A 57,671-nucleotide genomic window follows, 5' to 3' on the forward strand; every position below is an offset into this window, starting at 1 on the left:
TGGCTCCGGGGGGTGGTAGTGCGCGGCCGGAGCCGGAGCGTGGTGTGGAGTCGGTGGTGTTCGTGCTGGCCGGCCGGTTGCGGCTGGTGTTGGACGGGGTTGGGTATGAGCTTTCTGCGGGTGGGTATGCGTATGTGCCGGCGGGGGCGGAGTGGTCGGTGGTCAACGATGCCGATGAGCGTGTGAGTTTTCAGTGGGTGCGTAAGGCTTATGAGCCGTTGGAGGGCTACGAGCCGGTCGGGTTCGCGGTGCAGGAGCAGGACATCGCTGCCACGCCGATGCCCGATACGGATGGTGCGTGGGCCACGACCCGGTTCGTGGATCCGGACGATCTTGCCCATGACATGCACGTCAATATCGTGACGTTCGCTCCGGGGGCGGTCATCCCGTTCGCCGAGACGCACGTGATGGAACACGGTATCTATGTCCTGGAGGGCAAGGCCGTCTATCGGCTCAACGGTGACTGGGTCGAGGTCCAGGCAGGCGACTTCATGTGGCTCCGCGCGTTCTGCCCCCAAGCCTGCTACGCCGGCGGACCCGAACCCTTCCGCTACCTCCTCTACAAAGACGTCAACCGCCACATCACCCTCACCTAAACCCCACCACCCCGCACCGCCAACAACTGGACCCGCCGACGAAATCGACCACCGAGCCCGCCCGCCGACCTCGCCCGGACAGCTAATGCATAACTATGGCAATTGCATGCTTGCTGCTGTAGCGTTCTCCGGCGGTGTGGGCGGGTCTTGCGTGGTCGCAGCAGTGCCGCCCTTGCCGCGCACAGCACGTCGAGTCGAGGAGTGAGTTCGTGGAGGCGGTCCCGGAGGGCGTGGTGTCCTATTGGAACGGACGTGCCCGGAATGGATATGACCTGCAGCCGGGGCAAGATGCGGCGCGCGAGGGGTGGGCGCTGCGTGTCGGCCCGCTGATCGCCGAAGCGGTCGGTCGTGGTGCTCGCGTCCTCGACAGTGGATGCGGCACGGGTTTCCTGGCTCGGCTGCTGGCGGTGGAGGGGTGTCACGTCACCGGTCAGGACCTTTCGCCCGGAATGCTGCAGGTGGCGACCGAACGCGCTGTGGACGAAGACCTGGCGGTCGAGTGGTTGGTTGGTTCGGCGGAGGAACCGCCGAGTGGACCGTTCGACGCGGTGGTGCTGCGCAACGTGCTGTGGACGTTGCCGGATCCCGGCGCGGCCCTGCGCGCGTTGCGAGAGGTGTTGCGTCCAGGTGGGCTGGTGCTGATCAGCGATGCCCAGTGGGGTGCGGCCGACGTCGGCGACGAGGTCGTGGAGGAACGGTTCAACAGTTGCTATGCCGGTGCGGTCGACGCACTTCCGTTCGCGGCCGGAGTCGATTTCGCCGAGTGCGCCGCACTGGTGCGGCAAGCGGGTTTCGGTGAGGTCATCGAACACACCTCACTGTTCGCCGAGGCGCCGTATCCGAGTGCACCGGGTTTCTTCCTGATGACGGCCCGTGTCTCCGGGGAGCGCGAGGATGTGCTCGTCGCGGCCGACCAGGGGGCCGGGCACCAGAAGATCTAATGAAAATGATACTCATGAGCTTGTGGACCTAGTGCAGGCAATCGCGGGATCTGAGAGTCGTTGCGGCCCGGTGTTGGAAGTCGACGGGCTGACCGTCGAGCTCGGCGATCGCCGGGTCGTCGACGCCGTGGATTTCCGCCTCGCGCGCGGTGAACGACGAGGGCTGATCGGCGCTTCGGGGTCCGGCAAGTCGCTGACCGGCTTGTCCCTGTTGGGGCTGCTACCGGCCGGGGCTGCCGTGTCCGGCAGCGTCCGGTTCGAGGGAACGGAACTGCTCGGGTTGCCTGAGTCACGGTTGGCGCGGCTGCGGGGGAGCTCAATGGCCATGGTGTTCCAGGATTCGCTCTCCGCGCTGAATCCGTTGGTACGGGTCGAGCGGCAGGTCGCCGAACCTCTGCGTCGACACGGTGGACTGTCCCGGTCCGAAGCCCGGGCAGCGGTGATTGGATTGCTGGAACGGGTGCGGTTCGCCGATCCGGAACGCGTGGCTCGGTGCCGCCCACCAGAGCTCTCCGGTGGGCAGCGGCAGCGCGTCGCGCTCGCGATGGCACTGGCTTGCCGTCCTGCGGTGCTCATCGCCGACGAACCGACCACGGCACTCGACGTCACGGTGCAGGCCGAAGTGCTCGGTCTGCTTACGGACATCGTCGCCGAGGAAGACGGGCCTGCGTTGCTGTTCGTCTCGCACGACCTTCCCGTGGTGGCCCGGACCTGTGAGAACGCCATGGTGATGGACGGTGGCTCGATCGTCGAGAACGCGGCGGTGACCGAACTGATCCACGCACCGCAGCACCCGCGGACGGCCGAGCTGGTCTCCAGCGCTCTCGAATGGGAGGCGACCGGAGGGGGACCGGTGCGGGCGTCCGACAGCGAGGTGCTGTCATGAGCCTGCTTCGGGCGACTGCGCTGCACCGCACCTACCGGGGCAGCTCGCGGGGCCTGTTACGCCCGGCACGCCACATTCCCGCGGTCAACGGGGTGGACCTCGAACTGGCTGCGGGGGAACGGGTCGGAATCGTCGGCGAGTCCGGGTGCGGCAAATCTACGTTGCTGCGATTGCTGCTGGCACTCGAAGCTCCGGACGCGGGCAAGGTGCACTACCAGGACCGGCGAGTGCTGCCCGACCGGGCCGGTCGGTTGCGGTGGTTCCGGTCCGAGGTGCAGATGATTCCCCAGGACCCGTGGTCGTCGCTCAATCCCCGGATGCGTGTCGGTGACGTCGTGGCGGAACCGTTGCGGTGTCTACGCATTCCCGGTGAGCACGATGAGCGGGTCGCGGAAGTGCTGCGCGCCGTCGGCTTGGAGCCGGAGACCGCCGGCCACCGCCCCGGTGAGTTTTCCGGTGGTCAGCGACAGCGCATTGCGATCGCCCGTGCATTGGCGCCGTCGCCGCGGTTCCTACTGGCAGACGAACCGGTCACCGCGCTGGACGCGTCGGTGCGTTCGCGCGTCCTGCACTTCCTGCGGGAGCTGGTCGAACGAGAAGGGCTCGGCTTGCTGCTGGTCACCCACGATCTCGCGGTCGTGCGGCGGGTCTGTGACCGAGTGCTGGTCATGCGCGCCGGCGAGATCGTCGAACGCGGCAGCGTCGGCGAGATCTTCGATGCTCCACGGCACGACTACACCCGAGCTCTGCTCAGCTCGGTGCCCAGTCTGGCCGACGTGTGAAGTCGCCATCTTTCTCCCGTTCTCGGATCGTTCGAAGGAGTGCTCAGTGACCGCCGTCGGCACGCGGCGAAATCCCGTCACCAGACGCTGGTCGTTGTTGGGCCAGTTCGGCAGGCTGCCCGGCATCGCCCGCTTGTTACTGCTGACCCAGCTCGCGTTCAACGTGGGTTTCTACCTGGTGGTGCCCTTCCTGGCGGTGCACCTGGCGGCGGATCTCGCCCTGGCGGGCTGGGCGATCGGCATCGTTCTCGGCATCCGAACATTCAGCCAGCAGGGGATGTTCGTGGTCGGAGGTGCGTTGGCCGATCGCTACGGGGCCAAACCCACGATCTTGGCGGGCTGCGTGATCCGCATCGTCGGCTTCGTGGTGCTGGCAGCGGCGGATTCGTTCGCCACCGTCGTCGCCGGCACGGTCCTCATCGGATTCGCCGCCGCGCTGTTCTCCCCGGCAGTGGAAGCAGCCCTGGCCAAGCAAGGTGTGGAGCTGGAGGAACGCGGCATCATCACGCGGACCGAGCTCTTCGGGTTGTTCGCGGTGTGCGGCGAGGTCGGCGCGGTCACCGGCCCGCTCCTCGGTACCGCGCTGCTCGGCGTCGATTTCGGATTGGGGTGCTCGGTGGCCGCCGGTGTCTTCGTGCTCATCCTCATCGCCCACGCGCGCTGGCTACCTCCGAGCGAGGGCGACGGTCGGCGCCGCCTGTTCGCGAGCTGGGCGAAGATCATCCGCAACCGGACGTTCCTGATCTTCGCGGCCGCCTACAGCGCCTACTTGCTCAGTTACAACCAGCTCTACTTGGCGTTGCCGGTCGAGCTCGGGCGCGCCGGTTCCGAGGGTGCACTGGGATGGATGTTCGCGCTCGCCTCGGTCATGGTCGTGTTCGGCCAGCTCCCCCTGGCGTCATGGGCGCGTACTCGGCTCGGCGCGGGCAGGGCGCTGCCGCTGAGTTTCGGGTTGTTGAGCCTGGCGTTCGCCGTGGTGGCCGGTTGCGCGCCGTGGACACCGGTGCCGGGGCCATTCGCCGTCGCACCGGCCGTGCTGTTCGTGGCGCTGTTGACCCTGGGCCAGATGTTGGCCGTTCCGGTGGCACAGGACTTGGTCCCGCGACTGGCGAGGGAGGCCGATCTCGGTTCGTACTACGGATTCCTCTCGTCCGCGGGTGGCCTGGCTGTGTTGGTCGGTAGTGGCGTCGCTGGGGGAATGCTCGATTTGGCCGCCGAGCCCGCTCCGGAGGCGGCGTTGCCCTGGTTGTTCCTGGCCGCGCTGCCCGCTGTGGGCGGTCTCACGCTGCTGGTGCTCTCCCGACGCCTATACAAATGAAAACCATTGTCTATAGGCTGCGCGATGTCATTCGCCCGTACCGAAGGAGGTCGGCTCCCATGCCGATGCGCACAACGAAAGCTCGTTGCGCGGGGAGCATTCTGGCCAGCGCACTCGTGCTTTCGGGCTGCTTCGCCGGCACCGGAGGCGACAGCGGGGGTGATCGGATCAGCGTGGGACTGGCTTTTCAGCCCGCCGCCGCGATGTCGCCGTACAGCGATGACGCCGTGCTGCTCAGCAAGCTCGGGGCCGCCGAGACGCTGGCCGTGTTGGATCGCGAAGGCGACCCCCAGCCGGTACTGGCGGAGAGCTGGAATCGGACCGCTCCGGATACCCTGCGGGTGACGCTGCGCCCGGGTGTGACGTTCCACGACGGCACTGCGCTGACCGCAGGACACGCGGCCGACGCGCTCACGCACGCCACCCATGCCACCACCACGCCCCGCGCCCTCAGCGACATCGAGCTCGCAGCCGAACCGACGGGCGAACGCACGCTCGAGGTGTCGACCTCCGAACCCGACCCCATCCTCGAACAACGCCTCACCTCGCCGGAACTGGCGATCCTGGCCCCATCCGCCTACGCCGACGACCCGGCGGCGCCGGACCCCGTACGAGCTGGAACGGGCCCATACGTGCTGGACGGCGTGCAGGAGACGAACGCGACTCTCAGCGCGAATCCCGACTACTGGGGTGGCGCGCCGCAGTCGTCGGGAATCGACGTGCGGTTCATCCCGGACGGCGCGAGCCGGGTGGGCGCGTTGCGCGCAGGAGAGGTCGACATCATCGACGCGGTCCCCGTCTCCCAACTATCCACGATCAAGGACCAGGAGGTACTCGAATTCCCGTTGCCGCGTCTGGTCGGCGCCCACCTCAACACGCGGAAAGGCCCGTTCACCGACCCCGCGTTGCGGGCCGCCGCGCGCGAAGCGGTTGATTCCTCCGAGATCGCCGAAAGCATCTACGCCGGGCACGCCGACCCGGCCCGAGGCCTTTTCGGGCCGGCGAGCCCGTGGGCGGCGGACACGGACACCCCGGAGCGGAGCGAAACCAACCCCGGCAAGCCGCACGGCCGCCAGATCCGGGTGGCAACCTACGACGAACGTCCGGAACTCCCGGAAATCGCCTCGGTGGTCGCCGAGAAGCTGCGCTCCGCGGGCTTCCGCGTCGAGGACGTCGTGGTCCAGGATTACTCCACAATGGAGTCCGAACTGCTTGACGGTGCCTACGACGTGGTCATCGGTACCCGCTCGTACTCGCTCGACACCGGCGACCCGATCAGCTACCTGGGCACGGACTGGACCTGCGATGGCAGCTACAACCTGTCCCTGCTGTGTGACCGGAGCATCGACGCCGCCATCGCCGACGCGGCCGCGACCGGGGGGCACGAGCGCAAGGCCGCTGCGTCGCGGATCGCCGGGCAAGTGCTCAGCAGCGACGCGATCATCCCGCTGGCGCATGAGCGCACCCGGATCGGCATCGCGGACGGTCTTCGGGGCGTTGCCGAGGACAGCTTCGAACGACGGTTGATCACGGCAGAGACGGTTCCCGGCGCATGAATCGGATCCCGCCTCTCGTAACAGTTTCCACGCTGCGGGGACTGTTCGTCGTCGTGGGCGCGCTCATCGGCCTCGTGGCTGTCGTTGGTTCGCTCCCGTGGCTCAGCGGCGATGATCCGGCACAGACGGTGTTGCGTGCGCGTTCGGCCGAGCGCGCGCTCGATCCGGCCGTGCTGGATTCGATCCGAGCCGATCTCGGCATCCCGGACGACCCGGTCACCGGCACGCTTGCCTGGCTTGCGGGAGCGTTACGCGGCGACTTCGGGGAATCCTGGGTGACCGGCACTCCGGTGTCCACATCGGTCACCTCCGCGCTGGGGATCTCGATGACTCTCGCGGGCGCGGCAAGCGTGATCTGCCTCGGATGCGCCCTGCTCGTTCTGGCGCCGAGCCTGTGGCGGGCGACCCGAACCGGCCACGCCTCCGGTCGCGGTGCCGCCGCGGTGGGAGCGCTGCTGGCCGCACTGCCGGAGTTTCTGCTCGCGACAGTGCTGCTCGTGGTCGTCGCAGTGCATTGGGGACTGGCTCCCACCTCCGGCTGGGCAGGGCCGGCGAACGTGCCGCTTCCGGCACTGGCGTTGGGTGTTCCCGCTGCGGGCGTACTCAGCCGCGTGCTGTCGAGTGCGATCGACAGCACGCTCGCCGAGACGTGGGTGCGTACCTGGCGGGCCACCGGTTTCCGTCGCACCTCGGTGGTGGTCGCTGTGCTGTATCGAGCCGTGGCGGTGGCGTTTCCGCAGATCGTGCTGCTGTTCATCGGTCTGCTCGGTTCATCGGTGGTTGTCGAAACGATCTTCGCCATTCCCGGCTTGGGGGAAATGGCTCTGCACGGGGTGCTCGCACAGGACCTGCCCGTGGTGCAGGCATGCGTTGCCGTCCTGGTCCTGCTCGGGCTGGGATTCGGAGCGGCGGGCATCCTCGTGCATCGGCGCATGATGGGCCCGGCCCTGCACAGCTCTGGCCTGACGCCCGGTTTACCGCCGCGACCCGCTCGCAGCTCGGGGTGGGGAGCCGGTGTGGCCGCAGTGCTCGGCACGGCCGTGGTGGTCGGGTTGCTGCGAGATCCGCACGCCGTCGCCCTCACCGAGCGCTTGCAGTCGCCCTCGGTGGTCTCTCCGCTGGGTACTGACGCACTGGGCCGCGACCTGCTCGCTCGGCTCGGGCACGGCGCCTTGCTGAGCATGGGAGTCTCGGTCGCGATCAGCGCGGTTTCGCTCGCGATCGGCCTGCTCGCCGGAATGGTGGGCACTCGCGGCCGTGCCGGTGTGGCGGACGTCCTCAACGCGGTACCACCGGTGCTGGCCGGAATCGTGGTGGCCGCCGCGGCCGGACCAGGGATGCTCAGCGCTTCTGTCGCGGTGTGCCTGGTCGCGTGGATCCCGTTGGCGGTGCACAGCCGGACGCTCGCCGCCGAGGTTCGGGCGTCCGGCTTCGTGCAGGCGGCAGTGACCAGCGGTGCCGGACGTGGAGAGATTCTGCTGCGGCATCTGCTGCCGTCGATCCTGCCACTGGTGGCGCGCCACGCCCTCGTCCGAATCCCGCACAACGCGCTCGCCCTTGCAGGACTGGGATTCCTCGGACTCGCCGCCCCGCACGACTCCCCGGAATGGGGAGCGATGCTGTCCCAATCCCTCGACTACGTGGAGGTCGCTCCCTGGACGGTGTTGGTGCCCGCGACCGGGTTGGCGATGCTCGGGATAGTCGCCGGGCTACTCCCCACCGACCGCGATTGATGCGCGTTCAAACCGCGCAGTCCAATGTTGCGAACCCACCGACGAGAGCGTCGCCGATCGGGCCGGCGCGTCCGCGGAATACGACGCCACTGTTCGTGCGACCGTGACGCCGTGGCACCTTCTCAGCACGACGACAGGCAGTCCGGCGTTGGGCTCGCACTGACCACCGCCGCGTTCTTGTTTGTCCTCGTACGGCTGTTCGCGGTCTCCGGTGGCGATTGGCACACAGCATTCGCCGTCCTGCACACGCTCGACCTCAATGACGGAATCGGAATCGTGCTGGGCACGCTGATGGGCAACTCGCTGATCGCCGCGAGCTTCCTCGCTCTGCTGGTCCCGGTCGCTGCCTTCCGCGCCGCAACCGCTCTGCGCGGCATCTGGGAAGGCAGAAGACATGTCCTGGAGGGACAGCCCACCGAACCACTCCACGTCAATGGCTTGCTCCTGCTGCTGATCACTCTGATGGCCATGTTCGTCTACACGTGGAGCTTCCATGCCTGGTGGGTGCCGTTGCTCGCGGCCGTCGTCGGCGCAGTGGTCCTCGGAATCGCCCGCGCGGTGCGGACCCGCCCACAGCGGGCGGTCCGGTGGGTGAGCCACCACCTCGGAGTACTGATCGTTGCGGCCATGCTGACGGCTGCGGCGACCACCGACATCCCGTGGGTTCCTCTGGAGCGAATCGGCCTGCATGACGGAAACGAACTACGCGGATACGTGATGCAGGCCGAGCCCGGTTTTCTCAAGGTACTGACCGAACGTGATCGGGAGTTTCTCATCGTGCCGGACACGGCGGTAACGTCGCGGCAGGAGATTCCCGTGCACTGAGGTGGACGGTGTCGCATCACCGATCGGTTGCGGTAATTCCGCCCGGTGGCGTCCCTGCGACGTCGACTTGACGAGCTGCGGTGTTCACCCCAGCCTTCGTGCTCGGACGCCGCATGAACATTCTGGTGGTGTCCGGCAGCGGTGACCGCCAAACGCCGCCAACAGCAGCCGGCACGATCGCCGACATGCCTGACAACGTAGTGAAGCTCCCGAAGGTGCCAGTGAGCGTGGTTTGCGGTGCTCTGGCCGGGGGCCTCACTCGTTGATCAGGGCATGTTCAGCGCCACGCCTTGGTGGGAAGCGAATCAGTGGTCCGAGGTGTCAAGGCAGCTGGAAAATGCGGCCCGTCTCGGCCCTTTCGATCGAGCGAACATAGGCGTTGGCGACATTTCGAACCGGAATGGGTTCTTCACCGGGGAAGAGGTGGCCGACGGTTTTCATGGACTCGGCGAAGACCGTGGGGCTGACAGCATTGACCCGTTGCGGGGCGATTTCAAGTGCGGCCGCACGGACGAAGGCTTCGACTGCTCCGTTGGCAGCCGACGCAGCTGAACTCGTCACGACCGGTTCCTTGGCGAGGACACCGGTGATGAGCGTGAACGATCCTCGTTCGGGAACGACGCTGATGCCGCGCCGCACGAGTTCGATCTGTCCCAGCGCCTTGTTCAACAGGCTTTCGCGGTAGCTCTCGTAGCTGAGTGCGTGGACGCGGTCGTAGACGACGTGACCGGCGGCGCATGCTACGGCGTCCACGGCGCCGACGGTGTCGTAGAGCCGTGCGATCGACTCCGGGGTGCCGATGTCCACCGGGTGTTCCGGATGCGACCGGCTCGCCTCGACGACCTCGTGTCCGCGTTCTTCCAGTACCGTTTGCACTTTGCTGCCGAGTCGGCCGGTGTTGCCGATGAGAAGGATCCGCATTGTCATATCACCTGGATTGTTGGAGGCATGAGTTCTCGCCCGTAGATTGTCGAACAAGCTACTCGGAGATATGGGTGTGAAGCGACGCGGCTCATTCCGAGCGCGGTGTCATGCAACCTCCTTCCGGATGTCTGTCCGCGGGGAACGGCTCGGACGCCGCGGCGAAATCAGCGACGTGTCGAGCCGTTGCGGCTTCGGCGTGCGTTGGACGTCGGACTCGGCCCAGGCAGCGCCGGCGCGTCAGCGTGTGGTGAAGACCAGGTGGTGCCAGCTCTTGTGGCTCTCTCCGGTGATGTCCGACATCACGTGTTTGACGTTGGTGTACTCCTCGAACGAGTAGGCGGACATGTCCTTGCCGAAGCCCGAGGAACGGTATCCGCCGTGGGGCATTTCGCTGATGATCGGAATGTGGTCGTTGATCCACACGCATCCGGCCCGGATCTCACGGCTGGCCCGCTGGGTGCGGAACACATTCCGGGACCACGCGGACGCGGCGAGCCCGTAGGGTGTGTCGTTGGCCAAAGTGAGCCCTTCGTCATCGCTGTCGAAGGGAAGGCAGGCCAGCACCGGTCCGAAGACCTCTCGTTGGACGATCTCCGAGTTCTGCGCGGCATCGGTGATCAACGTGGGTTCGTAGTAGGCCCCGGCTTCCGGCGTGTGGTTCGGGATGGTTCCGCCGCGCACGACCTTGGCGCCGTCGTGGCGTGCACGGTCGACCATGTGGGCAACCCGGTCGCGGTGCTCCAGCGAGATGAGGGAGCCCATGTCGGTGGCGGGATCGTCGGCGGGACCGAGCTGGACCTCGTCCATCAGCTCGGCGACTCGTTGGACGAACGCGTCGTACAACGGGCGTTGCACATACGCTCGGGTAGCGGCGGTGCAGTCCTGCCCGGTATTGATGAGCGCTCCGGCCACGGCCCCTCGTGCAGCGGCTTCGAGATCGGCATCGTCGAAGACGACGAACGGTGCCTTTCCACCGAGTTCGAGGTGGACGCGTTTCACCCCGCCCGCGGTGGTGGCGGCGACCTTTCGGCCTGCTGCTGTCGAACCCGTGAACGAGACCATGGACACGTCATCGTGTTCCACCAGCGCCTGCCCTGCGGCCTCACCGTGGCCGGTGACGATGTTGATGACACCGTTGGGAATGCCGGCTTCACGGGCGGATTCAGCGAACATGATCGAGGTCAACGGTGTCATCTCGGACGGCTTGAGCACGATCGTGTTGCCGGCGGCGACGGCGGGCAGTACCTTCCATGCCGCCATCTGCAACGGGTAGTTCCACGGTGCGATCGCACCGACGATGCCAATTGGTTCCCGCCGGATGGTCGAGGTGTGTTCTCCCGAGTACTCGGCGGCCGCCTTGCCCTCGAGATTGCGGGCGGCCCCGGCGAAGAACGTGACGTTGTCGATCACACCAGGGACGTCGAACCCCTCGGCGAGCTTGATCGGTTTTCCACCGTTGCGACTCTCGGTGACTGCGAGCTCGCTGCTGCGCTTCTGCAGGATGTCCGACCAGCGCAGCATCGCGGCCGACCGTTCGCCGGGTGGCGTGGCTGCCCACTCGGCGAACGCCTGGTGAGCGGCGGCGACCGCGTCGTCGACGTCGGCAGCGGTAGCAGCGGCTCCGGTGAGAACGAGGTCCCCGGTAGACGGATCGAGAATCGACAACGTGTCGCCGCGACCCTCGCGGCGTTGTCCTGCGATGAACTGAAGCCCTTGCTGACTCATCTGTTCTCCAAGCTTCACGGTTCGGAGAGGTTGGCGACCGTGGAAGCGGCGGTGTCGGGACCCCACAGGTCACCCAACGTGTAACCCTGGGGGAAGGGGTCGTCGTCATCGAGGACGTGCTGGCTGAACCCGGTGATCCATCCCCGCCCGGTGATGGTCGGCGACACCGCCGGATACTGCCCGACTTCTGTGGTGTCGAGCAGATTTCCGGTGAATGTCGTGCCGAGCAGGCTCTCGTGGACGAAAGGACTGCCCGGCGTGAGTTCCCCCCGTGCGTGCAGGGCCGCCATGCGGCCGCATGTTCCCGTTCCGCACGGTGAGCGGTCCAGCGACCCGGTCCAGGTCCGCGGATCGGTCAGCTCTACCTCCCCGTTGGGCAGAACCACGGTGTTGCGTCCCGAGACGCCGGGTGTCGGTGAGATACCGTGGATCATGGCCAGCGCGATGTGATCGATGTCGGGATTGTGCGGGTGGCTGACCGGGAACTGTTGCTGTGCTGCGGTCCGAAGCACCGCGCCCGCTCGAGCGAGGTCCTTGGCCGCCGTGGGAACCAGGTCCACGCCGAGGTCGGAAGCCTTGGCCTGCACGAAGAACTGACCGCCGAAGACGATATCCACCGGAACTTTCCCGTATTCCGGAAGGTCCAGCACGTGATCGAGCGCAACGGCGAAAGCGGCAACGTTGTGCAGGGTGACCCGGGTGACCTTGCCGCGGGTGACCTCGGCGCGGACCTCGATCGGGCCTACCGCGGTATCCGCGACGACCTCGGTGACCGGTTCCTCGACAGGCAACGCACCTGTTTCCAGCAGCGCCGTCACGGCACAGATGAGGTTGCTTCCGGACATCGGCCGGAAGCCCCCTTGCTCGAGCACCACGAGACCGAAATCCGCGGCGGGGTTGACGGGTGGCAGGATGAGGTTGGCACACAAGCCCGGGTAGCCACGGGGTTCACGCAGCAGGAGCAAGCGCAGGGCGTCGAGGTGGTTTCGGCAGTACTGCAGTCGTTCGGCCATGGTCTCGCCTTTGACGTGCAGGTTGCTGCCGATCAGCACGCGCCCCGGTTCGCCTTCCGCGTGGACGTCGACGGTGTGGATGATCTGCTTCGAGATCACGATGTGTCTCCCTCTAGCTCTCGGTGACGCCCACGCCGGCCTGCCTCAGAAGCTGCCGGAGCTCCTCGCGGTACTGCGTGGCCAGCGGGAGCACGGGACGTCGCATCGGTCCCGCGTCCTGCCCGATTAGCTCAACGCCCGTCTTGATCGCGCAGGCGTAGTTGTGCGATTCGAGGAACTGGCAGATCGGGAAGATCTTGGACCACAGCGCACGAGCGGCGGTGAGATCGCCGCGCACCGCCAGCGCGTCGTAGAACTCCGCGCACAGTCGAGGAATCACGCTCGCGGTGCCCCAGACGCTCGCCGTCGCGCCGACGGAGAGCCCGTAGAACGACAACGTGTCGAAACCGTTGAGGGCAGTGATGTCGTCCGCGTGGTTTTGCAGGATGTCGGTGAACTTCGGCGCGTCTCCGCCGGTGTCCTTGAACGAGGTGACTCCGGTTTTGCGGGCGAGCTCGGCGAATTGTTCCACTGTGAGGTCGACGCCGGTGGCCGCGGGGATGTTGTAGTACATGATCGGCACATCGACCGCGTCCGATACCGCACCGTAGTGCACGAGGAGCTCGGCCCAGGACGGCGGGTCGTAGAACGGGGGAACGACCATGACCGCGCTCGCGCCGGCTCGACTGGCGTGTCGGCTCAACTCCACGGTCTCGGCCGTACTCAGCGCGCCGGTACCGGCGACGACGGGAACACGGTCTGCGGCGGCATCAACGTAGAGCTCGGTGACCTGTTTGCGTTCGCTCGTGGTCAGCGTTGTGAATTCCCCAGTGCTACCGCCCGGAACGAGACCGTTGACGCCTCCGGAGAGAATGTGCTCGGTCTGCCGCTTGACCCCCTCAGTGTCCACGTCGGACCCGTCTGCGGTCAGCGGAGTCACGACGGCGGCGAGGATTCCCGTGAAATCGTTGCTCATCAATTTACTCCTCCGTGTCGGAATCATCAGTGTTGCGCATCAGGTCGACGAGTTCTTCGGCGCTGGAGCGGATGTGGAACTCCACCTCGGCGCGGACACGCTCGATTTCGCCGGATTCGATGGCCTGTACCAGGCGCTCGTGCATTTCGAGGTCGCGTTGCGGGTCGTTTCGGGTGGCTTGGTCGACGGTCATCGCCATCCGGATCTGCGCGGCTACCAGCGGCCAGATCCGGACCAACATCTCGTTGCCCGAGTGCATCCACAACGTGCGATGGAATTCCAGGTGGGTCATGTCGGAGGCGACCACGTCACCGGCCTCTATCGCGCGCTCGTGCGCCGCCTGGGCGTCGCGCAGCGCCGCCAGGCCGATCTTCGCCGGCTCCTCGGCCAGGCGGATAGCTGCCACGCTCTCCAGGGAGACCCGGACCTCGGCGAGGCTCAGCAGGGCCTCCGGGCTGGTTTGCGCGACCCGGATGCCCTTGTACGGTTCCTGGACCAGTGCACCTTCGTGGATGAGCTCGTGTAGCGCTTCGCGCAAGGTCGGCCGGCTCACGTTCAACACCGCGGCGAGCTCGACTTCCTTGAGCCGCTGCCCGGGCTCGAGTTCTCCGCTCAACAGCGCGCGGCGAACCGCCTCGGCGACTTCTTCACGGCGTGTCCCTCCGCTGACCGGTTGCAATCCGCGGACGGTCGGTGCTGCGGGGGCCTGCTCCGCCGCGACATGCTGTTCGGGGGTGGGCATGGTCAGGTGCTCCCTACTTCACGGGCCGTGGAATGGTCGGCCTTCATCGGCCGCGTCGAGTGGTTGGGCGGCGCCGGGCGAATCGGTCCGGGGAAACTTCCTCGGCGACACGAGACGTGTGGCGGCGAGTGATGGTTTCCGTGATGATCTCGGCTGTTCCCGGTGCCAACGTCAGGCCCAACATGCCGTGTCCGGATGCGATGTAGGCGTTGGTGAGGTCGCCGAGCCGGCCGATGATCGGTAGACCGTCCGGGGTCATCGGGCGCAGCCCTGCCCAGGGTGCCCCGGCACCGGCCGGGTTGTTCCAGCCGACGAATGCTTCAGCTGCGGCACGTTCGATGGCCTTCACCCGGGGAGTGCTGATTTTGTCGTCCCACCCACCGAATTCCATGGTTCCGGCGATCCGAAGCATTCCGTTCAGCGGCGTCACGGCTACACGGGCGTCTTCCAGAGTGAGGGCGCTACGCAACCGGATCGGGTTGGGTGAGTAGTCGATGCTGTATCCCTTACCGGGCCGGATCGGCAGGGGTACGCCGAGGCGTTTGGAAAGGGGGCCGCTCCAGGCGCCGGCAGCGAGCAGTAGTGCATCCCCGGTGATGTTCCCGGAATCGGTCGCCACCCCGCTGACGGTATTGCCCTGTTGCAGGAAACGGTGCACCTCGGTGTTCTCACGGATGTCGACGCCGAGCTCACGACAGCGTTTGACCAAACCGGTCGTCAGTGAGTCCGGCTCGACCTGCCGGTCGTCGGGAAAGTACAGCCCATGGCGGATACGGGATGACAGGGCCGGTTCGTGGGCCTGGACCTCGTCGCCGTCCAGTCGATCCGGATGCATGCCGAAGCCCTCGAAGATGTCCAGGGAGTCGACCTGTTCCGCATAGCGTTGCCTGGTTTCGAAGGCCAACAGCACCCCGGCCTTGTGCATTTCGAAACTGATTCCGTCAGCCGCGTAGTCCTCGAGCAGGTCTACCGCGTCGGAAGCCAGACGCAGATGCGTTTGCAGCCCGGACCTGAAGTCGCGTTCGTTGCAATGGCGCGCCATGGCCATCATGAACTTGACGAAGTCCGGCGCCAACGAGGGCTTGATCCACAATGGACTGTCGGGTTTGAGGAGCCAGCGCAATGATTGCAGGATCACTCCGGGAGCCGGAACGGGCCCGCTTTCGGCCAATGCGATCTTCGCGGCGTTGCCGTGCGACGCCGCGGAGCCTACGGTTCGTGTTTCGAGGACGACGACCTCACAACCGGCTTTGGCGAGCCGGTAGGCGCTGGCCAGGCCAACTACGCCGCCACCGACGACAACGATCCGCATAACGGTTCGACCTCCTGACCTGGGCGGGAACGATTCGATGTAGCAGCGGGGGACTAAACCGCGATGACCAAATGCAAATTGTCAAACAATCTGCGTCCTGTGAGCGGCAACACTAGGCTGGCCGGGTGGCCGTGTCAATGAGGGGCTGGAGCTTCGCCCGCTGTATCGATGAGACCGGGAACTCGATGGGAATGCGGATGCTTTCCCGACGTGCATAGCGGGCGCTGAGCCAGCGGCCGAGGCCTCGAGTGGCCGAGTGCCTGTCGTCCGGTCGAACCTTGATTCGTCGAGGCGCCCTCGGGGAGGAAGCCGAGATCGAGCTATCCCGGGGTGTCGTCCTGCTTGCCCCGGAGTTCACGCAGCAGCGCGGCGACGTGCAGTGACACGCGCGATTCGGCATCCGAGAGGTCCACACCGAGCACGGACTCGATCGTGGCGAGTCGGTTGTACAGCGCTGGCCGGCTGAGATGCGAACGTCTGGCCAGTTCTGTCTTGTTGCCACCGTGGCGTAGGAAATCGCCGAGCATGTCGACGAGGTCGGTGCGGTGGTCCGCGTCATGAGTGAGTAGCGGGCCGAGTTCGGCCTCGGCGAACGCGACCAGTCGGGGATCGTCGCGGAGCAGTGAAAGCACGCCGCGAAGGCGCACATCCGCGCTGCGGTAGAACAAGCGGTTCCCCCCGCTGCGCGGCTGCTGCACGGCCGCGACCTCCGCGGCGTGCGCGGATTCGTCGATCAGCGGACCAATGCCGGCGAGTGTGGTTCCGGAGCGTCCGACTCCGATCACCCAGACGGATTCGGCGCTCTCTGCGGCGATCCGCTCGTGCACAGCCGGAGCGAACCGGTCCAGCACCTGGCCCTCGTCCCCGGAGGTCAGTCCCAGCACGGCGGTGACGGCGCCCGGCCGAGTGGCGGCGACCAGGCCCGGTTGGCCCGTGTCGCGCAGATGAGCGGCAACGATATCGCGAATACGGGCAGCCGGGTCGCCATCCGGATCACTGCCGACCTCGACGCGCGTCCGGCCAGTCCGGGGGCGGGTGGGCATGAGCGTGAGCGGGAGGTAGTGGGCGCTGGGCGTGAGTCCGGCGGCGGACGCGCGGGCGCGGAGATCAGGTCCGTCGATCGCCCGTCCGGCCAACAGTTCCGCGAGGAGTCCTGTATGGGTGCGGTGCTCCTCGCCGCGACGTTCGCGTTCGATCAGGCGCGCGACCGTGAGGGCCTGAGCCGTCCGTTCGAGCAAGGTGAGTGCCGCGTCATCGGCCAGAGTTCCGCCGAGAAGAACCAGCCTTCCCCACGGGCTGCGACGGGGGCCCACCAACGAAGCGATCCAGCGTTCATTGCCGAAAGGCATGCTGATCCCGTCCCCTGCGGCGCGGGACCGCCGTTCCCACTGATCGAGGACTTGGGCGGCTGACGCATCGCCGAGCTCGTAGGTGATCACGTGATGCCCGAGGTCCTCCAATACGAGTGGTGCGCCCGCCAAGAGCCCTCCCTGGTGGAGGATCTCGTCTGATCCGGCGGCTTCGACGGCGAGTTCGGAGAAGGCCCGGTGTACTCGCTCGGAGAAGCTCAGCCGCTCGACCTGCTCATCGACGATGCGTGCGTGCACTGCCTCCGTGAGAGCGACGAACCGCAGCGGGCGATGCAGCACCACAAGCGGGAATTCCAATCTGCGCGCGGTCCGTACGAGCCCTCGTGGGGGCTCCTGGAACCGGCGTCCGAGTTCGAGGACCAGCCCCGCGGCCCCTGCGCGATCGAGGTTGTGCAGGTAATCGTGCTGCTCAGCATCAGTTCGGCCGATTCCGATGCCGGTTGTCAGGATCAGCTCACCGCCCTTCAGCAACGTCGACAAGTCCTCGAGCTCGCTGACGTGCACCCAGCGCACCGGGCGATCGACGGTGGCTGGTGAGAGGACTTCCGGAACCGCGTGCTGGACGAGCGGCTCAGTCACGATGTCGCCCACGGTCAACTGTCGCACCACGCACCTCATTCTACTGACGAGTTGTCAGGCGAAAGCGACAACAAGTGACGGTCTGTCAGTTGTAGGCGGGTGATGCCGAGCCTGACGATTAATCGAGCATCGCCAACAACGAGGAGTCCTATGACACCCGACGTCTCTTCCCTGCCCACACTGCCGCACTGGGTGGACAACAAGCCGTGGGAGGGGGCCGGTGCCCGCAGCGGCGAGGTCTTCGACCCGGCGACAGGGAAAGCGCAACGGCACGTGCGCCTGGCCGACTCCACGGACGTGGACGCGGTCGTGGGTGCGTCCCGGGATGCCTTCCCCGGCTGGCGCGACACCTCGCTCGCCCGGCGTACGCAGATCCTCTTTCGGTTCCGCGAACTGCTCGCCGAACGCAAGGGCGAACTGGCCGAGATCATCACTGCCGAGCACGGCAAGGTGCTCGATGACGCGCTCGGGGAGATCTCCCGAGGGGTGGAGGTCGTGGAATTCGCCTGCGGGATGGGGCACCTGCTCAAGGGCGAGATGACCGACAATGCCTCCACCGGCGTGGACGTGCACTCATTGCGTCAGCCGTTGGGGCCGGTGGCCGTCATCAGTCCGTTCAACTTCCCGGCCATGGTGCCCATGTGGTTCTTCCCGCTCGCGATCGCGGCCGGCAACACCGTTGTCCTCAAGCCGAGCGAGAAGGACCCGTCCGCTGCGAACTGGCTCGCGGAGCTGTGGGCCGAGGCCGGTCTCCCACCAGGCGTGTTCAACGTGCTGCACGGCGATAAGAACGCCGTCGAGGGGTTGCTGCATCACGCCGACATCAAGGCCGTGTCGTTCGTCGGTTCCACGCCGATCGCGCGGTACGTCTACGAAGCGGCAACTGCACGCGGCAAACGCGTCCAAGCGCTCGGCGGAGCCAAGAACCACATGCTCGTGCTTCCCGACGCCGACCTCGACCAAGCTGCGGATGCGGCGGTCAACGCCGGATTCGGCTCCGCCGGGGAACGATGCATGGCCGTCAGCGCCCTCGTGGCGGTCGACTCGATCGCCGATGAGCTCGTCGCAAAGATCGGCGAGAAGATCGGCGAGGTCCGGGTCGGCGACGGTAGGCGCGGCACCGACATGGGGCCGCTGGTCACCGGCGCTCACCGTGACAAGGTCGCCGAGTACGTGCAGGCGGGCGTCGACGAAGGGGCGGCACTCGTCGCCGACGGGCGCGAGGTAAACCAGGAGGGCGCGAACGACGGATTCTGGCTCGGGCCCACCTTGTTCGACCACGTCACGCCGACGATGTCGATCTACACCGACGAGATCTTCGGACCGGTGCTATCGGTGTTGCGAGCGGCCTCCTACGACGACGCGCTGAATCTGATCAACGACAATCCGTACGGCAACGGCGTCGCCCTGTTCACCAACAACGGCCGCACCGCCCGGCACTTCCAGCGCGAAGTGGAAGTCGGAATGGTCGGAATCAACGTGCCGATCCCCGTGCCCGTCGCCTACTTCTCCTTCGGCGGATGGAAAGCCTCGCTGTTCGGCGATACCCACGCCTACGGCATGGACGGGGTGCACTTCTACACCCGCACCAAAGCCGTCACCACGCGGTGGCCCGAATCCGAACAGCAGCGGCTCGACCTCGGTTTCCCGCAGAACACCTGACCGCACCCCGCAGCAGACAGGGATTGTCATGACACTCATGTCGCTACCAGCCACACGGACCTATGAACTCGACCGGGCCCACGTGATGCACTCGTGGTCAGCCCAGGCGGGGCTGGACCCGATGGTCGTCGAGCGGGCGGAAGGCGTGCACGTCTGGGACGCGGACGGACACCGCTACCTCGACTTCACCAGCCAGCTGGTCAACACCAACATCGGGCACCAGCACCCGGCCGTCGTCGAGGCCGTTCAGAGCCAGGCCGCTCGGTTGTGCACAATTTCCCCGGCCTGTGCCACCGAACCCCGAAGTCAGGCCGCTCGCCTGATCGCCGAACGCACACCCGACGGCTTGGACAAGATTTTCTTCACCAACGGGGGAGCGGAAGCCGTCGAGAACGCCGTCCGAATGGCGCGCTTGCACACCGGACGCCACAAAGTGCTCTCGCGCTACCGCTCGTACCACGGTGCGACCGCGACAGCGGTCAACCTCACCGGGGACCCCAGACGATGGCCCAACGAGCAGTCCGGTTCGGGCACGGTCCACTTCTTCGGCCCCTACCCCTATCGGTCCCCGTTCCACGCGAACGACGAGACCGAGGAATGCCGGCGGGCACTCGAACACCTCGAACAGGTCATCGAGTTGGAAGGACCCTCGACCATCGCCGCGATCGCGCTGGAGACGGTTCCCGGTACGGCGGGCATCATGCCGCCGCCTCCCGGATACCTCCAGGGTGTGCGAGACCTGTGTGACCGCCACGGCATCGTCTACATCGCAGACGAGGTCATGGCCGGCTTCGGCCGTACCGGTGCCTGGTTCGCCGTCGACCACTACGACGTGGTTCCCGACCTGATCACCTTCGCGAAAGGAGTCAACTCCGGCTACGTCCCCCTCGGCGGTGTCGCCGTCAACGAGGCGATAGCTTCGACCTTCGACCACCGCGTGTATCCCGGCGGCCTCACCTACTCCGGTCACCCGCTCGCCTGCGCCGCCGCCGTCGCCGCCATTACCGCGATGGATGATGAGGGCATCGTGGACAATGCCGCTGCCATCGGCGAGAAGGTGCTCGGACCTGGACTTCGCGAACTCGCCGAACGCCACCCGAGCGTCGGCGATGTCCGCGGCATCGGTGTGTTCTGGGCGCTGGAGCTCGTCACCGATCGAGCCACGAAGGAACCCGCGGCACCGTACGGCGGCTCGAGCCCGGTCATGAAGCAGCTCGTCGCCGAGTGCGCCGAGGCCGGCCTGCTGATCCCCACGACCTACCATCGCGTACACGTTGTACCGCCTTGCACGATTACCGAACAACAAGCACGAGAGGGAATCGCCGTCCTCGACAAGGCGCTCGACACGGTCGACCGAGCCCTCAACACTTAGACACCACGGAAGGCGAGTAAACGGATCCGACTTGTTCCCGGTCGACCGGTCGTTCCGGCTGCCGAAAGTGGTTCAGGAGAGGCTGCCGCCAGAACCTGCCGCTTTCGCCTGTCAGTGCGCCGGGTCGGGCAACCGGGAAACGCCTTCGTCGGGGTACCCGTGGCGTCACCGCTCGCACTGTGGCGCATACTCCTGCGCGGTTCACACCGCCAGGCAAAGCGTTGGCACACCCGCAGGATCTTACCGGCAGACGTCAACGTCGGCGCGATTCTACGGCCGGCTCCCGCGATCCGGACCGGTGAAGGGGAACCGGAGCCGGTGACCAGGCTCCGGTGGGTCCGCATGCCCATCCGCGGCCAGGTAAATGTCCTATGTGGGTATTTTCCTGGCGCGGCGAGGGCTGGGGCGACGAGAGCTGGCGGCGACGAGGGTGGCACTGTCCAACGCTTTCGATCAGAACACGACGAATGTGGTGCGCTGTTGGTGCGCGCTGCACCGCTGTACATCCGTTCGTGCGGTGCTGCGCGAAATGCACGGCCTAACGTGGACGGTCGAGCACAACGGCTTTGTCGTTTGGGCTGTGCCGTCAAGCATGTCTCAACAGGATGTTCCTGCGGGGATCAACGGAAATTCAGTTCCTTACTCCAAGGTCTGGACGTGGTGGGAGCCACATGCTTAACTCCCTGCAACATTGACTGACAATTTGACACCTGGGCAGAAGCCTGGGTGTTCCAGTCGTCTGCATTCACTTAGGCGGGGAAGCCAGGGCTCTGGCTCGGCCCACCGCCCAGGGCTGGGCTCATGGACTCGCGGCGATCCGCGGGATGGGACGCCTCTCAGGAGACAAGGCCGTCTTCTCATGCAGAGGGAGAATCACATGGACGCACTCCTCACCAACATCTACGACCTCGTCTGGAACCCGTTGGTGTATGTCACGCTCATCAGCGGGTTCATCTTCAGCATCGCCACTCGGGCGGTACAGGTGAGGCACCTGCCAGGAATGGTCAAGTGTCTTTTCAGACGTGCCGAATCGGGAACGGGAACCTCCCCTTTTCAAGCCTTCGCCATGGCCCTGGGAGGGCGTGTCGGCGTGGGCAACATCGCCGGCGTCGCCATCGCGATCTCCTCTGGTGGTCCCGGCGCCTTGTTCTGGATGATCGCCACGTCCGTGCTCACTGCTTCCAGTGCGTTCATCGAGGCCACGCTCGGTCAGATCTACAAGGTCAAGTCCGAAGGTGAGTACCGCGGGGGCATTCCCTGGTATCTCGAAAAGGGTCTCGGTCAGAAATGGCTCGCTGTCGCGGCGGCAAGCGTCGCCGTACTGTGTTACGCGCTACTGATCCCCGGCGTGCAATCCTCGACGATCGTCACCTCACTGGACGCCGCCTTCGGTGTTCCGACATGGATCTCCGGGCTGGCCCTGGTAACTCTGCTCGGACTGGTCGTTTTCGGTGGCACGCGGCGCATCGCCGCGTTCGCCGAGAAGGTCGTGCCCGTCATGGCCGTCTGCTACGTCCTTATCGCGATCATCATTCTGATCATGAATTTTCGGGTGGTCCCCGAAGTTGTGCGCCTGGTCTTGGCCTCGGCGTTCGGAATTGACGCGGTCTTCGGCGGCATGATCGGCGCGGCGGTGTCCTGGGGGGTTCGACGGTCCCTCTACTCAAACGTCGCCGGTGTCGGCGAAGGTGGCTTCGCCGGTGCGGCGGCCTCGGTTTCCCATCCGGTCAAGCAGGGGTTGGTCCAGTCGTTCTCCGTGTACGTCGACACCCTCCTGGTCTGCACGGCGACCGGTGTGATGATCCTGTCGACCGGCGCGTACAACGTTCTTCCCGAAGGGCGCGCCGTACTCGTCGAGCACCTTCCGGGCGTCGAGCCGGGGGCGAGGTTCACGCAGGCGGCCATCGATACGGTCATTCCAGGAGTGGGCTTCGGCGCTGGTTTCGTAGCCATCGCGATATTCTTCTTCGCCTTCACCTCGCTTCTGACGTACTTCTACTACGGCGTGACGAACATCGTGTACCTCACCGGCAGTTCCCGCGGTGTCCCGGCGCGCATCCTTCAGGCGACGGTGCTGGTGTCGGCTTACCTCGGCACGGTGCGGACCACTGACCTGGTGTGGACGCTCGGTGACATCGGGTACGGGCTCATCGCCTGGTTCAACATGATCGCCATCGCCCTGCTCGTTCCGACAGCCCTCCGGGCTCTTCGTGACTACGAACGTCAGAAGCAGGAGGGGCTCGACCCGGTATTCGACCCCGCCGTGGCCGGCATCAAGGGAGCCACTGTCTGGGAGTCGCGGGACAACACACCCACCGGGGTATAGCCAACGAGCGCATCAATCGACGACACGCCCCCGACATGCGTTCGTGGGGAGGGTGCGGTGTCGGTCCCCTCCAGGATGGCCTCGGAGTGGTTCTCGACTAAGGTCCGCTCAGAGTGTCAAACAATCAGCTAATCCGACCGTCGATTGATAGGATTGCGATACCTTTGCCTTCGTCTGCTTCGATTCCTGAGGTTTCCAGCCAGCAGCTCTCTCCAGCGCCGATCTTGTCCAGGAGGGACAGCGTCGTCCGGGAACTGCGCAGAGCCGTTGTCCGAGGGAACCTACGCCCCGGAGACAAACTCACCGAGGCCAATCTGTCGACGACGCTGACCGTCAGTCGGCCTACGATCCGTGAAGCACTGAGCCAGTTGACCCAGGAAGGGCTGATTGTCCAAGAACCCTACCGCGGTTTGCGCGTAGCGAGTCTGGAACCTGCCCAGATTCTTGATATCGCCCACGCTCGCCATGCTCTGGACATGCTTGCTGTGGACTCCATCCTCGAGGACGACAGCGGTCGGCGTATGGCCGCTGTACAGGAATACTGGGAAGAATACGCACGATGGGAGAACGAACCGGACGCGCTTATTCGTCATGAAGCTCACGTGGCGTTTCATCGCGGTATCTGGGTGGCGTCAGAGAATTCGATGCTGTTGCGGATGTGGCCGGTAACAGAAGCCCATCTAACCATTGCTCTTGCTCATGACCAAGCCAGCCGCTCCGACCCCGCGCGAGCCAATCTCGTGCACCATCGTCTGATCGACGCCCTGTTGTCGAAGGACCGCGCGCAGACCGAAGCCGCGTTCAGGAAGCACACGGTCCACAGTGCACACGAACTCATTTCCATCATCGAGGAACAGAACCAAGGGTGAACTCAGCCTGCGCGATGCATCTTGTCCGAGTGGTTCCGGTGGCAACTCAACGTTCTCCGGAACTAGTCGTCCGGCTGGTTCCGACCAGCACCGCGGTGCCGGTCTTCTCTGCTCCGGTACCTTCGGGCCAAGCGGAGGCTCAAGCGGCGCCGAGCAACCGAACCACGGCCGAGGCGAGAGCGTCCGGTGTTTCGGACGGAACAATGGCGGCCAGGTGGCCGTCGGGGCGGACCAGCCAGATCTCACCCGGCTGGACTCCGAGAGCAGTGGCGATGGTGCCGTGCTCGTCGATGTCGGCCAGGCGAATCACTCGCTGGGGTGCTTTGCAGGCCTCCTGCAGGATGACGGCGACCTCGGCGGCGTCCACCCCGTCGGTGGTGAGCGCCAGCAGGCCGTCGCGGACCAGGTGACGTAGCCGGGTGACGTCGGGCCGGTCCTGAGTGGTGACCGGCGCGTCGGGGATCAGGACGCCGGGTACGGCGGTAGGCATTTCCCCGCGAGGGGGCCGGCCGCCGAACGGGCGACTCGGGTCAACGGTGGTCAACGGCGAGTCGAGGTACCAGAACGGCTCGGCGAATCGCCCGGAGTCCACCCACTTCTTGGCATCCTCGCTGTCCAGCGCCTCCTCCAGGAGCTGGTGACGCGACTGCCGTTCGTTCTCGTTCTGCGGAACCAGGAACCGCATGGTCCCGCTGGTGACGGCGAGGTTCTCGTGCGCCGCGGCCAGCCGCTCATCATGGTAGGTCTCCAGCAGCGACTCCGGTGCCCAGCCGTGCAGCACGAAGGCGACCTTCCAAGCCGCGTTCTCGCCGTCAGCGACACCGGAGTTGAGTCCGCGGGCGCCGAAGGGGGCGACCAGGTGCGCGCAATCGCCGGCAAGGAGCACCCGACCGACCCGCATCCGATCAACACACCGGGAGTGGAACCGGTAAACCGACTTCCACACCAAATCGTAGTCGCGGTCGCCGATGACCGCCCGGACGCGCGCGTCGAGCCGGCCGTCGGCGACCTCGGCGGCAAGGTCGAAGTCCGCAGGCACCTGCCAGTCGACCCGGAACGTCGAATCAGGACAGGGGTGGATGAGTACTTGTCGTCCGGGGTTCCACTCCGGATCGAAGTAGAAGCGACGCTCGTCCTCCCAACCAGGTAGATCGGCGCGGATGTCGCAGATGAGGAAGCGGTCGTCGAAGGTCTGCCCCTCGAACCTCACGCCGAGCAGATCGCGGGCCCGGTCACCGCGTGCACCAGCCGCGACGATGGCGTACTCAGCTCGGAGTAGGCTCTCGCCATCGGCGGTCGCACAGGTGAGCACGACCTCCTTGTCGTCCTGGTCGATCGCGGTGACGTCGTGGTCCCAGCGGACGTCGATGAGCGGCTGGTTCGTGATCTGCTCGTCGAGGACCTGCTCGGAGTGGCATTGGCTGACATTGACGAACGGCGGCAACGGCGAGTGGCCGCGGTCGACGAACGACCAGGAGAAGAGCTCGTGCTCGCGGTAGAAAGTACGCGCGGTGCCCCAGGTAAGACCGTCTTCTGCGATCTCGTCGGCGCCGACGGCCGACCAGATGTCCAGGACGTCGCGCTGCTGGCAGATCGCCTTGGAACCGACCGCGTCGCGCTCCGGACGGGCATCGAGGAGCACCACCGGGATGCCCCAGCGGGCGAGCAGCAGGGCGGTCGTCTGCCCGACAGGACCGTTGCCGACCACCGTCACCAGTGGCCCGGCGTGCTTCGGAAGGGTAGTCATCTCACTCATCCCTGCAGTTCGGCCCAGACCTCGCGGTCGCGCTGTGCGGTCCAGACTCGCGGCCACGCGATGCCGTCGAGCTCGTCCCAGAGCCGCTGGACGTCGAAGGGCAGGCAGTGCTCGAAGATCGGCCAGGCACCGAACTTCGGAGCGAGCGCCTCGCGGGTCGCTTCGAAGGCCTCCTTGAGCGTGCCGCCGCGGGCGTGGACCTCGCCGACTTTTTCGCGCATCACGACCAGGAACGAACGGGTCTGCTCGATCGCAGCGTCGACGGCCTGCTTGCCGCGAGGCACCGCGCCACGTCCGCCGACGAGTGCCTCGGCACCGAATTCCTTGACCCGGTCCAGGGTTGTGTTCGACCACTCCTCGTGGAACGCGTCACCGGTGTAGAGCGCGGCCTCCGCCTCGACCAGGTCACCGGCGAAGAGGATCTTCTGTCGGGGCAGCCAGGCGACGATGTCGCCGGCGGTGTGGCCGCGTCCGCAGTACTGCAGAACCAGTTCGCCCCGGTCACCACCGAGATCGATGGTCATGCGGTCGGTGAAGGTGAGGTCGGGCCAGGTGAGCCCGGGGACGGAGTCGGGATCGCGGAAGAGGCGCGGCATCCGGCCGAACTCGCTGTCCCAGTCCTCCTTGCCGCGCTCCTCGACGAGGCTGCGGGTGTTCTCGTGAGCGATGATCGCCTCGGCTTCGAAAGCGGAGGCGCCGAGCACGCGGACGGCGTGGTAGTGCGAGAGCACGAGGTACTTGATCGGCTTGTCGGTGTGCGCGCGCAGCTTCTTCAACCAGTCCTTTGCTGCGGACGGGGTGGCGCGAGCCTCGAAGGCGACCAGGAAGTCCTCCCCCTCGATGGCGCCCACGTTGGGGTCGCCCTCGGCGGTCAGCGCGTAAACGCCGTCAGCCAGGATATCGAGGTTCTCGGTCTTCTCACCGAGGTCGGCGGAGGAGGCGAAAGGCTTGGCGGCCATGATTGTTCTTCCTTTCTTCGGGTGGATTCGGCTCAGTTCTCGGCCGAACGAAGGTCGCGAGCGACCTGGACCAGGCAACCGAGGCTGAGCAATGAGACCGCGACGAGGTACACCGTCACCGGACCGGAACCGTCGGCCGTCGCGTAGAGCGCGGTCGCGAGGGTCGGGGCGATGCCGCCACCGAGAATCGAGCCGAGCTGATAACCCAGCGAGGCACCGCTGTAGCGGACCCGGGCTTTGAACAGGTCGGAGAACAGCGAGGCGATCGGGCCGTAGGTGACGCCTAGGAAGAAGGCAGTGCCCAGGATCGCGGTAGTGATCAGGGTCGGATTACCGGTGTCGACCAGCGGGAAGAGCACCCCCATCCACGCGGTCAGGCCCGCGGCACCGATCAGGAGTACGCGCTCCCGCCCGTGCCGATCGGCGACCTGGGAGGACCACGGGATGACGACCAGCCACGCGGCGGCACCTACCAGGGTGATGGTGAGCATGGTGCTGCGGTCGAGCCCGAGCACGCTCGTGCCGTAGGACAACAGGTAGGCCATGAAGATGTAGCCGATGGTGTTGTTGCCGAGGAAGCCGCCAGCGGCGAGCAACACCTGCCGTGGGTGCTCGCGGAGCACCGCCACGATGGGCAACTTGGCTTCCTCACCGCTTTCCTTGACCTCCTCGAACTCGGGGCTCTCGGTGATCCTGAAGCGGATGACGAGGCCGACCGCGACCAGCAGGGCGCTCAACAGGAACGGGACCCGCCAGCCCCACTCGGTGAAGACGTCGTCGCTGAGAGTCGAGGAGGTGGCGAGGAAGACCACGTTGGCGAGAAGGAGACCGCCGGGGACTCCCATCTGCGGGAAGCTGCCGTAGAAGCATCGCTTCTCCCGCGGGGCGTGCTCGACCGCCATGAGCACGGCGCCGCCCCACTCGCCACCGACGCCGATACCCTGCACGAATCGCAGGACCACGAGCAGGATCGGTGCCCAGACCCCGATGGTGTCGTACGTCGGGAGCAGGCCCACGCCGGCCGTGGCCGCACCCATCAGGAACAGCGAGATGACGAGCATCGACTTGCGGCCGACCTTGTCACCGAAGTGACCCATGATGACGCCGCCCAAGGGGCGTGCGAGGAAGCCTACCGAGAAGGTGCCGAATGCGGCCAGCGTGCCGGCGAGCGGCGAGAATTCCGGAAAGAACAGCGGACCGAAGACGATGCCTGCGGCCATGCCGTAGATGAAGAAGTCGTACCACTCGATCGCGGTGCCGATGAAACTTGCCGAGGCGACCTTGAACGGGCTGACCGGCCGGGCTTGCGCACCGAGGGGCGCGTGCGTCGTTGCTGCCACGGGGTGCTCCTGAGGTGAGATGGCTGTGCGGCCGGTGTGACGGGTGACACCCTTCGCGCCGCGTGCGGTTCACTGTGCCAGCAGCCACATAAGCAGGAAAAGAACCAAAAAACTGGGTTCTATATAAGCTGAACTGATGAATAACGTGCGCTACTCGCTTCGTCAGCTGGAGTACTTCGTCGCCATCGCCGAAGCCGGCACGCTGAGCGGTGCTGCCGAGGCGTTGCGGGTGTCCCAACCCGGGCTGTCCCAGGCCCTCGCCGACCTGGAGCGCGCGCTCGGAGTTCAGCTGGCCGTACGCCGCAAGGCTCACGGCGTCACCCTCACCCCGTCGGGCCTCCAGGTGCTGCAGCACGCGCGCGATCTGCTCCGACGCGCCGAGGACATGGAGAGCATCGCGGGGGGTGGCGACACACTCGCCGGCACGCTCTTGATCGGTTGCTACGTCACGCTCGCGCCCACCGCGCTTCCGCCGCTGATGCAGGAGTTCTGCGATCTCCACCCCGGTGTGACCATCGACTTCAGCGAGGGCACCCAGGACGTGCTCCAACGGCGGCTACGCCAAGGCGAGCTGGATCTCGCGATCCTCTACGACATGGCTGTGGAGCCCGAGATGGCGCGTACCGTGATCAATACGATCCGGCCCCACGTACTGCTTCCAGCGGACCACCGGCTCGCCGACGCCGCAGAAGTCTCGCTCGCCGACCTGGCCCACGAGCCGTGCGTCCAATTCGACGCTCCGCCGAGCTGGACGAACACCTATCGGATCTTCGAGGATGCGGGCGTCACGCCGGAGGTGCGTTACCGGCCGACGACGTTCGAACTCACTCGTGCTCTCGTCGGCCGCGGCATGGGATACGCGGTACTCGTCCAGCGTCCCGAGAACGATCGCACTTACGAAGGACGCCCCCTCGTGATCAAGGAGATTGCCGAGGACGTACGGGACGAGCGCATCCTGGTCGCCTGGCCGAAGTCGATGAGGCTGCACCGTCGAGCACAGGCCTTCGTGGACTTCTGCCGTGAGCGTCATGCCGCGTTGACCGGCCGACTCTCCGCCTCCCACGCGCCCACGACGCGTGGTCCCGAGTCACGTTGACGCACTCCGAGGAAGCGCCCACCCGACTGATGCAAAACATGATCGTCATGCAGTGCCCGACGCTTCCGCCTCGGGAGATCAAGGCGCGATGCGGTCGGGGCGCGTTTTGTGAGTGCTGATCCGAGAGCCGGAAAGGGGTAACCAGCAACAGGACACCAAAAAGCCCGTTGAACTGCGCTCTCGCACCAGTTCAACGGGCTTCATCGGATCTCGGTGGCCGGAAGAGGCACACCGACCCTCGAACTTTGGCTCAAGTCCTGGTCAATGACGTGCCCGGGCATGTTCGGAAGCATCGAAGTGGAACTCGTGCGGTAAGTCCACCGGGGACGGAAACGGGCTGGTAGGCCGTGCCTCGGTCATCCGAACCGCTCATCCTGTGAAGCCACGGGTGCGAAGGAAGTGCTTGGCGGCCTCGTCGGGAGTTGCACCCTGCAGGTCGACCATCCCGTTCAGTCTGATCATCGTGTCCTCGGTGAGCTCGTTGCCGATCCGGCGGGCGAACTCGGCCAGCTCCGGATGTTTGCGACTGGTTTCGCTCCGGACGGTGAGTGCGGCCCGCTCACTGCTGAACTGGGTCTTCTCGTCGCTCAGCACCTGAAGGTCGAGTGATTTCAGGCGTGCGTCGGTGGTGAACACCTCGGCGAAGTTGCAGGGGCTCCCTTTCGCGACGTTGACGTAGTTCAGCGCGAAGGCGTTCTGGTAGACCTGCGTGGACGGGAAGCGAATTCCGTACTCCTGTTGGAGCGGTTCGAGTTCGCGATCGAGGAATTCCGACGCCCCGCACAGGGTCGCCTGGTCGGGATGTTCAGCGGTGAAGCGCGCGAGCTCGCTGAGGCTGTTCACCTGACCGACCGGCCCGGGCGCGTTCGCGGCGCGTGCGATGGCGTACTGGTTGCCGAAGCGGGCGGGCCCCAGCCACTCGATACCGTTGCGCGCGTCTTCCCGGGCGGTGGCTCGGTACTGTTCCATGTCACCGGGTACGGGAGTGTCGTGCTGCAGGAATTGGGACCAGCCGGTTCCGGCATATTCCCAGTACATGTCGATCTGGCTGCTCTGCAGGGCGTTTCGAGCGATCGTGGATCCCGCGAGGCCGGTCTGGTCGCTGGTTTGCGCGCCAGCCGCCTTCAGCGCATGGATCACGATCTTGCTGAGGATGACCTGCTCAGTGAATTCCTTGGACCCCACCGTGAAATGCGCACCGGTGAAGTCGAAGTCACGGCCGATCGAGCTGGTTTGGAGTTTTCCCGGGTTCGCCGAGACCTGTTCGGTGGGCTCAGCCCCAGCGGAGCAGCCCGTAGCCACTGCCGCGGTGAGAACCAGCAGCGACACGAGGCGACCGGACTGCTTTCCGGCACATCGAAACACGGTGTTACCTCCGGAAGGTCTGTGAGGTCAGAGACCTCGTGGTTGCAGGAGGTCTTCTGCCATCCCGGCGAGCCAATCGATCAGCAAGGCCAGTACGGCGACCAGGACGCTGCCGGTGACGAGCACGAGGTTGCGACTGGAGTTGATGCCGTTGGAGATGATGTCGCCGAGTCCTCCGGCGCCGATGAAGGTTGCCAGCGCCACCGTCCCAACCGTGATGACCAGCGCGGTGCGGATACCTGCGAGCATCACGGGCACGGCCAGTGGAAGCTCGATCCGCCACAGCACCGCGAGGCGGGTCATGCCCATTCCCCGCGCGGATTGGATCACCGCGCGGTCCACCTGTTGCAGGCCTGCGATGGTGTTGCGCAGGACGGGGAGGATGCCGTAAAGCGCGAACGCGATGATCGCGATCTGGTTGACGCCCAGGCGGACGAAGGTGACCGCGAGCAGCACGATCAGACCGAGCGACGGTACTGCCTGCCCGACGTTGGCCATGGCCAGGATCGGGGCGGCGAGCCGCCGAGCCCAGGACCGGGTCAGCACGATGCCGGCCGGGATCGCGGTGGCCAGGATGAGCACTGCGACGATGACCGTGAGCAGCAGGTGTTTCCACGTTCGGTTCAGGATGTAGTCGGTGTTGAGGCTGCGCTGTTCGATCAGATCGAGGGGTTGGCCTGAGACGTAGGCGTAGAGCGCGATCAGTACGAGTCCGAGTGCGAGGGGTGTGACCGCGTTCCGCACCGTGCGGGATCGGTAAGGGGACAGGCCTGAGATGCTCAGCGGGCGCCTGCGGGAAAGGACTGTCATCTCGCGCTACACCCCCTGAAGTTCGTCCGGGCGAACGTGATTCCGCCTGGCATCGGTGTTGATCAAGGTGCGGATCGTGTCCAGCTCGAGAACACCGAGATAGCGTCCGTTGTCATCGACCACGACCGCAGCCGAGGAATTGATCGAGAGCATCTGGTCGAGGGCGTCGAACAGGCTGTCGTGCGACCGCAGTGGCGAGATCAACGGCACCGCTTGGTCGGATTCACCGGCGCTCGCGGTAGGGAGCCAGCCGGTCGGGCGTCGCTGTGAGTCGAGCACGAGGAGGAATTCCCTGCTTGTGGCCTGTGCTGCAGCCAGGCGCTGCGCGCGATCGGCTTGGTGATCGACGACGGGCCAGGCGGGGATCTCGTGCGTACTCAGCCGGGCGAGCGAGAGCCGTTTGATCGCGGTCCCGGAGCCGAGGAAGTCGCTGACGAATCCGTCAGCGGGTTCGGCGAGGATCCGTTCCGGAGTGTCGTACTGGGCGATGTGGCCACCTTCCTCGAAGATCGCGATGCGGTCACCCATCTTGATCGCCTCGTCGATATCGTGGGTGACGAAGACGATCGTCTTGCGCAGTTCGGCCTGGATGCGAAGGAACTCGTTTTGCAGCGCTTCTCGGTTGAGCGGGTCGATTGCGCCAAACGGCTCATCCATCAGCATCACGGCCGGGTCCGCGCCCAGTGCCCGCGCGACGCCGATGCGCTGCTGTTGACCGCCCGATAGTTGTCGCGGATATCGCTTGCGGTAGTTGGCGGGGTCGAGACCGACGAGTTCGAGCAGTTCATCCACGCGGGAGGAGATGCGCCGGGCGTTCCAGCCGAGCATCTTGGGCACGGTGGCGATGTTGTCGGCGACCGTGCGGTGCGGGAACAGGCCGGTTTGCTGGATGCTGTAGCCGATCTTCCGGCGTAGCTGGTCCGGGTTGACTGTGGTGACGTCGATTCCGTCGAGGTGAATTCGCCCGGAGGTGGGTTCGATGAGCCTGTTGATCAACTTCATGGTGGTGGTCTTGCCGCAGCCGGATGGTCCGACGAAGGCCACGATTTCCCCGGCCGGGATTTCCAGAGTCAGTTCGCGAACCGCGGGTGCATGCTGACCTGGGTACGATTTGCTCAGCCGTTCGAGGCTGATCATGGCGTCATTGCGCTGAGTGTGGGTCTTTTCAGGCACTACAGTCCCCTCGACGTGGTGAGCCGGTTCAGGACAGCGAACATTGCGTCGAACAGCACGGCGAGCAGCACGATGGCCGCGGCGCCTTCGATGGTCAGGTAGATGGCGAACGGCGTTCCCGCTTTTGCGAGTCCATCGAGGATGAGGTTGCCCAAGCCGGGCCCGTTGACCGCCGCGGCGATCGCGGCGATGCCCAACAGGAGCTGCGTGGCCACCCGTAGTCCCGTGATAACCACTGGCCAGGCGAGTGGAAACTCCACGGAGGTCAGAAGCCGCAACCGGTTCATTCCCATCCCGCGAGCCGTCTCGACGACGGCGGGATCTACATCGCGCAGGCCGACCACCGAGTTGCGGACCACCGGGAGCAGTGCATACATGGTCAGTGCGACGACCGACGGTGCGGCTCCCAGCCCGAGTGGTGCGATGAGCAGCCCGAACAACGCATACGACGGGATGGTCAGCAGCAAGCCCGCGAGACCGAGTACGACGGCGCGGGGAGCGCCGGTTCGGTAGGTGAGGACCGCGATCGGCACCCCGATCAGCACCGCCAGCCCCAGGCCCTCGATCACGAGCACGGCATGCGCGATCGTGGCGTCGAGGACCTCCGGCCAGTTTCCGGCGAAATATTCGAGGAAAGTCATGGCGGCGCGCTCCGATCAGCCTGCTGGTGCGTGTTGGAAGGCGTCGGCGTAGAACTTGTCCAGCACGTCGACGAGGTGCTGGAAGGTCGGGTGTTCGTCGAACATCCACTCGGTGTGCCCGGCGCCTTCAATGATGTCGAGGCGTTTGGGCTCGTCGGCGTGAGCGTAGAGGGAGTGAGCCTCTTCGGGTTTGTAGAGCTCGTTCTTCTCGCCGTGCACGATCAGTAGTGGGCGTCCTGCCAGTTGGTGCGCGACGGCTTCGGGGCGGAAACGCAGCAGCATCTCGGCGGATTCGAGTGACACCCCGGCCCCGAACCCCGGTGCCTGGTAGAGCTCGTCGCCGACGTATCCGTCGGTGGCGCTGTCGAGATCGAGACGGACGATGTCCCATGGCGAGGTGACCTCGGAGCGGCCGAGTTCGGCGCGGCGGCCCCGGTCGGCGGCGATTCGGGTGAGCAGACTGTTCCAGGTCTGATCGTCGTGCATGCTATGGGTGGATCGGGTGCCGTCGCCGATGCCGTTGGCGCAGGCCACGGCGGACACGCGCGGATCCTCGGCAGCTTCGGCAACGACCACACCGCCGCCCATCCCCCAACCGATAAGTCCAATGTGGTCAGCATCCAGTTCATCCACAATTGACGCTCGATCAACCGCTGCGCGCAGGTCTTCCGCCCATTCCTGCGGAATCAGTCGCCCTCGCTCGCCTTCGCTGGCGCCGAATCCTCGGTAATCGAATGCGAGCACCGCGTAGCCGCGGGCTGTCAGAGCGCGTGCGAATCGTTCCGGGTGGATCACCTTCAGGCCCTGGTAGCCCGATGAGGGGATGACCACCGGGTACGGCGCACCTGCGCCACCGTCGTCGGGTAGGTGCAGGTCCGCATCCAAGCGCAACCCACTACTGAAAAACGGAAGGGGACGAGAAGTCACCGATTCCTCCTGATGTTGGTACTACCGGTTCCGGTCCGTTTGGGCCGGATGGGGAGGGCGTGGGGACTCGAGCGGCTCGAGACCTGCCATCGCCCGGGAGATCTGATGGGCCGCGGCGCAGACCATGCGCCCGGCCTTGTCGAGATCGCTACCGAGGCGGAACTTGGGAGCGGAGACGTTCAGTGCGGCGCAGACCTGCCCCTGGAAGTCGCGGATCGGTGACGCGGCGGCGACGAGGCCTTCTTCGAACTCGTCGTCCACCAGCGCACACCCACGGAGGCGCGCCTCACGCAGGCGAACGAGGAACTCATCCACGTCGTGCGGTGCGTTCGGCCCTGCCGAACCGAAGTGGGTGTCGGCGAGCAGCTCGCGGATCTCCGCATCGCTGTGGTCGAACAACAGCGCACGACCGGAGGAGGTGGTATGCAGCGGAGTAACCCGTCCCACCCAGCCCGCGGTCTGCACCGCTCGCATGGGGCTCTCGGAGAGGACGGTCAATGCGCCGTCACCATCGAGCACGGTCAGATGGGCGCGCTCTTTCGTGGCCGACACCAACCGACGCAACACCGCAGGCGCTTCGGCAAGCAGTCGCTGCTGTCCGACGTTGACCGCCATGGTGAACAGGCGCCAACCGAGCCGATACCCGAGGGTGTCGTGGTCGCGTTCGACGAGCCCGGTCTCTTCCAGCATGCGCAGGGCACGCGAGATCTGTGTCTTCTCCTTCCCGACCCGGCGCGCTATCTCGACCACACCGAGGCTGCCTCGCTCGGCTGACTCCTGCGAACCCAAGGCCAGCAAGATAGCCACCGCACGGTGAACGCTGGACGAACCCTCCGTAGCCATGGCCGGAATGATGAACCCAACCGGGTGACTTGGACAACCGTTGTTGCTGTCCTAACAACCATCCGGATCGTCGCTGGCCATCGGGGTCGCCAGCCGCTGTGAACGTGGGAACGTGGGTTCTGGACAGTGACGTTTCGACGCCGCAGGCCTGTTTGCGTCAACAGTGCTGCCCCCGTCGTTGCCCGGCTGGTTGTCCGCCGAGCAACTGTGCTTGCCCACGACAAGCGCACCCGCTAGAAACCGCAGTCCACACCATCGCTACCCGGGCCGGAAACGAAGGAGAGGGGTGCAGTCCATGCGAGTCGCGCTTGCACAGGTTGACTGTCGGCTAGGAGAGGTTCAGGCGAATCTGGACGAGGCACACGAGGTCGTCCAGAAGGCGGCCGCGGAGAACGTTGATCTTGTGGTGTTCCCCGAACTGAGTTTGCACGGCTACGCACTGGGCACCGTGTCGGAGGACCGGTCGATCAGCGTGGGCGACGAGCGGCTCGCGCAGCTGTCGCGGTACGGACCGGACGTGTCGGTCGGCCTGCACGAGGACAGCCGGCTGCGCCGCTACAACTCGGCGAGCTACTACGCCGAGGGCGCGCACGTGCACACCCATCGCAAGCTCTACCTGCCGAACTACCTGGACTGGGAAGAACGCAAGCACTCCAGCCCGGGGCAGGCCATGCGCGCCTACGAGACACGGCATGCCCGGATGGCGACGTTGATCTGCAACGACGCCTGGCAGCCGGCGTTGCCGTGGTTGGCGGCACAGGACGGAGCGGAAATTCTGCTGATCCCGACCAACAGTGCCGCAGGCGTCGCGCCGGGTGCGGTGGACACGGCCGCGTACTGGCGTGACCTGTTGCTGTTCATCGCCCGTATGCAGCAGTGCTGGGTGGTGTTCGTCAACAGGGTCGGCGACGAGGCGGGTGTCTCGTTCTGGGGTGGTTCGCGGGTGCTCGATCCATGGGGAGAGGTCTTGGCCGAAGCTCCGCACAACGAGGCGTCGTTGACGGTGGTGGAGCTCGATGTCCAGGCCGCTCGCCGTCGGCGCCGCGAGATGCCACTGCTGCAGGAAGCACGCTTCGGTCTCGTCTCACGCGAGGTGAACCGGCTCCTGGAGGAAGGTGCGGACTGATCTGAACCAACCGTTGTTGCTGTCGCAGCAACAACCGTTGCCCGCGGAGAACTCCGCATATCAAGGTGGGTGCCGTGTTCGACTTGCATGTGCATGCCGCACCTGATGTGACGCCCCGATTCGCGGACGACCGGGACACCGTGGCCGCATACGCTTCGGCCGGGTTCACCGGATGCGTCCTCAAGGGCCACTACGAGTCAACGGTCGGGCGCGCGGCCGCGGCCGGTCGCGGCCGACGTCTTCGGGTGTACGGAGGCGTCGCGCTGAACCAACACGTGGGCGGGGTCAATCCGACGGCGGTGGCGGCGTGCCTTCAATCCGGGGGCAGATTGGTCTGGATGCCCACCGCCGACGCTCATGGCCAACGCACGGCTAGGTTGCCCAGTCTTTGCGGCCTGCGCCCGGAACTCTCCGAGCACGCGTATGCGATCCCTCCGGTGGACTGGTCCACCGCGGAAGACGTTCGGCTCATCTGCCGAATGATCGCGGAGGCGGACGCGGTGCTGGCCACCGGTCACGTGAGCCGAGCCGAGGCCGAATGGCTCCTGTCCACCGCGCAGGAACACGGAGTACGCAGATTCCTGCTGACTCACCCCAGCTACACGGTTCCGGCAATGTCCGCATCCGCGACCGCCGAGCTGACCGCGCGAGGAGCCTTGGCGGAGATAACCACGTTCCAACTCCTGCACCAACCGGACTGCACCCCCGCCAGGCTCGCCGCATTCGCCGACGAAGTGGGACTGGACAGCGTGGTGTTGTCCTCGGACGCGGGACAGCCGGACTCGCCCAACCCACCCGAAGCGCTCGAGCTTCTCATCGACGTGCTCGCGCGCGAAGGGCTCGACCGTTCCGCATTACGCGCCTGCGCTGCCGAAATTCCGGAAGCACTGGTTGCCCCATAGGTGTGTGTCAGCTCCGAGCAGCACACCATCATCGATCGCTCTCCGGATGTCCAAATGAGCGGAATCCGGAGCCACCGCAGAAGGGCTGATGGTGACCGGTACAGCCGATTCCGACATCACTGCGTTCGAACGTACGCTGCACGATTCCGTACAGGGGCGGGTTTCGTTCGACACCGGAACACGCGGTCTCTACACCACGGATGCGTCCAACTACCGGCGGGCCCCGGCGGGCGTGGTGCTGCCGTGGGACACCGACGACGTCATCGCAACGGTGGCCGCATGCCACGAATTCGGGGTCCCGTTGGTGAGCAGGGGAGGCGGCACCAGCATCGCGGGCAATGCCTTCGGCGGTGGCCTGCTCCTGGATACCTCCCGGTATCTGACCGAGATCATCGAGATCGATCCGCAGCAGCGCACCGCGAAGGTCGAGCCCGGAGTCGTGCTCGACGACCTGCGTGCCGCAGCAGAGCCTTACGGGCTGACGTTCGGCCCGGACCCGTCCACGCACAGTCGCTGCACCCTCGGCGGGATGATCGGCAACAATGCCTGCGGTTCGCACTCGGTGGCATGGGGGACCACAGCCGACAACGTCGAGTCCCTCGATGTTCTCCTGCCGGATGGCACCCGGATGACCGTCGGCGCGACCGGCCGCGACGAGTTGCAGCGGATGGCGGCGATGCCGAACCGCCAAGGGCAGATTTACTCGGGGGTGCAGGGTCTGGTCGATCGCGAGCTCGCGGCGATCCGCACCGGGATGCCGTCGATGTCCCGGCGCGTATCCGGATATGCCCTCGACCAGCTACTGCCTGAAAACGGTGTCCACCTCGCGCGTGCTCTGACCGGTACCGAAGGCAGCTGTGTGGTGGTTCTCGCAGCGACCGTGCGGTTGGTCCCGACACCGCCAGCGCGCACGTTGGTCGTGCTGGGCTACCCGGACGCTCCGGCCGCGGGCGATGCCGTGCCGGAACTACTGGAACGCCGGCCTCTGACCGTGGAAGGGCTGGACCGCCAGCTCTTGGACGCGTGGCTGTCCCGCTCCAACTCGTCGAGCCGTTTGAGCCTGCCGGACGGGCAGGCGTGGCTGATGATCGAGGTCAGTGGCGCCGACGCGACCGACGCCGCCGCCAACGGTGAAGCGGTGATCACAAGCCTGACCGGCGCGTCGCGGCCGGTGGATGCCCGGCTGATCACCGACCCCGCCGAGCAGCGGACGCTGTGGCGGATCCGCGAGGAGGGAGCCGGGGTCGCGACGCGGTTGCCGGATGGTTCCGAGGCGTGGCCCGGCCTGGAGGACGCCGCCGTCCCGCCGGAGAATCTCGGTTCGTATCTGCGCGCCTTCGAGAACCTGATGAACTCCCATGATCGTCACGGTGTGGTCTACGGCCACTTCGGCGAGGGCTGCCTGCATGTGCGAATAGACTTCAACCTGGTCGACTCACCGGGAATCGGTGAGTTCCGTTCGTTCATGGAACAGGCCGCAGACCTCATCACCGAACACGGCGGATCACTCTCCGGCGAGCACGGGGACGGGCAGGCACGCTCGGAACTGCTACCGCGGATGTATCCACCGGAGATCTGCGATGCTTTTGCCGAATTCAAGTCCATCTGGGACCCGAACGACCTGATGAACCCGGGCGTCATCGTGAGGCCAGCCCCACTGGATGCGGATCTGCGCGTTCCCGCCGCAGCAAACGCCGGTGGGGCACTGACCTTGTTCTCCTATCCCCACGATGAGGGCAGCTTCACCCAGGCGGTGGGCCGTTGTGTGGGCGTAGGCAAATGCCGGCGCAGCGAAGGGCCGGGAGTGATGTGCCCCAGCTACATGGCCACGAAGGAAGAACGGCATTCCACACGCGGGCGCGCGCGCTTGCTCTCCGAGATGCTCACCGGAGATCTCATCACCGACGGCTGGCGCTCCGAGGAGGTTCGGGAAGCACTGGACCTGTGCCTTTCTTGCAAGGGGTGCCGCAACGACTGTCCGGTCAATGTGGACATGGCCACCTACAAGGCGGAGTTCCTGCACCATCACTACGCGGGCAGGGTCCGCCCGGCCGCGCATTACTCGATGGGCTGGTTGCCGCTGTGGTCCCGGTTCGCCGCGCTGGCACCGGGTTTGGTGAACGCGGCCACGCGCAACGATACGCTGTCCGGTCTTTTAAAGCGGATCGGCGGGATCGCCCCGGAACGATCGATACCTTCCTTCGCGAAGCAGCATTTCAGCCACTGGTTCAGGCGACGTGTTAGCCGTCCCCAGGGACGGCCGCCCGTGCTGCTGTGGCCGGACACCTTCAACAACTTCCTCACACCCGAGGTCGCACGGGCAGCGGTCGATGTACTGGAGCACGCGGGTTTCCGCGTCGTCCTCCCGCGGGGGCCGGTGTGTTGTGGATTGACCTGGGTGTCTACCGGACAACTGGGGGTTGCTCGCAAGGTCATGCGACGTACCCTCGCAGCACTCGCACCATTCGTCGAAGCCGGAATACCCATCGTAGGTCTCGAACCGAGCTGCACGGCGGCACTGCGTACCGACCTGGTCGAACTCGTGCCCGGAGAAGACGCGGAAAGGGTGGCCGGCACGGTGCACACCCTCGCCGAGTTCCTCGAAGCGCACGCCCCAGACTGGCAGCTGCCCCAGGTGGATCAGTCCGCGATCACCCAGGTGCATTGCCACCAGCACGCGGTGATCGGGTTCGGTCCGGACCAGGAGCTGATGCGACGAGCGGGAATCGGAACCGAGAGGGTGGAAACCGGCTGCTGCGGACTGGCGGGGAACTTCGGGTTCGAGCGCGGTCATTACGAGGTCTCGCAGGCGTGCGGAGAACGAGCGTTGCTGCCCGCTGCCCGAGAGGCAGCCGACGGCACTCTCGTGCTCGCGGACGGCTTTTCCTGCCGCACCCAAGTCGGTCAGGCGACCGATCGCCGTGCGCAGCACCTAGCTGAGGTGCTGGCGGAAGCCGTCCGGAAAGAACTGTGACTTGGGACAGCCACCTGAACCGCGCGATCTTGGGTGGGCTCGGCGCCGAGTTCCGACAGGGTGTCGGCACCTCGTCGTGATCAGCAATGCTGCCGGTGGTCATCGATGACCTGAGTTAGCACGTCGACCGCGCGGGCCCACTGTTCGTAGTCGAGGCCGACGCGGGTGGTGATCCGGAGTCGGGAAATCCCGTCCGGAACCGAGGGTGGCCGGAAGCACCCGACTCGGACTCCGGAGGCGAGGGCTGCGGCCTGCGCGGTGAGGGCGACCCGCGGGGACGGCATCGGCACGGAGAGCACGGCGCCCGCCGACCGCTGCACGCCGAGGCGGTCGGCGAGCTCACCGCTACGTCGGTGGATCCAAGTCGGGAGGTCCGGTTGACCGTGCAGTCGGCGGAGAGCGGTCCGGGCGCCTGCGGCGGGTGCCGGTGCCAGCCCGGTGTCGAAGATGAACGGTCGAGCGCGGTTGGTGAGGTGGTCGATCAGTGCGGTGGAGCCGAGTACCGCGCCGCCCATCGCGCCGAGCGATTTCGACAGCGTCGCGGTCATCACCACGTGCGGGGCGTCGGCCAGATCGTGGGCGTGCACCAGACCCCGACCACCGTCACCGACCACGCCGAGCCCGTGTGCCTCGTCGACGACGAGGAGCGCGTCCTGTTCGGCGCAGACCGCGGCCAGGTCCGTGAGCGGGGCGGCGTCTCCGAGCACCGAGAAGACCGACTCGGTAAGCACGATCGCCGGCCGGCCATCGGCTTTGGTCAACGCGGCCCGCACGGCGGCCACGTCGTTGTGGGGCACCACCTCGATCGCAGCCCGGGACAGCCGTGCGGCGTCGATCAGCGAGGCGTGCACGTGCGCGTCGGAGACGATCAGCGACTGCTTGTCGGCAAGCACGGTCACCGCGGACAGGTTGGCGTGGTATCCGGTCGAGAACACCAGCGCCGCCTCTCGACTGGTGAACTCGGCGAGTTCACGCTCCAGGTCGGAGTGCAGCGTCGTGGTGCCGGTCACCAGTCGGGAGGCGCCTGCCCCGGCACCCCAGACGTGGGCGGCATCGGCGGCCGCTCGCCGCACCTCGGGGTGGCCGGACATGCCCAGGTAGTCGTTGTTGGCGAGGTCGATGACGTTCTCGCCGGCCGCCCGGGGGCGCAGCGTGCGCTGCAGGCCGGCGTCCGCCCGCTTGGTCCGCTGCTCGGCGAACCACTCGGTCCAGCGGCTCTTCTTGACTCCGGGGCGGCTGCTATCCGGCGGCATCCGTCAGGCGTTGGGGAGGACGTCGGTGCCTGCCCCGCGGCGACGGATCGCCGGATCGACCGACTCCGGTCGTTCGGCCTGTTGGGCGAGGTCTTCCTCGGAGTCCAGGACGACGAATCCGTTGTCCCGGATCATTTCCAGGTCCGCCTCGGCGTCCTGGCCCTCCGAGGTGAGGTAGTCGCCGAGGAAGATCGAGTTGGCGACGTGCAGCCCGATCGACTGCAGCGTACGCAGATGCATCTCGCGGCCGCCTGCGATCCGGATTTCCTTGTCGGGGCAGACGAAGCGCGCCATTGCCAGGATCTTCACGCAGCGAGTGGGGGAGAGCTCCCACGTGTTCTCGAACGGGGTCCCTTCGAAGGGCATCAGGAAGTTGACCGGGATCGAGTCCGAGTCCAGCTCCCGCAGCGCGAACAGCGCCTCGACGAGTTGCTCGTCGGTTTCCCCGAGGCCGGCGATCAGGCCGGAGCAGGGCGAGATCTCCGCGCCCTTCGCCTTCTCCACGGTGTCCACCCGGTCGGCGTAGGTGTGGGTCTGGACGATGTTGTCGTGGTTGCTCTCGGACGTGTTGATGTTGTGGTTGTAGGCGTCCACACCGGCCTCCTTGAGGCGTGCTGCCTGGCCGTCCTTGAGGAATCCCAGGCAGGCGCAGACCTCCACGTCGGGGTGTTCGTCCTTCAGTGCCCCGACCATTTCGGTGACCTTGTCGATGTCGCGTGTGGACGGTCCGCGACCGGAGGCGACCATGCACACGCGGCTGGCGCCGCCCTCGATACCGGCACCGGCTTGTTTGAGCGCCTCGTCCTTGGACAGCCACGAGTACTTGAGGACGGGGGCTTCGGAGCCGAGTGCTTGCGAACAGTAGTTGCAGTTCTCCGGGCACATCCCCGACTTGAGGTTGACCAGGTAGTTCACCTTCACCGTGTTACCGAAATGCGCACGGCGCAGCCTGCCGGCGGCAGCCACGACGGACATCAGCTCGGTGTCGTCTGCACGCAGTACCGCGAGGGCGTCTTCGGGCGTGGCCGGGACCCCGGTGAGTACCCCATCGGCGAGCTGTTGGAAGGTGGCTTGCATCGCGTCTCCCGGTGTCGGTTGGTGCTACCTGAACGGTGTTCAACTGAACAGCGTTCAGGCTAAACTGGGTGGGTCGGTCGGTCAACTGGAGGTTCTGAGTGCGCTACCACCGAGCAGACGTCGTGGATCGCGCGATCGTGGTCCTCGACGAGTACGGGTTGGAATCACTGACGATGCGCCGACTCGCCACCGAGCTAGGCGTGCAACCGAGCGCGCTCTACCATCACGTGTCGAACAAGCAGACGCTCCTGGCCGCGGTCGCCGACGAGATTCTGGCCAGGGGGCGGCGACCCCATCGAGCTCGGGCGTGGGATCGGCGTGTGGTCGAGGTCTGCGGCGAGCTCCGGGACGCGATGCTCGCCTACCGGGACGGTGCCGAAGTGGTCGTCACGGCGTACACCTTCGGTCTCGGCGCCGGTGACCCCGCCAACCAGTTGCAGCAGGCCTTGCGGGACGGTGACCTGCCCGACGAACTGGTCGATGTCGGCACCCGTGCCCTCCTGCATCTCGTCTTCGGGCACACCGTGGAGGAGCAGACGGCACTGCAAGCCGCGAGCGCCGGGGCGATCGACCGGGCGCCCGAGGGACCAGCCGATTTCGAGCGGGGGCTCGAGTTGGTGCTGGACGGTCTCCGGTCCAGAGTCAACGGGTAATCACACCGCGAGCAGCTCCGCTGGGGGGAGTCCGTTGGCAGCGGCCAACAGCTCGTCGAATCGACTCGGCCGCGAGGGCGGCCGGACAGGGCTGTCCATCGCACCATGTTCCGGCCAGTGCCCCCTCGGCAAGGAGGAGGCGTGTGAGGCTCGACGGGCGAGCGTCGGCTCCCCGCACGCACGCGAGGCAGCCCAGGGGAATGGACACGCGCCGCCGCGGCTCCACGACCGCCGCGTCGGGACGGGCGAGGACGAGTGCCCGGCGGACGTCCCAGAAATCAGAGCCGCAGGGATTGTGAATCCGTGGTCATGAGCTGACTTCGTTTTCGACGGTCGGGAGCGATACCGGTGCTCCGGTGCGTGCCGACTCCTCGCACGCTTCCGCCAGCCGAAAGCTGATCAGACTGTCCCGCGGCGGCGACGGGTTGCCCGCTCGGCCTGCGATGACGTCGAGGAACACCTCCATCTCGTTGAGGTACGCGTCGTGGTAGCGCTCGATGAACGACTGCCAGGGCGCACTCGGTCGTGGACCGCCATCATCGAGAGAGTTCAGCGGTGTGCGGTCGTCCAGACCCACGGCCACGGTGTCCTTGCTGGTGAATACCTCCAGGCGGCAGTCATAGCCCACCGGGTCGTGCCGAGAGGCTGACAGCACGGCGTGCGCGCCACCGGCGAAGCGCAACATGACAATCGCGTTGTCCACGTCGCCGGCTTCCTCGAACGACCCGTCCACCAGTACCGAGCCGGACGCATAGACCTCGGTGACCGGCTCGCCGACCAGCCATGGCACTGCGTCCAGATCGTGGATCAGGCAGTCCCGGAACAGCCCGCCGGAGGTCGCCACGAATTCCGGCGACGGCGGCAGGTGGTCGTTGCACACCGCGCGTACCAGGTATACCGTCCCCGCCGTGCCGGAGCGCAGTCGCCGGTGCAGTTCGACGGTCGCCGGGTCGAAGCGGCGCTGGAACCCGACCAGCACCGGCACGCCGGACGCTTCTACCTCGTCGACCAGCGTTCCCATCGATGGCAGGTCGGGCGCGAGCGGTTTCTCGCACAGCACTGGCTTTCCCGCGGCGATCGCCCGGCGCACCATCTCGGGGTGGGTGTCGGTGGGGGTCGCCACGAGCACGCCGTCGGCCGCGACGAGATCGTCCGCGGTATCCACCGCAACCGTTGGACCGCCGAGCGAGGCGGCCGCTGTCGCGGCCTTACCGGGTTGCGGGTCGAACAGCAGGAGTTGTTCGACCTCGTCCAAGGCGGTGAGGTTCGTGGCGTGCATAGAGCCGATCCGGCCGACCCCGGCTACTCCGATCTTCATCTCGGGAGTGCCCTCGTTTCAACTAGGAGCGAATGTGTTAGAGCGCTCCAAGTTTGGAGCGCTCTAATGCTGTAAGCTGACTCACGTCGATGTCAACCCTTGCAGAAGGAGAACTCACCATGGCGCGGCCAACGATGGAGGACGTCGCGGCCCGTGCCGGGGTATCCCGTGCGCTGGTCTCCCTGGTCATGCGGGATTCGCCGAAGGTCAGACCGGAGCGCAGGGATGCTGTGCTGCGGGCTGCCGAGGAGCTCGGCTACTCACCGCACGCCATGGCACGGTCGCTGGCTTCGAGGAATTCCACGGTGCTGGGCGTGATGGTCTCCGATCTGCACAACCCGTTCTTCGCGGAGATCGTTGACGGGCTGGACGCGGTGGCCCGATCGGAGGGACTGGAACTGATCATCAACACCGGTGGTCGCAGCGCGACACGGGAACGCAAGGCGGTCGAGAGCTTGCTGTCGTTCCGACCCGCGGGACTGGTGTTGCTGGGACCGGCGGTTCCTGCCTCGGACATCGCCGCTGCGGCGGACAGGGTCCCCGTCGCGCTCGTGGCACGCGATTCTCGTCTATCCACTGTCGATACTTTCAATGATGATGGCAAGGCCGGTTCGGAGCTGGCCGTCGACCACCTCGTCGCGCTGGGCCACACCCGGATCGTGCACTTCGACGGTGGCCACGGCTCGCAGGCGGCCGTCCGCAGGCGCGGCTACGTCGCGACCATGCGCAAGCACGGCTTGGAGCCGGTGGTGTTGCCCAGCGAGTACACCGACAGCGCAGGATCGAAGGCCGTCGGGCAGGTGCTTGAGAGGTTCGCCCCGCTGCCCACCGCGATCGTCGCAGCCAACGATTTCAACGCGGTTGGTGCGATTTCCGCGCTCGACGAAGTGGGGCTGCGGGTGCCGCAAGACATCTCGGTGATCGGCTACGACAACACTTCGCTTGCCGCGCTCGCGCACATCGGCCTCACCACGATCGACCAGCCGCGTCGCGAGATGGGCAGGCTCGCTGCCGAAGCACTTCTGGAACGAGTCCGGGATGGTCGTGCGGGTCCCGTCCGCAAGCTCCTGCAGTCGCGACTGGTCCTGCGTGACACCACCGGGGAGCCAACCGGGGTCTGAAGTGGACGACCGGAGTCAGGTGTCGCCGTGCAGGGAGAGGTCGAAGGAGTAACGCGAAGCACGGTAGACGTGCGAGCCGTACTCGACGACCTTGCCCGCTTGGTCGTAGGTGGTGCGCTCCATGGTCAGTAGAGCTGCCCCTGCCTGCTCGTCGAGCAGGTCGGCCTCGTCCTCGGCGGCCACCCGGGCGCCGATCGTCTGGTGCGCCGCGTGGAGGTGCACCCCGGCACCGCGGAGCAGCTGGTAGAGGCCGCGCTCCTCGAGCAGTTCATCGGTGGGTTCGATCAGGCCTACGGGCAGGTAGTTCTGCAGCTGGGCGATCGGTTCGCCACGAGCCGAGCGGACGCGCTGCAGATGCAGCGCATTGTCCTGCTCGGAGATCCCGAGGATGTGTGCGATCTCGGGAGAAGGCGTTATCACCTCGTTGACCAGGACCTTGGTGGTGGGCTTCTGGTCGACCCGGGTGAGGTCGTCGAACAGGCTGCTCAGTTCCAGCGACCGCTTGACCCGATTGAACACCACCTGGGTGCCTGCGCCGCGCTTGCGCACCACCAGGCCCTTGTCGACCAGGGAGCCGATCGCCTGCCGGACCGTCGGGCGGGACATGCCCAGTCGGGCGGCCAGTTCGACCTCGTTGTCCAGCCGCGCGCCGACGGGAAGCGCGCCGGAGTCGATGGCCTCCTCGATCTGGCTGGCCACTTGGTAGTAGAGCGGCACTGGGCTGCGGTGGTCCACGGAAATCTGGGTGGCCGGGTCCCAAGCGGGTTCCGGCGATCGGCGGTGCTGCGTCGAGGTCACGACCACACGGTATCAAGAACACTCGACGTTCTTAATTCACGATGTAAGGACAAATCGCACTCCGCTGCGTTGTGCGCGTTCTACGCTCGGATTTACGGACCGCCCGCGGACAGTGGTGGAGGGCCCGCCTTTAGGTCGGGTCCTCCACCACTGTCCGTGCGCTGTTGTGCACTATTGACGAGTCTTGCGCCGGTTGGTCGAACAGGCGGCGTGCCGCGCTCCGGCATGGTGGAACCTTCACCGGGACGGTTCGCTTTCCGATGGTTTGACTGCGAGCACGGGTACCGGGGCTTCGAGCAGCAAGCGTTGGCTGATGCTTCCGAGGAGAGCCTTGCCGACGGGGGAGCGGTGCCTCAGTCCGATGACGAGCCGCTGGACCGAGCGTTCGTCGATTTCGTCGAGGACGGCGTCGGTGGGATCGCGATCAGAACGGCCCTGCCGGTCGATCACCGCCACTGGAAGTTCAGGTGGGAGTGGGGAGGTGTCGAGCCCTGTCAGACCGAGGTTGACCACGATGAGGTCATCGTGCAGCTGCTGGGCTTCGTCGATGGCGGCGCGGAGAGCCGCGCGGCCTTCCGGGCTGTCCGGAACGGCGACCATGATGGACATGGTGCTCACCTTCCTCGGGCGTCGGGTCGAGCGTGCTGGGTGCGGACCTCGTCCTCGAATTCCTCGAGGGTCTTGCCGCGGGTCTCGGGAACCAGGGTGGAGGTGAAGAGAATGCCCAGAACACCGATCGCGGCGAAGATGAAGAACGTCGGAGCGATGCCGAGAGCGGCGACCGTCGGCGGGAAGCCGAAGGTGACACCGGCGTTGGCCACCCACAGCACCAACACGCACAAGCCCATGGCGAAACTGCGGATCTTGAGCGGGAACATCTCGGACAACAGCAGCCAGACCACCGGTCCGAGCGTGCCCTGCATGGAGAACACGAAGGCCACGACGAAGATCAGGATGATATAGGGTTTCGCCGCTGTGTCGGGCAGGAACATCGCCGACGTCCCGACGAGTACGTGGAACAGCGAGATCAGGGTGAAGCCGCCGATCAGCATGACGCGCCGGTCGAGCTTGTTGATCAGCATGATGCCGACAGTGATGCCCAGGACGCTGAACAGGCCGTTGGCGGTGTTGGCGATGACCGCACCGTTGGTGGAGAACCCGGCGTCCTGCAGCAGCTGAGAACCGTAGTACATGATCGAGTTGATGCCGGTCAGCTGCTGGAAAATGCCCAGGACGGCACCGATGATGACCATCCGCCGGATCCAGGGCACCGCGAGGTCGAACCAGCCGCCGGTCTGCGACTGCTGCTCTTCCTCGGCCAGCGTGCGGACTTCGGCCATCTCGGCCTCGGCGCGTTCCGGGGACCGCACCTGCTTGAGGACCGCGAGCGCGTCGGCGTCGCGTTCCTGGGACGACAGCCAGCGCGGGCTCTCCGGCATCCGCAGCATCCCGATGAGCAGCGCGATCGCGGGGAGCACCGCGACCACCAGCATGAAACGCCACACCGAGGTGTGCTCGCCCCAGACGTTGATGATGACCGCGTTGATGATGAACGCCGCGAACTGGCCGGACACGATCATGACCTCGTTGCGGGTCACCAGGCTGCCGCGGCGTTCCACGGGTGCGACTTCGGCGAGGTAGACCGGCACGGTGGTCGAGGCGCCGCCGACGGCGAGACCGAGCACGAAGCGGAACAACGCAAGCACCTGCCACGTCGGCGACACGGCGCATCCGATGGTGCCGAGGATGAAGATACCTGAGAGCAGGAGGATGTTCTGCCGCCTGCCGTGCCGGTCGGCGAGCTTGCCGCCGATGGCGGCACCGAACGCGGCCCCGAAGATGAGGATGCTCACGACGAAGCCCTCGGTGACGGGGGTGAGCCCCAGGTCGGCCTTCATCGGCTCCAGCGCACCGTTGATGACGCCGGTGTCGTAGCCGAACAGCAGTCCGCCGAAAGTGGCGACGAAGGCCACCATCCCGAGGCGCTTGGAATGAGGGCCCGGGCGGTCTGCGGGTAACGGTGCGGGTCTTGACGTTGTTCTGTTGCTGCTCATCAGCTCAAACCTCCGTCGTTGGGGGTTTTGGGAGTGGTTCGTTCGCGACTCGTCGTCGTTCAGCGAGCAGAAGTCGTTCAGGGGTGCTTCTCGCTGACTGCGAACTTCGCGGTGCCGGAGGTTCGTGGGATTCACGTGGGCGAATGTGCTGCCTCCTGCAGCTCGATGCGGTTTCCCGACGGGTCCTGCAGGAAGGCTTGCCGCGCAGTGCCGATCGTGACCGCTTCGCTGACCTCCACACCGCGGCTGAGTAGCAGTTCCCGTGTCGTGTCCAGGTCGGAGATGCGCACCGCGAAGTGCTGTCCCCGCGCAGGTGGTGGGCTGCCCTCGATCAGATGAACCTGGTGGTCCCCGACGTCCAGCCAGGCGCCGCGCGCGGCCGATGCAGGCCGGTCGGTACGGCGTCGCATGCCGAGCACTTCGGTGTAGAACTCCAGCGCATCGTCGAGATCTTGAACCATCAACGACACGTGGTGTATGGAGAGGGGGAGTATCACTCTTTACCGTCCATTATGGATAGGCGGTGCCGTTCCGGAACTTCACAGGTTCGCCGCGGCGGCAAGGAGGTTCTTGGCGGCGAGGGAGAGCCCTTCCTCCTGCGAGTAGGAGGCGTCCTCGTGCTCGATGTTGACCGCCATGTCCGGGTCGACCTCGGCCAGGGCGGTGAGGAATTCGGTCCAGTAGGCAGTGTCGTGGCCGATGCCGACGGCGACGAACTTCCAAGCTGGGTTGTCCGGCCAGGAATTGCACCAGTGATCGATGCCGGTGGGGACCTTGCCCGGGGTGCCCGCGGGCACTCGTTCGAACGAGGTGTCGAGAACTCCCCGGACGTCGATGCCGTGGCACAGCGTGGCGTCCTTGGCGGCGGCGTGGAACACCAGCGGTCCGAGGTGGCGAACGCAGGCGGCTACATCCATGCCCTGCCACATCAGGTGCGAGGGGTCCATTTCGGCGCCGAGGTTGGTCGCACCGGTCAACTTCACCAGCTTCTCCAGGGTGACGGGGGAGAACACCAGGTTGTGTGGGTGCATCTCGATCGCCACGTGGACATCGTGGGCGCGGGCGAGGCCGTCGATCTCGGTCCAGAACTCGGTGGCGACACCCCACTGGTAGTCGAGCACGTCCATGTAGACGCCGTCCCAGGGGTTGACGACCCAGGACGGGTATTTCGCGTCGGGGTCCGAGCCGGGGGTGCCCGACATGGTCACGACGTTGCGCACGCCGAGCAGTCCGGCGAGCTCGATGGTGCGGCGCAGGTCATCGGCATGCTTGGGGCCGGTGCCGGGCAGGGGGCTGAGCGGGTTTCCGTTGCAGTTCAGCCCCGTTAGTTCCATACCTCGTGAGGAAAATGTCCGCAGGTAGTCCTGGCGTGCTTTGGCCGAGGACAGCAGCAGGTCAATCGGGCAGTGCGGAGCTGGGAGGAAGCCGCCGGTGTTGACCTCCACCGAGGTCAGGCCATTGGAGTCGAGGATGTCGAGGGTGTCCTCGAGCATGCGGTCGTGCAGGGCGGCGGTGTAGGCGCCGAGCTTCAGTGCCATGGGGAGAGTCCTTGGTCCTTCCAGATATGAGGGAACGTGTTCAGCGAACGTTGATCGGCGCGCCGTTGGCCTGTGAGGATTCGACGATGGCCTGGATGACGCGCATGGTGTGCAAGGCATCGGCGAAGGACGCGCACTCCGGCCGCGGATCAGGGGCGCCGGTGACCTGGTCGAGGAACGCGCGGCACTGGTAGACGAACATCTCAGCGTTGCCGCCGCCGTTACCTGGCGCTTGCATGGGGTATCCGCCGGCGAAATACGGTAGTTGTGGTCCTGCGATGACCTGCCGTGCACCACGGGTGCGTGCTTCGGGCTGCGTGTCGTCGAAGACGTACTCGGCGGGCCGGTGCCAGTCGAAGGAGGCTCGGCCCGACAGACCGTGGGTGTCGAAGGCCAGTCCGTTCGGCATGCCGAAGGCGGTGCGGGATACCGAGAGCGACCCCGTGAGCCCGGTGCGGAAGCGTGCGGTCAACATGGCCGTGTCCTCGTTCTCGACCTCGCCCATTTCGTCGCTGACCGGAGTGGTGTTGTGCCCGACGACCGCTCCGAGCGGCAGCGGCCGCTTGGGGATCTGGGTCGACAACGCCGCACCGGCGACCGATTCGATCGGGCCGCAGACGTACTCGGCCACGTCGATGGCGTGGGCGCCGACATCTCCGAGTGCGCCGCTTCCGGGCCCGCCTTTGAAGCGCCAGCTAAGCGGGCCGCGTGGGTCGCAGGCGTAGTCCGCCCAGTATCGGCCGTTGAACAGCGTCAGCTCACCCAGTTCACCGTGACTGACGTGGTCGCGAATCGCGGTGATGGCGGGGGAGCGGCGATAGGTGTAACCAACGGCGGTCACCACTCCGGCGGTCTTCTCTGCGGCCACCATCGCCTCGGCATCGGTCAACGACCCCGCCAAGGGCTTCTCACACAGCACGTGCTTTCCTGCGCGGATCAGTGCTTCGGCTATTTCCCGGTGCAGCGCGTTGCCGACCACGACGCTCACCGCGTCGATCGAGGGATCGTCGGCGATCTCCTCCCAGCTGGACGCGGACCTCTCGTACCCGTAGCGACGAGCCGCGTCCTCGGCGAGGTCGGTGTTGGTGTCGGCGATGGCCGCCAGCCGGATGAACGGGAGACCGTCGCCGAAAACGGTGTTGACCTGCCGGTAGCCCGCCGCATGGCTGCGACCGGCCATCCCGGCGCCGATGACCGCAACGGACAGTGGTTGCTGAGACATGTTCCGCGTCCTTCTGCTGAGTTGCCCAACGAGTGGTCATCCACCGTTGGGAAGGGGCTCTACGGCGGGGGCTGCGAGCGGCTTCACCGGCTCGCCCGAGTGGCGACGGGTTCTGCATCTGCCGACGAGGCGTTCAGATCGCTTACCGAAGCGTTTCGGTAATCTGTGATGGCAGACACTAAGCAGACCTAGTCCGTATGTCAATACATAAGGAGGAGCAAGCTGCTCTATGCGGTGTCCCCAATGCCGTGAAGCGGTTCCGGGCGCGCATCCACGACGTTATGAATCAGATCTTTCACGCGGACGCGGAATTTCGAGCCGGATCGGAAGCTCGTGACGCGCCGGATCGGTCGTCACTCCCGCGACCTCGGACTCCGAAACGTCGATGGGCGCCGCCCAGTGGCGGCGCCCATCGCCTGAAGATCAGGTCACTGCGGAATTGGTCAGCCACAGTGCCAACACGGCGGTGCCCATCGTGGGCCACGGATGAATGTTCGCCCGCGCAGGAGCGACCGAACAGTCCCGCCTCACCAGTCCTTGGTGTATTCGGCGATCTTGTCGCGCATGTAGACCGAGGACTCGCGGGCGCGGTCTTCCCAGGCGAACACGCAAGCCGTCATGATCCCGTCGAACCCGTTGTCCCGCAGCGAGCCGAAGAACTCGTCCCAGTCCACCTCGCCCTGGCCGATGTCGAGGTGCTGGTGGATGCGGGCGGTTGAACCGGGTGGGTTGACGATGTAACGAAGCCCGGACGATGCGGTGTGGTCGAAGCTGTCGGCCACGTGCACGTGGGTGAGCAGATCGCCGGCATGGCGCATGATTCCCGGCGCATCGTTGCCCATGTGGAAGGTGTGGGGTGCGCAGTAGAGGAACTGGACATTCGGCGAGTTGATCCCGCGCACCATGTTGACGGCGGCGTGGCCGTCCTCGATGAAGTCGTCGGGGTGAGGTTCGAGTTTGAGGGTGATTCCCTCCCGCTCGAAGATCGGCAGGAGTTCCTCCATCGACCGCCAGAACTGCCCCTCGCTGCGGCTGGTCGCCTCGGGGCGGCCGTTGAATTCGGAGACCATGACGTCGACGCCGAGCTCGCTGGTGATCTGGATGGCGCGTTTCCAGTAACGGACGGCGGCCTGTCGCTCGTCCTCGTCGGGGCCGGACCAGCGGTACAGCGGCAGGACCGAAGCGATGCCGACGCCCGCGGCGTCGAGTTCCGCGCGGAATCGGCGGATCGTGGTGTCGTCGATGCGAGGGTGGGTGAAGAAGGGCAGCACGTCCTCGCGCGGTGAAAGTTCGATCCACTCGTAGCCGAGTTCGGCGACCAGACGCGGCAGCTCCAGCAGTGGAGTGAATCGGAACATGTGCGGGTCGAGCGCGATTTTCAAGGGAACTCCTCGGGATTCGTGTTCGGCGCGCCTCAGCTGTAGAAGAGGGGGCGCTCGACGAGTTCGACCTCGGTGCGCTCGCCGGTGGCAAGGGCACCGAGACCGGCTTCGCACACCGCCGCGGCGGCGTAGCCGTCCCAGGCGCTGGCGCCGTCGATGGTCCCGCCCAGGGCGGCGTGCGCCCACCGCTGGAACTCGAGGTCGAAGGCCTGCATGAACCGGTCGCGGAAGTCCTTGGTGACGTTTCCGCCCCAGCGGCCCTCCGTGTGGCTGAACAGTCCGGTGTTGCCACCCACCATGGCCGTGCCGTGCTCGCAGACGGCTTCGCAGCGGACCTGGTAACCGAAGCCGCAGTTGACGAACAGTTCGACGTCGACGACGACACCACCGGTGGTTTCGATCGTGATGAGCTTCGGGTCTGCCAGCCCCTCCGGTGCGGCGGAAGCCGACCGCGGGTGCTGGACCGTCACCGCTGCGATCTCCTCGTCGAGCAGCCAGCGGGTGGTGTCGAACTCGTGCACCGCCGAGTCGAAGACCATCATCTCGTTGGTGAACCCGGGTGGCGTGGTGGGGTTGCGGTGTGCGCAGTGCATCACCAGGGCCCGCCCGAAATCGCCCGCGTCCAGCAGCCGCTTGAGCTCTACGTATTCCGGGTCGAACCGGCGCATGAAGCCGACCTGGACGAGCTTGTGTCCCACCCGTTCTTCTGCCTCGACCACGCGCAACGAAGACTTCGAGTCCGGGGTGAGCGGCTTCTCGCACAGGACGGGAAGTCCGCGCTCGATGCAGGCCAGCAACATGGGTTCGTGGGTGATACCGGGGGTGGCGAGCACGATGGCGTCCACATCGGACGCCACGATCACGTCCATCGGATCTTGCTCGATGCGGCAGCCCTCCAAGCCCGAAACGGCTTGGTGCGCCTGGTCCTGGTCGGGGTCGCCAACCGCGACCAGCCGGGCGTTGCTGGTCCGTTCGTGGATGCGCCGGGCGTGGTCGGCGCCCATCCTGCCTGCCCCGATGAGACCTACCCGAAGGTCGTTGTCACTCATGCAATCCTCCTGTGCCGCGACGTGTGGCGGCGCTCATCGGTGATCAACGTGCACCCGCGCCACAGCGGGTCAGGTAGTTGCGGGTGCGGCGTGCAATGGGCAGCGGCACGTTGAAGTCGACCGGGTAGAGGTCCTGCTCGACGATGGCGAACAGGTCCGCGTCGAGGTTCTCGGTGGCCTTGATGATCGGTGCGAGCTCCGGCACACCGTTGGGCGGCTCGCACATCACGCCGCGTTGCACCGCAGGGCCGAACGGCAGGTCTTCGGACCGCACGTCGGCGAGGATGGAGGGCTCGACCTGCTTGAGGTGTAGGTAGCCGATGCGGTTCGGGTACTTCTCGATCAGCGCCAGGTTGTCCCCGCCGCAGTAGGAGATGTGGCCGGTGTCCAGGCACAGCGTCACCAGTTCGGGGTCGGTGAGCTCCAGGAAGCGCTCGACGTGCTCCTGGGTGTCGACGTGGCTGTCGGCGTGCGGATGGAACTGCAGCCGCACGCCGTACTCCTCGTACAGTGCCTTGGCGAGCCGGTCCGTACCCGAGGCCAACGAGCTCCACGAGTTTTCGCCGAGCAAGCGGTCCTCCAACTGCTCGCCCGTCGCGGGATCGCGCCACATGTCCGGGATGACCACGATGTGCTTCGCGCCGAGCGCGCTGGTCAAATCGGCGACTTGGCGGACGTGTTCCCAAGTCTCCTTCCACACATCACCCTTGTGGAAGCCGGTGAAACAGGTGCCCGCCGAGAGCGTCAGGTCACGCTTGCCGAGTTCGTCGCGCAGCTGCTCCGGGTCGGTGGGCAGGTATCCGTACGGGCCGAGCTCGATCCATTCGTAGCCGGCCTCGGCGACTTCGTCGAGGAAGCGATGCCACGGTGTCTGCTTGGAGTCGTCGGGGAACCACACGCCCCACGAGTCCGGTGCTGAGCCGACCCGCAGCCTGCTGCGAGTGTCGGTGGCGTTGTCGTTGCTCATGAAAGTCTCTTTCTGGCGGTCGTGCCGTTCCCGGGTAGGTGGTCCGTCCGTGTGTCCGGTGCGCACTGTGAACGCCGATGCCGGGTGCGGCCAGGTGAACCGATCGGCGATGTGTTGGAACTCGGGTTCGGGTCGCGTTCACCGAGGTCGACGGTGGACTGCGGAAGGATCGGGCGTGTTGTTGCGGCGGGGAGGTGCAAGGCTCTGTGACCTGGGTCGCCGCTGCTTACGACAAACGGTAGTTTTCACCGCCGAAACTCGAACTGTCAATACTTAGTCCTGACATACTTACTTACTGGCTTGCCTGTTGAGGGGCTTCGCTGCTGCGGGGTCGTATAACCGTCCGCTCGCGACGGAAAGCTGATCATCGAAGGCGGAGGTCGGGTTTCTCCGTGCGAGTGAAGGGGCAGTGCTGTCTCGACGGAGGGCGGACGCGATCGCGTTGACGACTGGCAGCTGCTCCGAATGGGTGGCCGCCTCGATCTGACGGCCACTCGGTAATACAACGGCGCTGGACTGGGCCGTGGAGTAGCTGATCTCGTACGTTCGTAAGTAAGTATGTACTGACAATATATTGACAGCAGGCTTGTTGGGCGAGTAAACAAGTGAGTACGAACCAGCCAGCTTCCGAATGCTCACCGTCCAGCGGTGCCGGTGCGGACGTCCTCGGTATCCGAGACGCCGCCGCCTCGACTCGGAAGGCCGTCGATCGGCGTGAAAGTCGCGCCGCCGAGGCGCAGCAGTTCCCTCACACCCCCAGATTCACACAGCACCGAACCACTGCGGAGGTCTTCGGCATGAGCATCCCGTTCGACGTCATCACGATGGGCCGGATCGGGGTGGACATCTACCCGTTGCAGACCGGTGTGTCGTTGGCCGAGGTGGAATCCTTCGGGAAGTACCTGGGCGGTAGCGCCACCAACGTGGCCGTCGCGTCGGCCCGGCTGGGCAGCACCAGTGCGGTCATCAGTCGAACCGGCAACGACCCCTTCGGGGATTTCATCCACCAAGCCCTGAAAGGTTTCGAAGTGGATGACCGATGGGTGGCCCCGGTCGAGCGGTATCCGACACCGGTGACGTTCTGCGAGCTGTTCCCGCCGGATGATTTCCCGCTCTACTTCTACCGCTATCCCAAGGCCCCCGACCTGGAGATCCACGTCGACGAGCTGGACCTGGATGCGATCGCCGCCGCACGCATCTTCTGGATGACCGGCACCGGCCTGGCCGAGGAACCCAGCCGGTCGGCGACCCTCGCCGCAATGCGGCATCGGGACCGCCGCGGCACGACCGTGTTCGACCTCGACTGGCGTCCGATGTTCTGGACGAACCACGAAGAGGCGCGCGACTGGTACCGCGAAGCGTTGTCGCACGCGACCGTCGCGGTCGGCAACCTCGACGAGTGCGAGCGCGCGGTGGGCACTCGCGACCCGAACGACGCCGCGGACGCGCTGCTCGACGCCGGCGTGGAGCTAGCGGTGGTCAAGCAGGGGCCGAAGGGCGTGCTCGCGCGAACCCGCGACAACGAGGTCGTCGCCCCGCCCGTACCGGTCGAGGTGGTCAACGGGCTCGGTGCCGGGGACGCCTTCGGCGGCGCGCTGTGCCACGGCCTGCTGGCGGGCTGGGAACTCGGGAGAGTCGTGCGCTTCGCCAACGTGGCGGGGGCGCTGGTGGCCTCCCGGCTCGCCTGCTCGTCCGCGATGCCCTACGAACACGAGGTCGAGACCGCGCTCTCCCGGACCTCCGCCTAATCCCTGTTCTGTCGACCCTGTCGGCCCGTTCGGCGCAGTTGCGCCTGAGCGACGAGCCCGAAAGCGAGAACCGTGTCCGAAATGAGCATCACCGAACTCACCCAGGTGCGTGCCGAGCATCCCGAGGCGATCGCGGAAGCGGCGGCGAAGCGGACTCGGCGACCGCTGCTGGGCGACAACGGGCGCATGATGATCGTGGCCGCCGACCACCCCGCTCGAGGAGCCCTCGGCGCGGGCAGCGACTCGCTCGCCATGGCCAACCGTGCCGATCTGCTCGAGCGTCTGTGCACGGCCTTGCAGCGGCCCGGAGTCGACGGTGTTCTGGGGACACCGGACGTCCTGGAGGACCTGCTGCTGCTGGGGGCCTTGGAGGACAAAGTCGTTATCGGGTCGATGAACCGAGGCGGCTTGGCCGGGGCATCCTTCGAACTCGACGACCGGTTCACGGGGCACCGCGCGGAGGACATCGAGCGCCTGCGCTTCGACGCCGGGAAGCTGCTGCTGCGCATCGACACGAACGACACTGGTTCGCTGAGCACCATGGTGGGTGCAGCGAACGCGGTCAACGAGCTGGCCGAGCGAGGTTTGATGGCGATGGTCGAGCCGTTCATCTCGCGCCAGGTGGACGGCAAGGTGCGCAACGACCTGTCGGTGGAGGCCGTGACCCGATCGATCGCCATCGCCTCCGGGCTCGGCGGCACGTCGGCCTACACCTGGCTGAAGGTGCCGGTGCCCGAGGACATCGGGGGCATCGATCGCGTCATGGAGGCGACCACGTTGCCGACCGTGCTGTTGGGCGGCGAGGTGTCCACCGACGCCGACGCCACCTATGAGCGCTGGCACAAGGCACTCCAACTTCCGAACGTGCGGGGCCTCGTGGTCGGGCGCACCCTGCTGTACCCGCCGGACGGTGACGTGGTCGGTGCGGTTGACTCCGCGGTCGGACTGCTCTGATCGACACGAAGACGGTGCAAGAGCTCGAAACGTAGAAACAGGAGCAGCGGTGAACGACAAGCGCTTCTACCAACCCGTCGGGACGGCAGCCCGAGACGGGTACGCGGTCCACGTGGACCCCGAGTCGGCGGGTTGGGGATACTCCTCGCTGCGCGTGCTCGAGCTCGACGCGGGTGAGCAGCACGAACTGCGGACCGGTGAGAGCGAGTGGGTCGTGCTGCCATTGTCCGGCGGTTGCAGGGTCTCCTGCGACGGGGAGGTCTTCGACCTGCACGGCCGTGGCGGTGTGTTCGACGGTGTGACGGACTTCGCCTACGTGCCCCGCGACGCTCAGGTGCACGTCAGCTCGGTGGAAGGCGGGCGGTTCGCCCTCACCGGTGCTCGCTGTGAGCGGCGCTTGCCGGTCCGCTACGGCCCGGCCTCCGGGGTTCCGGTCGAACTGCGGGGTGCCGGCCAGGCGAGCAGGCAGGTCAACAACTTCTGCGCCGCGCACGTCTTCGAGGCCGACCGGCTGATCGCGGTGGAGGTGTTGACGCCGGCGGGCAACTGGTCGTCCTTTCCGCCGCACAAGCACGACACCGAACGCGACGGGGAGTCCCGGCTGGAGGAGATCTACTACTTCGAGATCGCCGGCTCCCACGGAACCGAGGGCCTCGGCTACCAGCGGGTGTACCCGTCGGGGCCCGGCCGCACGACCGACGTTCTCGCCGAGGTGCGCAGCGGTGATGTCGTGCTGATCCCGGACGGCTGGCACGGGCCGTCGATGGCGGTTCCGGGCTACGACATGTACTACCTCAACGTGATGGCCGGACCATCGCCCGAACGCACGTGGGCAATCTGCGACGACCCCGCGCATGCCTGGATCCGCGACACGTGGGCGAACCAACCGGTGGACGCGAGGCTTCCGCTGTACGACGCACCCGTCAACGACGATATCTCAGTGGAGGAACGATGACCGCCGGAACGCGACGGTTGACCGTCGCACAGGCATTGGTGCGGTTTCTGTCCAACCAGCACACCGAGCGCGACGGGGCACGTCATCGCCTGATCGCCGGATGCTGGGGCATCTTCGGGCACGG

50 protein-coding genes (1 of these 50 running past the window's edge) are annotated in these 57,671 nt (G+C 66.1%); 22 read left to right on the plus strand and 28 right to left on the minus strand.

Going from position 1 to position 57,671, the window contains the following annotated elements; genetic code table 11:
* From ACYVAN_RS22795 to ACYVAN_RS22830, 8 genes are all read left to right on the plus strand, one after another.
* Window positions 1-596, plus strand: a 596-nt coding sequence (locus ACYVAN_RS22795; RefSeq protein WP_460962926.1) for a (S)-ureidoglycine aminohydrolase, incomplete at its 5' end; no start/stop codon positions are given.
* Window positions 597-805: 209 nt separating this feature from the next.
* Window positions 806-1,537: a class I SAM-dependent methyltransferase gene (locus ACYVAN_RS22800; protein ID WP_460962928.1), complete on the plus strand. Its 732-nt coding sequence runs from the start codon at window positions 806-808 to the stop codon at window positions 1,535-1,537.
* A 70-nt stretch (window positions 1,538-1,607) separates the two neighbouring features.
* The gene (locus ACYVAN_RS22805; RefSeq protein WP_460962930.1) at window positions 1,608-2,423 is read left to right on the plus strand and encodes an ABC transporter ATP-binding protein; all 816 of its coding nucleotides are present in this window, start codon (window positions 1,608-1,610) and stop codon (window positions 2,421-2,423) included.
* Window positions 2,420-3,205 carry an ABC transporter ATP-binding protein gene (locus tag ACYVAN_RS22810; protein ID WP_460962932.1) on the plus strand — a complete coding sequence of 262 codons (786 nt, stop codon included), beginning with the start codon at window positions 2,420-2,422 and terminating at the stop codon, window positions 3,203-3,205. The genes ACYVAN_RS22805 and ACYVAN_RS22810 overlap by 4 nt, the downstream gene beginning before the upstream one ends.
* A 46-nt stretch (window positions 3,206-3,251) precedes the next feature.
* The gene (locus tag ACYVAN_RS22815; protein ID WP_460962934.1) at window positions 3,252-4,523 is read left to right on the plus strand and encodes an MFS transporter; all 1,272 of its coding nucleotides are present in this window, start codon (window positions 3,252-3,254) and stop codon (window positions 4,521-4,523) included.
* Between the two features lie 59 nt (window positions 4,524-4,582).
* Entirely contained in the window at window positions 4,583-6,079 is a 1,497-nt protein-coding gene (locus ACYVAN_RS22820) for an ABC transporter substrate-binding protein (RefSeq protein ID WP_460962936.1), read from the plus strand.
* Window positions 6,076-7,812 carry an ABC transporter permease subunit gene (locus ACYVAN_RS22825; protein ID WP_460962938.1) on the plus strand — a complete coding sequence of 579 codons (1,737 nt, stop codon included), beginning with the start codon at window positions 6,076-6,078 and terminating at the stop codon, window positions 7,810-7,812. Before ACYVAN_RS22820 ends, ACYVAN_RS22825 begins: the two co-directional genes overlap by 4 nt.
* Window positions 7,813-7,923: 111 nt before the next feature.
* Window positions 7,924-8,637: a hypothetical protein gene (locus ACYVAN_RS22830; protein ID WP_460962940.1), complete on the plus strand. Its 714-nt coding sequence runs from the start codon at window positions 7,924-7,926 to the stop codon at window positions 8,635-8,637.
* 321 nt (window positions 8,638-8,958) lie between these two features.
* Here the strand turns inward: ACYVAN_RS22830 and ACYVAN_RS22835 are convergent, their stop codons facing one another.
* The 7 genes from ACYVAN_RS22835 to ACYVAN_RS22865 form a co-directional block, all read right to left on the minus strand.
* Window positions 8,959-9,558: a short chain dehydrogenase gene (locus tag ACYVAN_RS22835; RefSeq protein WP_460962942.1), complete on the minus strand. Its 600-nt coding sequence runs from the start codon at window positions 9,556-9,558 to the stop codon at window positions 8,959-8,961.
* A gap of 240 nt (window positions 9,559-9,798) precedes the next feature.
* Complete coding sequence (locus tag ACYVAN_RS22840; RefSeq protein WP_460962944.1) at window positions 9,799-11,286, minus strand: gamma-aminobutyraldehyde dehydrogenase; 1,488 nt, start codon at window positions 11,284-11,286, stop codon at window positions 9,799-9,801.
* 14 nt (window positions 11,287-11,300) lie between these two features.
* A complete protein-coding gene (locus ACYVAN_RS22845) occupies window positions 11,301-12,398 on the minus strand; it encodes a proline racemase family protein (protein WP_460962946.1) in 1,098 nt (365 codons plus the stop codon).
* A gap of 13 nt (window positions 12,399-12,411) precedes the next feature.
* A complete protein-coding gene (locus ACYVAN_RS22850) occupies window positions 12,412-13,314 on the minus strand; it encodes a dihydrodipicolinate synthase family protein (protein WP_460962948.1) in 903 nt (300 codons plus the stop codon).
* A 4-nt stretch (window positions 13,315-13,318) separates the two neighbouring features.
* Complete coding sequence (locus tag ACYVAN_RS22855) at window positions 13,319-14,056, minus strand: GntR family transcriptional regulator (RefSeq protein ID WP_460962950.1); 738 nt, start codon at window positions 14,054-14,056, stop codon at window positions 13,319-13,321.
* 43 nt (window positions 14,057-14,099) lie between these two features.
* Window positions 14,100-15,368, minus strand: coding sequence for an NAD(P)/FAD-dependent oxidoreductase (locus ACYVAN_RS22860; RefSeq protein ID WP_460962952.1), 1,269 nt, complete (start codon window positions 15,366-15,368; stop codon window positions 14,100-14,102).
* Between the two features lie 320 nt (window positions 15,369-15,688).
* Complete coding sequence (locus tag ACYVAN_RS22865) at window positions 15,689-17,347, minus strand: PucR family transcriptional regulator (RefSeq protein WP_460962954.1); 1,659 nt, start codon at window positions 17,345-17,347, stop codon at window positions 15,689-15,691.
* A gap of 120 nt (window positions 17,348-17,467) precedes the next feature.
* On the opposite strand from ACYVAN_RS22865, the gene ACYVAN_RS22870 reads away from it, so the two are divergent.
* From ACYVAN_RS22870 to ACYVAN_RS22885, 4 genes are all read left to right on the plus strand, one after another.
* Window positions 17,468-18,979: a CoA-acylating methylmalonate-semialdehyde dehydrogenase gene (locus ACYVAN_RS22870; RefSeq protein ID WP_460962956.1), complete on the plus strand. Its 1,512-nt coding sequence runs from the start codon at window positions 17,468-17,470 to the stop codon at window positions 18,977-18,979.
* Window positions 18,980-19,016: 37 nt separating this feature from the next.
* Window positions 19,017-20,351 carry an aminotransferase class III-fold pyridoxal phosphate-dependent enzyme gene (locus tag ACYVAN_RS22875; RefSeq protein WP_460962958.1) on the plus strand — a complete coding sequence of 445 codons (1,335 nt, stop codon included), beginning with the start codon at window positions 19,017-19,019 and terminating at the stop codon, window positions 20,349-20,351.
* 877 nt (window positions 20,352-21,228) lie between these two features.
* Window positions 21,229-22,677, plus strand: a complete 1,449-nt coding sequence (locus ACYVAN_RS22880) for an alanine/glycine:cation symporter family protein (protein ID WP_460962960.1) — start codon at window positions 21,229-21,231, stop codon at window positions 22,675-22,677.
* Window positions 22,678-22,841: 164 nt separating this feature from the next.
* On the plus strand, window positions 22,842-23,546 hold the full coding sequence (locus ACYVAN_RS22885) for a GntR family transcriptional regulator (RefSeq protein WP_460962962.1): 705 nt from the start codon (window positions 22,842-22,844) through the stop codon (window positions 23,544-23,546).
* 139 nt (window positions 23,547-23,685) lie between these two features.
* On the opposite strand, the gene ACYVAN_RS22890 is transcribed toward ACYVAN_RS22885, so the two are convergent.
* From ACYVAN_RS22890 to ACYVAN_RS22900, 3 genes are read right to left on the minus strand one after another with little or no spacing between them, the layout of a single operon-like run.
* Window positions 23,686-25,293: an FAD-dependent monooxygenase gene (locus ACYVAN_RS22890; RefSeq protein ID WP_460962964.1), complete on the minus strand. Its 1,608-nt coding sequence runs from the start codon at window positions 25,291-25,293 to the stop codon at window positions 23,686-23,688.
* Window positions 25,294-25,298: 5 nt separating this feature from the next.
* Window positions 25,299-26,261 (minus strand): MBL fold metallo-hydrolase, encoded by a 963-nt coding sequence (locus ACYVAN_RS22895; protein ID WP_460962966.1) that lies wholly within the window; start codon window positions 26,259-26,261, stop codon window positions 25,299-25,301.
* 32 nt (window positions 26,262-26,293) lie between these two features.
* The gene (locus ACYVAN_RS22900) at window positions 26,294-27,601 is read right to left on the minus strand and encodes an MFS transporter (protein WP_460962967.1); all 1,308 of its coding nucleotides are present in this window, start codon (window positions 27,599-27,601) and stop codon (window positions 26,294-26,296) included.
* A gap of 136 nt (window positions 27,602-27,737) precedes the next feature.
* Between ACYVAN_RS22900 and ACYVAN_RS22905 the strand changes: the two genes are divergently transcribed.
* Entirely contained in the window at window positions 27,738-28,697 is a 960-nt protein-coding gene (locus ACYVAN_RS22905; RefSeq protein WP_460962969.1) for a LysR family transcriptional regulator, read from the plus strand.
* A gap of 369 nt (window positions 28,698-29,066) precedes the next feature.
* On the opposite strand, the gene ACYVAN_RS22910 is transcribed toward ACYVAN_RS22905, so the two are convergent.
* The 6 genes from ACYVAN_RS22910 to ACYVAN_RS22935 form a co-directional block, all read right to left on the minus strand.
* Window positions 29,067-30,026, minus strand: coding sequence for a glycine betaine ABC transporter substrate-binding protein (locus tag ACYVAN_RS22910; protein ID WP_460962971.1), 960 nt, complete (start codon window positions 30,024-30,026; stop codon window positions 29,067-29,069).
* Window positions 30,027-30,089: 63 nt separating this feature from the next.
* Window positions 30,090-30,872: an ABC transporter permease gene (locus ACYVAN_RS22915; RefSeq protein ID WP_460962973.1), complete on the minus strand. Its 783-nt coding sequence runs from the start codon at window positions 30,870-30,872 to the stop codon at window positions 30,090-30,092.
* A gap of 6 nt (window positions 30,873-30,878) precedes the next feature.
* A complete protein-coding gene (locus ACYVAN_RS22920; protein WP_460962975.1) occupies window positions 30,879-32,045 on the minus strand; it encodes an ABC transporter ATP-binding protein in 1,167 nt (388 codons plus the stop codon).
* Window positions 32,045-32,686, minus strand: a complete 642-nt coding sequence (locus tag ACYVAN_RS22925) for an ABC transporter permease (protein WP_460962977.1) — start codon at window positions 32,684-32,686, stop codon at window positions 32,045-32,047. The genes ACYVAN_RS22920 and ACYVAN_RS22925 overlap by 1 nt, the downstream gene beginning before the upstream one ends.
* A 15-nt stretch (window positions 32,687-32,701) precedes the next feature.
* Entirely contained in the window at window positions 32,702-33,613 is a 912-nt protein-coding gene (locus ACYVAN_RS22930) for an alpha/beta hydrolase (protein ID WP_460962979.1), read from the minus strand.
* A gap of 21 nt (window positions 33,614-33,634) precedes the next feature.
* The gene (locus ACYVAN_RS22935; protein ID WP_460962981.1) at window positions 33,635-34,456 is read right to left on the minus strand and encodes an IclR family transcriptional regulator; all 822 of its coding nucleotides are present in this window, start codon (window positions 34,454-34,456) and stop codon (window positions 33,635-33,637) included.
* Between the two features lie 295 nt (window positions 34,457-34,751).
* Between ACYVAN_RS22935 and ACYVAN_RS22940 the strand changes: the two genes are divergently transcribed.
* The 3 genes from ACYVAN_RS22940 to ACYVAN_RS22950 all read left to right on the plus strand — a co-directional run bounded on the left by ACYVAN_RS22940 (window position 34,752) and on the right by ACYVAN_RS22950 (window position 39,458).
* Entirely contained in the window at window positions 34,752-35,582 is an 831-nt protein-coding gene (locus ACYVAN_RS22940; protein ID WP_460963037.1) for a nitrilase-related carbon-nitrogen hydrolase, read from the plus strand.
* A 74-nt stretch (window positions 35,583-35,656) separates the two neighbouring features.
* Window positions 35,657-36,484: a DUF6282 family protein gene (locus ACYVAN_RS22945; RefSeq protein ID WP_460962983.1), complete on the plus strand. Its 828-nt coding sequence runs from the start codon at window positions 35,657-35,659 to the stop codon at window positions 36,482-36,484.
* 88 nt (window positions 36,485-36,572) lie between these two features.
* Entirely contained in the window at window positions 36,573-39,458 is a 2,886-nt protein-coding gene (locus ACYVAN_RS22950) for an FAD-binding and (Fe-S)-binding domain-containing protein (protein ID WP_460962985.1), read from the plus strand.
* 80 nt (window positions 39,459-39,538) lie between these two features.
* Here ACYVAN_RS22950 and ACYVAN_RS22955 read toward each other — a convergent pair whose 3' ends face one another.
* Window positions 39,539-40,711, minus strand: a complete 1,173-nt coding sequence (locus ACYVAN_RS22955; RefSeq protein WP_460962987.1) for an 8-amino-7-oxononanoate synthase — start codon at window positions 40,709-40,711, stop codon at window positions 39,539-39,541.
* A gap of 3 nt (window positions 40,712-40,714) precedes the next feature.
* On the minus strand, window positions 40,715-41,788 hold the full coding sequence (gene bioB, locus ACYVAN_RS22960) for a biotin synthase BioB (RefSeq protein ID WP_460962989.1): 1,074 nt from the start codon (window positions 41,786-41,788) through the stop codon (window positions 40,715-40,717).
* A gap of 98 nt (window positions 41,789-41,886) precedes the next feature.
* Between bioB and ACYVAN_RS22965 the strand changes: the two genes are divergently transcribed.
* Window positions 41,887-42,441 carry a TetR/AcrR family transcriptional regulator C-terminal domain-containing protein gene (locus ACYVAN_RS22965; protein ID WP_460962991.1) on the plus strand — a complete coding sequence of 185 codons (555 nt, stop codon included), beginning with the start codon at window positions 41,887-41,889 and terminating at the stop codon, window positions 42,439-42,441.
* Between the two features lie 307 nt (window positions 42,442-42,748).
* Here the strand turns inward: ACYVAN_RS22965 and ACYVAN_RS22970 are convergent, their stop codons facing one another.
* Window positions 42,749-43,759 carry a Gfo/Idh/MocA family protein gene (locus ACYVAN_RS22970; protein ID WP_460962993.1) on the minus strand — a complete coding sequence of 337 codons (1,011 nt, stop codon included), beginning with the start codon at window positions 43,757-43,759 and terminating at the stop codon, window positions 42,749-42,751.
* A gap of 119 nt (window positions 43,760-43,878) precedes the next feature.
* Between ACYVAN_RS22970 and ACYVAN_RS22975 the strand changes: the two genes are divergently transcribed.
* Window positions 43,879-44,880, plus strand: a complete 1,002-nt coding sequence (locus ACYVAN_RS22975; protein ID WP_460962995.1) for a LacI family DNA-binding transcriptional regulator — start codon at window positions 43,879-43,881, stop codon at window positions 44,878-44,880.
* A gap of 15 nt (window positions 44,881-44,895) precedes the next feature.
* Here ACYVAN_RS22975 and ACYVAN_RS22980 read toward each other — a convergent pair whose 3' ends face one another.
* From ACYVAN_RS22980 to ACYVAN_RS23020, 9 genes are all read right to left on the minus strand, one after another.
* The gene (locus tag ACYVAN_RS22980) at window positions 44,896-45,678 is read right to left on the minus strand and encodes a GntR family transcriptional regulator (protein WP_460962997.1); all 783 of its coding nucleotides are present in this window, start codon (window positions 45,676-45,678) and stop codon (window positions 44,896-44,898) included.
* 237 nt (window positions 45,679-45,915) lie between these two features.
* Window positions 45,916-46,287 (minus strand): universal stress protein, encoded by a 372-nt coding sequence (locus ACYVAN_RS22985; RefSeq protein ID WP_460962999.1) that lies wholly within the window; start codon window positions 46,285-46,287, stop codon window positions 45,916-45,918.
* Between the two features lie 5 nt (window positions 46,288-46,292).
* Complete coding sequence (locus tag ACYVAN_RS22990) at window positions 46,293-47,867, minus strand: sugar porter family MFS transporter (RefSeq protein WP_460963001.1); 1,575 nt, start codon at window positions 47,865-47,867, stop codon at window positions 46,293-46,295.
* A complete protein-coding gene (locus ACYVAN_RS22995; protein ID WP_460963003.1) occupies window positions 47,864-48,229 on the minus strand; it encodes a VOC family protein in 366 nt (121 codons plus the stop codon). The genes ACYVAN_RS22990 and ACYVAN_RS22995 overlap by 4 nt, the downstream gene beginning before the upstream one ends.
* 42 nt (window positions 48,230-48,271) lie before the next feature.
* The gene (locus tag ACYVAN_RS23000; protein WP_460963005.1) at window positions 48,272-49,270 is read right to left on the minus strand and encodes a sugar phosphate isomerase/epimerase family protein; all 999 of its coding nucleotides are present in this window, start codon (window positions 49,268-49,270) and stop codon (window positions 48,272-48,274) included.
* A 40-nt stretch (window positions 49,271-49,310) separates the two neighbouring features.
* Window positions 49,311-50,492 (minus strand): Gfo/Idh/MocA family protein, encoded by a 1,182-nt coding sequence (locus tag ACYVAN_RS23005; RefSeq protein ID WP_460963007.1) that lies wholly within the window; start codon window positions 50,490-50,492, stop codon window positions 49,311-49,313.
* Between the two features lie 527 nt (window positions 50,493-51,019).
* A complete protein-coding gene (locus tag ACYVAN_RS23010; RefSeq protein WP_460963009.1) occupies window positions 51,020-51,874 on the minus strand; it encodes a sugar phosphate isomerase/epimerase family protein in 855 nt (284 codons plus the stop codon).
* Window positions 51,875-51,906: 32 nt separating this feature from the next.
* Window positions 51,907-52,923 carry a Gfo/Idh/MocA family protein gene (locus tag ACYVAN_RS23015; RefSeq protein WP_460963011.1) on the minus strand — a complete coding sequence of 339 codons (1,017 nt, stop codon included), beginning with the start codon at window positions 52,921-52,923 and terminating at the stop codon, window positions 51,907-51,909.
* A gap of 43 nt (window positions 52,924-52,966) precedes the next feature.
* On the minus strand, window positions 52,967-53,890 hold the full coding sequence (locus ACYVAN_RS23020) for a sugar phosphate isomerase/epimerase family protein (protein WP_460963013.1): 924 nt from the start codon (window positions 53,888-53,890) through the stop codon (window positions 52,967-52,969).
* A gap of 797 nt (window positions 53,891-54,687) precedes the next feature.
* Here ACYVAN_RS23020 and iolC point away from each other — a divergent pair.
* The 4 genes from iolC to iolD form a co-directional block, all read left to right on the plus strand.
* Window positions 54,688-55,638, plus strand: coding sequence for a 5-dehydro-2-deoxygluconokinase (gene iolC / locus ACYVAN_RS23025; protein ID WP_460963015.1), 951 nt, complete (start codon window positions 54,688-54,690; stop codon window positions 55,636-55,638).
* 81 nt (window positions 55,639-55,719) lie between these two features.
* A complete protein-coding gene (locus ACYVAN_RS23030) occupies window positions 55,720-56,592 on the plus strand; it encodes a Cgl0159 family (beta/alpha)8-fold protein (RefSeq protein ID WP_460963017.1) in 873 nt (290 codons plus the stop codon).
* Between the two features lie 49 nt (window positions 56,593-56,641).
* A complete protein-coding gene (gene iolB, locus ACYVAN_RS23035) occupies window positions 56,642-57,547 on the plus strand; it encodes a 5-deoxy-glucuronate isomerase (protein WP_460963019.1) in 906 nt (301 codons plus the stop codon).
* A protein-coding gene (gene iolD, locus ACYVAN_RS23040) for a 3D-(3,5/4)-trihydroxycyclohexane-1,2-dione acylhydrolase (decyclizing) (protein WP_460963021.1) crosses the window boundary here: on the plus strand, window positions 57,544-57,671 show its 5' portion. Its footprint extends 1,744 nt past the window's final position; the window shows 128 of its 1,872 coding nt (coding positions 1-128); it begins with the start codon at window positions 57,544-57,546; the stop codon falls past the right edge of the window. Before iolB ends, iolD begins: the two co-directional genes overlap by 4 nt.

This window comes from Parasphingorhabdus pacifica (assembly GCF_054779195.1).

Excerpts from the sequence above, each read along its gene's own strand:
- ACYVAN_RS22810 (WP_460962932.1), top strand. The coding sequence starts at position 2,420 with ATGAGCCTGCTTCGGGCGACTGCGCTGCACCGCACCTACCGGGGCAGC.
- ACYVAN_RS22820 (WP_460962936.1), top strand. The coding sequence starts at position 4,583 with ATGCCGATGCGCACAACGAAAGCTCGTTGCGCGGGGAGCATTCTGGCC.
- ACYVAN_RS22825 (WP_460962938.1), top strand. The coding sequence starts at position 6,076 with ATGAATCGGATCCCGCCTCTCGTAACAGTTTCCACGCTGCGGGGACTG.
- ACYVAN_RS22835 (WP_460962942.1), bottom strand. The coding sequence starts at position 9,558 with ATGCGGATCCTTCTCATCGGCAACACCGGCCGACTCGGCAGCAAAGTG.
- ACYVAN_RS22840 (WP_460962944.1), bottom strand. The coding sequence starts at position 11,286 with ATGAGTCAGCAAGGGCTTCAGTTCATCGCAGGACAACGCCGCGAGGGT.
- ACYVAN_RS22850 (WP_460962948.1), bottom strand. The coding sequence starts at position 13,314 with ATGAGCAACGATTTCACGGGAATCCTCGCCGCCGTCGTGACTCCGCTG.
- ACYVAN_RS22855 (WP_460962950.1), bottom strand. The coding sequence starts at position 14,056 with ATGCCCACCCCCGAACAGCATGTCGCGGCGGAGCAGGCCCCCGCAGCA.
- ACYVAN_RS22860 (WP_460962952.1), bottom strand. The coding sequence starts at position 15,368 with ATGCGGATCGTTGTCGTCGGTGGCGGCGTAGTTGGCCTGGCCAGCGCC.
- ACYVAN_RS22870 (WP_460962956.1), top strand. The coding sequence starts at position 17,468 with ATGACACCCGACGTCTCTTCCCTGCCCACACTGCCGCACTGGGTGGAC.
- ACYVAN_RS22875 (WP_460962958.1), top strand. The coding sequence starts at position 19,017 with ATGTCGCTACCAGCCACACGGACCTATGAACTCGACCGGGCCCACGTG.
- ACYVAN_RS22880 (WP_460962960.1), top strand. The coding sequence starts at position 21,229 with ATGGACGCACTCCTCACCAACATCTACGACCTCGTCTGGAACCCGTTG.
- ACYVAN_RS22890 (WP_460962964.1), bottom strand. The coding sequence starts at position 25,293 with ATGACTACCCTTCCGAAGCACGCCGGGCCACTGGTGACGGTGGTCGGC.
- ACYVAN_RS22895 (WP_460962966.1), bottom strand. The coding sequence starts at position 26,261 with ATGGCCGCCAAGCCTTTCGCCTCCTCCGCCGACCTCGGTGAGAAGACC.
- ACYVAN_RS22905 (WP_460962969.1), top strand. The coding sequence starts at position 27,738 with ATGAATAACGTGCGCTACTCGCTTCGTCAGCTGGAGTACTTCGTCGCC.
- ACYVAN_RS22915 (WP_460962973.1), bottom strand. The coding sequence starts at position 30,872 with ATGACAGTCCTTTCCCGCAGGCGCCCGCTGAGCATCTCAGGCCTGTCC.
- ACYVAN_RS22925 (WP_460962977.1), bottom strand. The coding sequence starts at position 32,686 with ATGACTTTCCTCGAATATTTCGCCGGAAACTGGCCGGAGGTCCTCGAC.
- ACYVAN_RS22935 (WP_460962981.1), bottom strand. The coding sequence starts at position 34,456 with ATGGCTACGGAGGGTTCGTCCAGCGTTCACCGTGCGGTGGCTATCTTG.
- ACYVAN_RS22940 (WP_460963037.1), top strand. The coding sequence starts at position 34,752 with ATGCGAGTCGCGCTTGCACAGGTTGACTGTCGGCTAGGAGAGGTTCAG.
- ACYVAN_RS22950 (WP_460962985.1), top strand. The coding sequence starts at position 36,573 with ATGGTGACCGGTACAGCCGATTCCGACATCACTGCGTTCGAACGTACG.
- ACYVAN_RS22955 (WP_460962987.1), bottom strand. The coding sequence starts at position 40,711 with ATGCCGCCGGATAGCAGCCGCCCCGGAGTCAAGAAGAGCCGCTGGACC.
- bioB (WP_460962989.1), bottom strand. The coding sequence starts at position 41,788 with ATGCAAGCCACCTTCCAACAGCTCGCCGATGGGGTACTCACCGGGGTC.
- ACYVAN_RS22970 (WP_460962993.1), bottom strand. The coding sequence starts at position 43,759 with ATGAAGATCGGAGTAGCCGGGGTCGGCCGGATCGGCTCTATGCACGCC.
- ACYVAN_RS22975 (WP_460962995.1), top strand. The coding sequence starts at position 43,879 with ATGGCGCGGCCAACGATGGAGGACGTCGCGGCCCGTGCCGGGGTATCC.
- ACYVAN_RS22985 (WP_460962999.1), bottom strand. The coding sequence starts at position 46,287 with ATGTCCATCATGGTCGCCGTTCCGGACAGCCCGGAAGGCCGCGCGGCT.
- ACYVAN_RS23000 (WP_460963005.1), bottom strand. The coding sequence starts at position 49,270 with ATGGCACTGAAGCTCGGCGCCTACACCGCCGCCCTGCACGACCGCATG.
- ACYVAN_RS23005 (WP_460963007.1), bottom strand. The coding sequence starts at position 50,492 with ATGTCTCAGCAACCACTGTCCGTTGCGGTCATCGGCGCCGGGATGGCC.
- ACYVAN_RS23015 (WP_460963011.1), bottom strand. The coding sequence starts at position 52,923 with ATGAGTGACAACGACCTTCGGGTAGGTCTCATCGGGGCAGGCAGGATG.
- ACYVAN_RS23020 (WP_460963013.1), bottom strand. The coding sequence starts at position 53,890 with ATGAGCAACGACAACGCCACCGACACTCGCAGCAGGCTGCGGGTCGGC.
- iolC (WP_460963015.1), top strand. The coding sequence starts at position 54,688 with ATGAGCATCCCGTTCGACGTCATCACGATGGGCCGGATCGGGGTGGAC.
- ACYVAN_RS23030 (WP_460963017.1), top strand. The coding sequence starts at position 55,720 with ATGAGCATCACCGAACTCACCCAGGTGCGTGCCGAGCATCCCGAGGCG.